The organism is Streptomyces sp. NPDC057565, assembly GCF_042801455.1.
GTDB classification, from domain to species: Bacteria; Actinomycetota; Actinomycetes; order Streptomycetales; family Streptomycetaceae; genus Streptomyces; species Streptomyces yanii.
Genome location: NZ_JBHVFU010000006.1, coordinates 1 through 57195, shown reverse-complemented (window position 1 = coordinate 57195; position 57195 = coordinate 1). Strand labels below are relative to the sequence as shown.

The following is a 57195-nucleotide window of genomic DNA, read 5'->3' as shown; positions in this document are numbered from 1 at the left end:
CGAGAGCGTGGACGGTACCGCGGCGCACGGTGATGTCGATGTCGTGGTTGGCCACGACCCCGGGGAACCGCTTGGTGATGCCGCGGAGCTCCACGGCATGGGGACTGCTGGACGCGTTGATGGCGCACTCTCCTTGGCAGGAGCGGAGGGCGGAGGCGATGGGGTGGGAGGCGGGGAGCGAAAAAAGGTACCGCGCCCGGAACACGCTACGCGCGTAGCGTCCCCGAATCGTTGGCCACCCGGTAGAAGGTGGCCGACCGTGCGCGTACGGCTACGTTCCGGTCCGGGCCGGAAGCCGTACGCGAATCGGGGCCCGGCCGAGCAGCCGAAGCAGCTCCCCCGGGCCCCGATCGACGGGTCGGATCAGGTCGTGGTCTTGACCGTGATCGTGCCGTCGACAATCTTGCTCTTCGCCTCGTCGAGCTTGGCCTGGATGTCCGAGAGGTGGTCACCCGTGGTGGTCAGCGAGACGCCGCCCTTGGCCAGGGAGTACGTCTGGACGCCGGTCAGCGCCTTGCCGTCCTTGACGGACTTGACCAGGTCGTAGACACCGGCGTCGACGTTCTTGACGACCGAGGTCAGGATCGTGTCCTTGTACTTCGCCAGCGCCGGGTCCAGGGCCTGGTCGGAGTCGACACCGATGGACCAGGCGCCCTTCTTGCCCGCGACGGCCTCGATCGAACCGGCACCCGAGCCGCCCGCGGCGGCGAAGATGACGTCCGCACCCTTGTCGAGCATGCCCTTGGCGGCTTCCTTGCCCTTGTCGGGGCTGCCGAAGCCGGACAGGTCCGAACCGGTGGACAGGTACTGGATCTGCACCTTGGCCTTCGGGTTCGTGTCCAGGACACCCTGCTGGAAGCCCGCGGCGAACTTCTTGATCAGCGGAAGGTCCACACCGCCGATGAAGCCGACCTGACCGTCCTTCGACTTCAGCGCCGCCGCGACACCGGCGAGGTACGAGCCCTGCTCCTCGGTGAAGACGATGGAGGCGACGTTCTTCACGTCGGAGACCGAGTCGACCAGGCCGAAGTTGACCTTCGGGTACTTCGGGGCGATCTTGTCGACCGCGTCCTTGTACGCGAAGCCGATGGCTATGACCGGGTTGTAGCCGCCCTCGGCGAGCGACTGCAGACGCTGCTCACGGTCCGCCGGGGTCTCACCGTTCTTGGCGGTGAGCTCCTTCGTCTGGGCCTTGAACTCGGCCTTGGCCTTGTCCAGACCACGCGCGGCGGAGTCGTTGAACGAGTTGTCGCCCCGGCCGCCCACGTCGTAGGCCATGCCGATCTTCAGCTGGCCCTTGTCGGAGCTGGTGCTCTCTTCGGACGACTCGCCACACGCGGTGGCGGTGAGCGCGAGAGCCGCAGTGATGGCACACGCAGCGGTGATCTTGGATACCCGGCGCAAGGGAAGGCTCCTTCAAACCTGACCGAAGCGCCTCTTCCGGCGCTGGTTTCGCCGAGATCGTAACGCGCGTAGATGTCAGATAAAGCCCTGTACGGAAGCCGTTATCGGATCGTCGCGAACCGGGGGCGACCTGTCCGGTTACAAACGGTTGCCGTCGAGCAAAACCGCGGCGGTGAAGAGCTCCACGCCAACGGTGATCGCCTCCTCGTCCGCGTCGAAATCACCCCGGTGCAGATCAAGGCGCCGGGTATCACCGGGCGTGCGCACCCCGAGCCGCGCCATGGCCCCCGGGACGTGCTCCAGATACCAGGAGAAGTCCTCCCCGCCGAGGCTCTGCTCGGTGTCCTCGATTGCATACGATCCGCGGCGCCCGGTCATCGCGGCGGCCAGCAGATCGGTCACGGCCGGATCGTTCACGACGGGCGGGACCCCTCGGATGTAGTCGATCACCGACTTGGCCCGGTGCATTCCGGCCACCTCGTCGATCGCGGCATGGACCAGGTCCGGCGCCTCCCGCCAGGCCGCCAGATCCAGGCAGCGGACCGTCCCCGACAGCTCGGCATGCTGCGGGATCACATTGCACGCGTGCCCGGCCTCCAGCCGCCCCCAGGTCACGGCGAGCCCGGCCCGCGCGTCGACCCGCCGCGCCAGCAGCGCGGGCACGTCGGTGGCCACCTTGGCGGCGGCGGTGACCAGGTCGGTGGTCAGATGCGGCCGCGCGGTGTGCCCGCCGGGCCCGTCGAGCGTGACCTCCAGCCGGTCGCAGGCGGAGGTGATCGCCCCGACCCGCAGCCCGATCCTCCCCACGTCGACCTTCGGGTCGCAGTGCACCCCGATGATCCGCCCGACGCCTTCCAGCACCCCGTCCTCGATCGCATCGGGCGCGCCGCCGGGCAGCACCTCCTCGGCGGGCTGGAAGATCAGCCGCACGGGGTGCGGCAGCAGCCCCTGCCGGTCGAGCTCCGCGAGCACGAGCCCGGCGCCGAGGACGGTGGTCGTGTGAATGTCGTGCCCGCAGGCGTGCGCCCGGTCGGGAACGGTGGACCGGTACGGGACGCCGGCCTTGGTGTCCGGAATGGGCAGAGCGTCGATGTCCGCGCGCAGGGCGAGCATGGGCCGCGTGTCACTGCCCGCCCGTCGCCCACCGCCGCCCTTGTCCGAGCTTCGCGCCCCTGCCGATGTACCCACGTCGCACAGGAGTCCGGTTCCGGTGGCGAGCACCCGGGGCCGGAGCCCGGCCTTCTCCAGCCGGGCCTTGAGCGCGGCGGTGGTACGGAACTCCTGGTTGCCGAGCTCGGGGTGCATGTGCAGATCGCGCCGGAACGCGATCAGCTCGGCCCGCAGGGATTCGGACAGCGTGCCGGGCAGGGCGGCGTCCTCGGGCAGGTCGGCATCGGCGTCGCGGGACATCAACTGGTTCACCTGGTGAAGGGTAGGCCCCCTCACCCCTCAACTGGCCACAGATCAACAAAAGTTCAGCCGCATAGAGGAACAAAATGTGGCGTCGGAGCGTGTGCAGTGGGATGGAGGTGGGTAAACTCGCCCGTTTTCCTCCGGTGCCCCGCTGTCCGGGCCGTATGCCCTCACGGCTCATCTCCGTGGAGGTGCAGCTGGATCGTGGGGGCGCAGGCAGTCGAACACGAGGGCGGCGAGGCGACCGGGTCGTGCCGTGTCGGCGCGCCGGCGCCGAGCGGTGAGTGCGGCCGGGACGATCGCCCGGGCATCGGCGGCGTCCACGTCGGCTCTCACCGCGCCGGCTTGCCGGGCCCGGGTCAGTAGCGCCGCAAAGGTCTCCCACAGGTCGGCGGCAAGCTGCTGGGTGGCGCTGCCCATGGTGACCGCCGAGCCGGCGATCGCGTCGGCAAGGTCCTGCTTGGCGTCGGCCTGGTCGGGTCATCCGGGTGAGGAAGGTGAAGAACGCCGACCCGGCCTCGTCGGTCCGCAGCGCGGCGCGCGCGTCCCAGCCGGTTCACGCCCGTCCAGGTCGCCGAGGCCACGGCGTCGGCCTGCCCGGAGAGGCCTGCCCGCCGGATCCTCATCGGCGGGTGGACGGGCGGGCGGCAGCGGGCAGGAGCGCTGGTCCCGGTGCCCCCGTCGACTACTGCGCCGTCTCGGAGAAGGACTGGTCCGCGCTGCGCGCCGCGCCCGGTCGTCCCTGAGGCCGGCCCAGCCGCTCGCCGCCCTCGGGCAGCCCCCGGCGCATCGGCAGCAGCGCCGTCCCGAGGCACACCGCACCGACCGCCAGCAGATCCAGGCTCATGGCCGCCAGCACGATCCCGGTGAGCACCAGCACCGGGGCCCAGCCCTTGACGACGTCCCGCCGGAGGAACGCCAGCAGCGTGACGAGGGCCAGCAGCCCGAGCCAGAACAGCATCGGCACCACGGTGTAGACGAGCGGCATCACGCCGGGCACGTCCTGCACCCTCCCGAACATGTCGCTCATGGCCGGCTTGTCCACGGTGAGGAACCCGACCGCCAGGTCGATCACCGCCTGGACCACCAGCGCCGCCGCCCCGAGCAGCCCCGCCCAGGTCGCCGCCTCGACCGCGACCCGCTTGCCGCCCCGCACCCCTGCCGTCCTCCGCAACCCCAGCAACACCCGTACGAACGCGAGCAGTCCGGCCAGGGACAGCACATGCGCCACCGTCCACCACACACCGGGCCCGTAATCGCTCACCGCCCGACCGACCAGCCGCACCACTCCGTACCCGGCCATCAGGGCCGGGCCCGCGATGAATGCCCTGCCGATTGCCTCGCCCTGACGAACTGTCATCGTCTGCATCCTCATGCTGCGATGCTCGCGCCCGGCCGCCCCTGCCCACCATCAGGGCTTCCCCCCAACAAACCCTGGCCGTAGGCCACTTCCGAGTCAGGGTGGCGTCAGGCGGTTCGGCGCGCGGAGAGTCCGGACGCGGACTCCCCGGCGCTCCGCAGCCGCGCACAGCGTCACCGGTTGCCCCGGTGCGCTGTGACTCACCTGGTCAGTTCGCCCCCGACGCCGACTCCGGCCCCGGTCGCGGAGCCGAGCGCGGTGGGCCCGTAGGCGGCGCCCGCGCCGGGGCCGACCGTCACGACGGTCCCGTCGCCCGCGTTCTCGCCCTCCGCGCCGAACGCGAGGTCCGCCCGGCCGTCGCCGGTGTAGTCGGCGACGGTGACGGCAGACCCGAACCGGTCCCCGACCTCGGCGGCGCCCGGCAGTCCGGCCGCCCCCTCCACGTACGCGACAGCACCGGTCGCACTCGGCCCGTCCGCACCGCCGCGCAGCACGAACGCCCTCCCGGCGCCCGAGTCGTCACCGGGCGCGCCGGCGAGTACATCCGCGTACCCGTCGCCGTCGGTGTCCCCGACCGCCACGGAGGCACCGAGCTCCCCGCCCGTGCCGGCCGCTTCGAGGGCGCCGCGGCCGACGACCCCGGCTTCCGTCGTCGCAAGCCCGTCCGCCGAGCCGTGGTACGTGGCGATCTCGCCGCCGTCCGCTGCGTCGGGGCGGCCCACGGCCAGGTCGGCGAAGCCGTCGCCGTCGGTGTCCCCGGCGGCCAGCGCACGGCCGCCCGCCCCGTCGAGCACGGCAGGTTCGCCGGTCCGCAGCCCGGTCGCCGAACCGCGCAGCACCACGAGGGGCGTCGCGCCGGCAGCCGTACGGAAGGCGATCGCCGCGTCCTCGAACCCGTCGTGGTCGAAGTCCCCGGTCGCCACGGAGGCGTCCTGCACGGGGCTGTCCGAAAGTGCGGCCGGCGCGGAGAACGCGCGGTCGGCCCCGTCGACGGTCCAGGCGCGGCCCGCGCCCGGCGCGACGGCGAGGATGTCGTCGCCGCCGTCCCCGTCGAAGTCGCCGGTGGCGAGCTCGGCACCGAACCGGGCGCCGCTCGCGCGGACCGCGATGGGCTCGTTGATCATTCCGGCCTGCCCGGTGAGCCCGTTGGGGCCGCCGCGCAGGATGCTCACGCCGCCCTCGTCGGTGGCACCGGAGGTGACCTCCTCGCCGGGTGAGGCGACCACGAGATCGGTGTACCCGTCGTGGTCGAGGTCCCCGTACGCCGTCGCGGAGCCGAAACCGTCCCCGGCCTCGGACCCGCCGGGAACCCCCTCGGACTCCTGCGTGACGACAACCTTGTTCCTGCCGTACGGGTTGCCGGGCGCGCCCGGTACGACGCTGACCTGGCCGGCCCCGGCCCTGCTGTTCGCGGTCGCCTTCGGGACGCCGGCGGCGAGGTCGGCGTGGCCGTCCCCGTTCACGTCGGCGCCCTTGGCGGGCGAGTTCTCCGACGCGGCGAGCGTGCGGATCGCGGGCAGGTCACCGTACAGATTGTTGCCGGGGCACTCGGTCGGGTAGCCGTCGCGGTGCCCGGAGATCCGGTTCATCGTCACCAGCTGGCCCGCGGTGAACTTGCCGTTGTCGGCGCCGGCCGCCATCACGATCGTTCCGGCCGGGTTGATGCCGTACAACCCGAGCTTCCAGGCGGCCAGTTGGGCGATCGAGTCCCGCACGGCGGGCGTGGAGGTCGCGGTGTTGTAGTCGCCGAGCACGGCGACACCGCTCGTGTCGGTGTTGAAGCCGTAGGTGTGGGCGCCGTACACGGGCTTGTCGAGACCGCCCGCACGTCCCTCGAAGATCGTGCCGCACTTGTCGACGAGGAAGTTGTAGCCGATGTCGTTCCAGCCGTTGCTCTTCACGTGGTAGGTGAGGATGCCGCGGATGATCGACGCGGACTCGGCGCAGGTGTAGTCGTTCGTCCCGGCCGTGTGGTGCACGAACACGGCCTTCGTGTCGGTCGTGTACGTGGGCGGGTCGGCGACCAGCGACTCGTCGGCGCCCCAACCGGCGCGCGACGTGACAGGGGGCTGGGCGGCAGCGGTGGCCTGCTGCGCAGCCGCCTTCTCCATCCCGTCGGTCCCCGTACGGGAGCTGGTTCCGGCGTCCGGGTCGACGAGGTCGACCCGGAGCCCGGCCGGCAGCTTCGCCCCTCGGATCCTCGCCTGCACTCCGTCGGACGCGCCCACCCACAGGGGCTGGGTCGCACCGCGCACGCCCTCCTTGGTTCGCTCGGACCCCGACTCCGGTACATGGACGTCGAGTTCGAGAGAACGCCATGCGGACCATTTTCCGCTCTCCGCGTCCCGGGTACGTATCTCCGCCGTGCCGTCGAGCGCGGCCTCGGGGTCGGACCAGGTGATGCCGAGCATGCTGAACGGCTCGGTCGAGCGGGCGGCCAGGGCCCGCTGCTTCGGATCGGTGCCGGCCGGCACGGCGACCGTGTGGACGGCGCCCTTGTGCACGGTGGACGCCGCCGCGACCTGTACGGACGGTTCGTCCTGTCCGTGCCGGCCCGACAGGGAGATCACGCTGAGCACGACGGCGGCCGCGAGCGCGGTACGGACGGCCTGACGGCCGGAGCCGGAGTAGTTCACTGCTCCCCCTGGGTGTTCGCCGGGACCGCGGCGTCCTCGGTGGTCTCGGGCGCGGCCAGCTCGCCCTGGCAGGTGGCACGGCCGAACTTCCCGAACGCGGTGGCGGTCTGCACGTGCTTGCCGCGGATGGCGAGCCGGCAACTGGCCCGCCCGCCCTTCTCGTCGAGTGTGATGGTCACGAGGGGCGGCTTGCCGAGCGGCACTTGAACCGTCTTCTTCCACGGCAGGTCGACCTTGTTGACCTCGACGGCCGTACCGGAGTCGCTGCGCGCCTGGTAGGTCAGATCGGCAGTGCCTTCACCGTCCACCTCGTAGGTCACCGAGGCGGTGGGAACGTGACGTTCGGGCTTCTCCTCGGTGTCGAGCACGCCGTAAAGGACGAGACCGGCGCAGGCGGCGACCAGAGCGGCGCAGGCGGCGAGGCCGCGACGGTCGACGCCCCTGCTTTCCTTCTTCGCGCGCCCGTCGCCGCCTTCGGCGCCTTCCGCCCCTCCGGCTCCTCGCGGTTCACCGCCGTCGGCAGCGGCGCCGACGGCCTCCTCGGCCTCCGCAGTCAATGCGGTCGCCGACGACTCCGCCGCCTGCTGCGGCTCGTCGGTCGACTCCGGCTCGTCGGTCGTCTTCGGCTCTTCGGACGGTGGCATGGGCGGGTCCTGGCTTTCGTGAGGGGTGCATTCCTCGCGCGAAATCCGTCGCGCGCTCGGCGGAGAACCGGCCACTTATACCGCACGGCAAGGACTCCGCTCCAACAGTCGGAAATATCGGGTGAATTGGAATGTCGGGAATTCGCGCGCCTGAATTATCCGCTTCGTTGACACGGGTGGCCCGGGGGGAGTAAGCCGCGCACGACCGGCGCTCCGACACCCCGTCGATCATCAGCCTTTAATTCAAGGGTGGTTGTGCGGATTTTCGCCCCGGGTGCGGACTGCGTGTCCACGTGCCGAGGTCGGCGCGCGCCCGGACGGGCGACCGGTGCGCCGTATACCGGAGTGGCGATCGCCTTAACGCGTAAGGGAGCTGAGAGCGAGCCAGTCCGTTGCGGTGCTGCGCCATGTGCGCCCCGGGCGCCGCGATCAACGACGAGGTGCGGCCGCGAGCGCGCCACGCGGGTCACGGCGAGTGACATCCACTTGAGTAGCCCCATTCATGAGCGAGTTGCCTTCGTTTCGGCGACCGACTTCCTCGTGTCACCGATGGCTCCGAACGAGGCCCCGAAGGGATATACCGGATTGACTCCGGCTGTTGACACTGCCGCGCGCGACTCGTCGGAAAGCAGGCCGCCAACGCGGTGGATCATGGCTGGTGGTGGGCGAGGCATGCCCGGACGTCAGCCCTTTTGCGCGGGCCCGGGCAGTCAATACGTTCACCGAGAAGGGCGGCTCGGACCGCAACGATTTCAACCTCCGGCATGACGAGCGGAGTGCGAACGCGGTACGAGGTCCATGGCGAGGGCCGGCGTGAAAACGGGTCCCCGATGGACATGCCGCGACGACCTGTACCGGTTGCGGAAGCACGCCGGAGCAGGGCGACGACGTCGGCTTCGAGCGGCGCCGGGTCCACGGCAGCCTGTCCACGGTGAAGATCACAGAGCACCGGGCACACCACTGCGGGTGCGCCTGCGGCACCATCACCACCGGGGCGATGCCCGGACAGATCGCCGGACCCCCGTCCTCCAACGGAGCGAACCCGAACGCGCTCGTCGTCTGTGAATCGAGGCCGCTCAGGCAGTCCGCCCGGGCGGCCTCAGCCGTTCGCAGGGACGGGCTCAGGCCTCGGTCACCGCGGTGGCCCGCCACGGGGCGAGGCGCTGTACGTCGCGGGCCGTCTCCGTGACACCGCTCAGGAAGCCCTGCGCGCGTGGCGACGCCGTGTCACGCAGCCACTCCGGGGCGATGTCGCAGACTGCGACCTTGACCTCCGTGCCCGCCAGCGCCAGCGGCAGTGTGTGGACCACCGTGGAGGGGAAGCTCAGGACCGTGCGGCCGATCGGGCCGCGGCGGGCGATGAGTTCCAGCGGGAGGTCCGGGCGGACGATCTCCAGGCCGGTGGCGGCTTCCAGGGCGTGGAGTTTGTCGGCGGACTCACGGCGGTGCGCGAAGTAGCGGGTCGCGCCATGGGCGCGGGCCAGGGCGGCGACCGCCTCCAGGTACTGGGCCTGGTCGATCACGCCCGTCTCGACCAGGGATGTGCCGACCAGGTCCGCGCCCCTGGTGAGGAGTGGCGGGCCGAAGCGGGCGCGGGTCCAGGCGAAGGTGTTGGGAGTGACCGTGACACCGGCCGGAGCCTCGACCGGCATGGCGGTGAACACCTCGACCTCGCGGGTCGAGGACGGGGTGAAGCGACGGCGGGCGGTGGCCGTGACCGGGGCCAGGATCAGGTCGCGCGGGCCCGAGCTGCCCCGCCGGTGCCAGCGCACCAGCCTTTCACCACGGGCGAGTTGGGCGACGAACTCCATCGTGGCCGTGCCGTCGTCGACGACCGTGAGCCGACGGGCGCGGACCATGGACAGGAGGAGCTGCACGTAGCGGGAGAACGGGTCGCCGATCACGATCCGGTCCGCCCTGCGCAGCAGTCCCGTCAGGGCCCGGAGGGTCTTCAGCGGCGCGCCCGCCCCGCCGCGCGCCTCCTGCCAGCGGACGCTGACGCCCTCGTCGCGAGCCAGCTCCGCCATCCGGCGCAGCTGGCCGCGCGACATCGGGTCGACCGGGGGGAGGACGACGACCGTTATGTCCGCCAGGACATGGTCGTCGCCTCCCTCTGTGAAGGCCCACTCCAGGACGTTCAGGAGCTGGACCGGGCTCTCGACGAAGGCGAGGTTCACCGGTCGGCCCGTCAGACCGCGACCGGCTCGGCGGCCGGGGCCGCCTCGGCGTTCTCGGCGACGACGCCCGCGACGCGACGGAGCTTCTTCATCGGGCCGAGCTCGGACTCGTACACCTTCTTGACGCCGTCACCGAGGGAGGCCTCGATGGTGCGGATGTCGCGGACCAGACGGGTCAGGCCCTGCGGCTCGACGGAGGCGGCCTGGTCGGAGCCCCACATGGCCCGGTCGAGAGTGATGTGGCGCTCGACGAACGCGGCGCCGAGGGCGACGGCGGCGAGGGTGGTCTGCAGGCCGGTCTCGTGGCCGCTGTAGCCGATCGGGACGTTCGGGTACTCCTGCTGGAGGGTGTTGATGACGCGGAGGTTCAGCTCCTCGGCCTTCGCGGGGTACGTCGACGTGGCGTGGCAGAGAAGGATGTTGTCCGAGCCGAGGACCTCGACCGCGTGGCGGATCTGGCGCGGGGTCGACATGCCGGTGGAGAGGATGATCGTGCGGCCCGTGGCGCGCAGCGAGCGGAGCAGCTCGTCGTCGGTGAGGGAGGCGGAGGCGACCTTGTGGGCGGGGACGTCGAACTTCTCCAGGAAGGCGACGGCCTCGGTGTCCCACGGGGAGGCGAACCAGTCGATGCCGCGCTCGGCGCAGTGGTCGGAGATGGCGCGGTACTCGGCCTCGCCGAACTCGACGCGGTGGCGGTAGTCGATGTACGTCATCCGGCCCCAGGGGGTGTCGCGCTCGATGTCCCACTGGTCGCGCGGGGTGCAGATCTCCGGGGTGCGCTTCTGGAACTTGACGGCGTCGCAGCCGGCTTCGGCGGCCACGTCGATCAGCGCGAGGGCGTTGTCGAGGTCGCCGTTGTGGTTGATGCCGATCTCGCCGGTGATGTAGACGGGGCGGCCGGGACCGGCGGTGCGGGTGCCGAGGGTGCGCAGACGGGAGGTGCTCATGGGGGTGTTTCCTTACTTGGTGGTGGAGTTGGTGGGGGTGGAAAGGTGGCCGGTGAGGGTGGGCCCGAGCAGCCACGCCGCGATTTCGCGGATGGCGCCGAAGCCGCCGGGGGTGGTCGTGACGGCGCGCGCCGCGACGCGTACCGAGTCATGGGCGCTCGCTACGGCGACGGGCCAGCCGGCGAGGGCGAAGCAGGGCAGGTCATTGACGTCGTTGCCGACGTAGAGCACCCGCTCGGGCGCGATGCCGTGCTCGTCGCACCACTGCTTGAGCGCGAGGTCCTTGCGGTCGATGCCGTGCAGGACGGGGATCCTGAGCTTGTTGGCGCGGGCGGCGACGACCGGGTTCTGCTCGGTGGAGAGGATCAGGAGGTCCAGGCCCGCCCTGCGCAGGGCGGCGATGCCCAGACCGTCTCCGCGGTGGACGGCGACGATCTCGCGTCCGTCGGAGTCGATCAGGACCCGGTCGTCGGTCTGCGTGCCGTCGAAGTCGAGGACGACCGCGTCGATGTCCTCGCGGGTCGGCAGCGGTGACGGGTCCAGGAGCGGTGCGAGGGCGCGGGCGCGGGCCAGGTCGTGCGGGTCGTCGATCTCCAGGACCCGGGCGGGGTCGGTGGTGACCAGCGCGGTGTGGCCGAAGAAGCGGTGCCGGTGGGTACGGAAGCCCTCGACGTCCATCGCATAGGCGGCGCCGGTCTCCAGCAGGTCCTGGGGCCGGTCCTGGCGGCGGGGGCGGACGGCCTTGTCGTGGTTGACGCCGTAGGTGTCGTCCTCGACCGCGCTGCCGTCGCGCCAGATGAAGCCGTGGAACGGGGCGACGGTGACGGCCGTGTCGGCGCCGTCGCGGGCGACGGCGGCGGCCACGCCGTCGATGTCCTCGCGGGTGACGAACGGGCTGGTGCACTGGACGAGCAGCACCACGTCGGCGGTGCGCTCGTGCATCGCCTCGTACGCGTCGAGTGCGTGCAGGACCGCAGCCTCGCTGGTCGCGGTGTCGCCCGCGATGGCCGACGGGCGCTGGACGCAGTGCACGCGCTCGGTGGCGCCGAGCGCGTCGCCCGCCGCCCGGGCCGCCTCCGCGATCGCCGCGTCGTCCGTGGTGACGACGACGTCCGTGACCTCACGCGCGGACAGGCAGGCGCGGACCGCACGGGCGACCAGCGGTATGCCGCCGACCTGGGCGAGGTTCTTGGCCGGGACGCCCTTGGATCCGCCGCGGGCGGGGATCACCGCGATCACGGTCGGGTTCGGCTTCGGTATCGAGGTCGGCGTCATGTCTGCTCCTGGATTCGTTGTCACAGCTCGCCCATCCGTCGGATCACGGGGGCGACCCGCTGGACGCCCTGCCGGTACGCGCCGCGCGCCGCTTCCCGTACCGCGTCACGGACCGCGCCCCGCACCCCGCCCGTCTCGCGCGGCGCGGCGGCACCGGGCAGCGGGTGGCCGTCGGGGGCCAGGTGGTGGCGGGCGAGGATGCCGGGCAGGTAGCCGGAGGTGGTGGCAGGTGTGTAGTACGGGGCGAGATCGGGCAGGCGGGACACGGCCAGCAGCGCGTCGACGCGGGCCCGTGCGGTTTCGTAAGCCGTGTCGTAGGTGCCGTCGGCGGCGACGCCCTGGCCGGCCAGCCACGTCTCGTCGGGCTCCGGGTGGGAGCCGCCGTCGAGCCGGTCCCACGAGGTGAGCAGGCCCGAGCCGATGAAGTGGTGGTTGCCGAGGGCCTCGCGCACGCCGAGGTCGCTGAGGATCGCGGTGGGGATGCGCCGGTGCAGGGACTCCAGCGCGGCGGTCGAGGAGACCGTGACCAGCAGGTCGGTGCGGTCGAGGACCTCGCCCATGTGCCCGTACACGAGGCGGAAGTTGGGCGGCAGTCCGCCGGGCAGCTTCTCCGCGAGCCGCTGGTACGGGAGTTCTTCGATGTGTGTGGTGTGCTCGCCGGGCTTGGAGCGCAGCTTCAGCAGCACCTCGCGGTCCGGGTGCAGCCTGGCGTGCTCGACGAGCCTGCGCAGCAGGTACGTACGGTCGGCGCGGGACGCCGGTACGGAGGGCTGGGCGGCGAACACCACGGTGTCGCGGCCCTCCTGCGGCCGGTGCGGGGCGCCGCCGAGGAACGGCAGTGCGGCCTCCGTGACGGCCGAGGCATCGGCGCCCACCCCCTCGTACACGGCGCGGAAACGCTCCGCGTCGTGGCGGGAGTTGGCGAGGACGATGTCCGCGCCGTGCCGCAGCAGCAGACCGTCGGCGAGCTTCTCGTAGACGACACCGACGTAGCCGGTGACGACGACGGGCCTGGCGGGCAGCCGCAGGGCGGCGAGGCCGTGCAGCATCGCCTGGACCGCGCCGCCGACGAGGGCCAGGACCACGACGTCGTACCCCTCGTCCCGCACGGTGTGCAGGAACTCGACGGCCGTCACTTCGCACACCCGGCCGGTCTCGACCCCTACGTCACCGACTTCGGCGAGCTGGCGCGCGGTCGGGGTGGCCCGGCCGCGCAGGAGCAGTCCGCTGATCTCGACCGGCCGTTCCGCCGCGCGGGGGGCGTCCGGGGACCCGGTGGTCAGGCGGCGCGCGGTGAGCGCGCCCCATTTCCACCGGGTGTCCGAGTCGGCGAGTACGGCTACCCGGAGCGCCGTGGTCTTGCTGGTACGTGGGGGCACGTCCTAGAAGTTAGGAAGGCATTTCGATTCATGGCCCAACATGACGGCAACAGATGGTTAACAGCCCGCCGACGCTCGGCGAATCAGTTTCACAAAAGGCCCTCGATCGCTATGGATTCAGTCCGGTTCATCGTTCCGACATTCGTCGTTCACCTGCCGTCCCTCCTGGGGCCAGGGCAAATGACGAGCGCCCGCCTAGCGTGAGACGGGTGGTTAAGCTCTCCGTCATCGTGCCGTTCTACAACGTGCAGACATACGCCCCCGACACCCTGAGAAGCCTGCGGGCCAACGCCCGCGAGGACTTCGAATTCATCCTCGTCGACGACTGTTCGACCGACGGGACCGCGGACATACTGCGCCGCGCGGAGGACGAGATTCCGGGGGTGGTCGTCAGCAGACACAAGGAGAACGGCGGGCTGGCCACCGCCCGGAACACCGGCCTGGACGCGGCCCGCGGCGAGTACCTCGCCTTCCTGGACGGCGACGACTGGGTGGCCCCCGGGCACTTCGCCGGGCTGCTGGCCCGGGCCGAGGCGCTGGGCTGCGACTTCGTCCGTACCGACCATGTGCAGGTCGACGGCAGGACCCGTACGGTGCACCGCGTACCGCACGGTCGGCGCGACGAGGTCATGGACCCGCGGGACGCGATCCTGCCCGCCACGCGGACCACCTCCGTCGACTACCCGTACGCCTGGGCGGGGCTCTACCACCGCCGGCTCCTGGACCGGGGGCTGCTGCACTTCACGGACGGTCTGCGCACCGCCGAGGACCGGCCGTGGATCTGGCGGCTGCACCGCGAGGCGGATTCCTTCGCAGTACTCGGATTTCTCGGGATTTTCTACCGGCGCGGCGTCGCCTCGTCACTGACCCAGATCGGTGACGTACGCCAGCTCGATTTCATTCGTTCATTTGATCAAGTGGTACGAGAAACGGCGGAGGACCGCGATGCGCGGGCGCTTCTGCCGAAAGCGGTCCGCACCTATTGCGCAATCATTTTTCATCACATGAGCTCGATGGAGAGATTCGAACCCGCCGTGGCCCGGGCCCTCAAATCGATGAGCGCGGCCGCACTCAAGCGGATGCCGCAGGACGTGCTGGACGAGGCCCTGGACTCGATGGACGTGCAGCGCGCGACCCTGCTGCGCCGACTGCGTCGCCGCCCGGTCGCCGCGAAGGAGGTGGCGGCCGCATGAGCAGCAGCCGGACCCGTACGACGCAGATCTTCCTCGCCTCCACCCTCTACGGCGCCGCCACCCTCGCGGCCGCGCTGGACGCGGGCGCCTTCGCGGACGCCGACCGCCGCATCCTGCTCGTCTCGAACAATGCGGCGATCCCGGAGACGACACCCGCCGTCGACGCGATGCCCGGGTTCGACGCGCTGCGCGGCCGGTTCGACGACGTGGTGTCGTGGAACGAGACCATCGCCCCGTTCCACCCGAGCGGCTGGGCCCCGCGCCCGGACGACGTACCGCTGTGGGAGCGTCATCTGCGCCTCGCATGGGGACTCGGGGACGACACCGTCGAGCTCGCGATCGAGTCGATCCAGGTCAACCCGGCGATGGCGATCGCCCAGATGTTCACCGGCGCACCGATCGATGTGTACGCGGACGGGCTGATGAGCTACGGCCCGACCAGGAACAAGATCGACCCGCTGACCGGCACCCGGGTGCGGCGGCTGCTCCACCTCGACCTCGTGCCGGGACTGAAGCCGCTGCTGCTCACGGAGTTCGGGGTCGCGCCGGAGGTCGTGCCGACCGAGGCGTTCCTCACGGTGCTCGGTGAACTGGCCGATGCCCACGATGTGGTGGGGAGCGTGCCGTCCGTGCAAGCGCCCGCTCTGCTGCTCGGCCAGTACCTCTCCGCGCTGGGGCTGATCAGCGCGGCGGAGGAGGAGAAACTGCATCTGCGCATGATGCGCGGGGCGGTCGAACTCGGCCACACACGGCTGGTGTTCAAGCCGCACCCGACGGCGCCGGCGCAGTGGTCACGGGCTATGGAGGCGGAGGCGGAGAAGCTCGGCGCGGAGCTGACCGTGCTGGACTCGGGGGTGCTGACCGCGCCGGTGCTGGCCGAGGTGCTGTACCGGCGGATGCGGCCGGCGCTGGTCGTCGGCTGCTTCTCGACCGCGCTGCTCACGGCGTCCGCGTTCCACGGTCTGCCGGTCGCCCGGGTCGGTACGGAGATGCTGCTGGACCGGCTGTCGCCGTTCGAGAACAGCAACCGGGTTCCGGTGACGCTGGTGGACGCCCTGGTGCCGGACCTCGGCGACCGGCAGGCGGTCACAGGGGCAAGGGCGGTGGCACCGGCCGAGCTGAACGAGCTGATCACCGCGGTCGGGTTCACGATGCAGCCGAAGATCTATCCGGAGCTGCGGCCGGCCGCTGAGCGGTATCTCTCCACCCGTCTCACGGCGACGACCTGGCGCTACTTCAAGCGCAGGCGGCTCACCTCGCTGGGGCTGCCGGGTGGAGTGCCCGCCCAATTCGCGTTCCTGCCGCGGAACGCAGCGGTGCGCAAGGTGGCGCGGCGGGCGAAGTCGTTGCGGCGGGTTGTGCTCCGATAAAAGCCGGGGCGACCGGGCACTCCGTGTCGGGCCGCCCGGCGATCGAGGGCAGAAGAGCGGGGCGGGGCGCCTGGTCGGCGCCCCGCCCCGCTTCGTCCTGCCGTCAGATGAGCGCGCCGCCCTGGATCACCCGGAGGTCCGCGGCGTTCGCCTCGGTGACCTTCCAGAGTTCCTGCTGCCTGCCGTGCACATCGGCGACCGTCGCCGCGTGGTCGTCCAGAAGCCCCGCCGCCCGCTCCACGAGCCGCGCCCCGAGGTGCCGGTCGTGGACGGAGATGCCCCACTCCGGGCGGTCGATGTCGGACAGGAAGTACGCCATCTTCGGGTGCGAGATCAGGCTGATGATCGGCGTACCGCAGCCGAACGGGATCATCCCCGCGTGCCCGCGCATCCCGATGACCAGCTTGGTCCGGGCGTACGTGGACCGGATCTCGTCGCATCCGAAGTCGTACATCGGGATCACCGGCAGCGAGATGCCGTGCTCGCGCCGCAGGTCGAACGCGATCCGCTCGTCGTCCAGCGAGTGCGCCACGCACTTCACCTCGGCGCGCTTGCCGAGTTCCTTCACCGCGGTGGCCATCTCGGCGAGGAAGTGCTTGTAGTCGTGGCCGAAGCGGAGCCCGGACCGGTCGTACGCGGCGTTGATCAGCACGGTGTTCTCGCGCTGTGCGGGGTCGGTCCAGCCGCGGACCAGCTGCCGGGTGACCGTGGTCGGGCAGGGCTGGAAGCGGACCTTGTCGTGCAGCGACGGCGGCAGGAGCTCGCGGACCTTCTCGATGGAGCCGTGGTTGCGCAGCCCGAAGAACGAGGCGCGCTCCACCAGCTTCCGCAGGGAGGAGAGGAACCGGTCCCGGCCGTGGCCGTACGCCTGGCCGTCGAAGGCGTTGAACCCGACGGCGTACACCATGACGGGTACGTCGATCCGCTCCAGCAGCTCGTCGGGGACGTTCCACTGCCAGCCGCTGTTGCCGTTCGGCGCGGTGTCCGGGATGAAGAGGCCGCCGCCGCCGATGACCAGTCCGCGCCGGGCGTTGACCCGCTCCAGCGCGGCCTCGTCGAAGAGCCGGTGGGCGTGGATCGAGTGCCAGCGGGCCGGGCCGGTGTCCTGGCCGAACGCCAGCCGGACGCTCTCCGGGAGGAGCTTGTCGCCGGCGTTGCCCTGCCGGTCCATGTAGAAGGCGACATGCGCGAGCTGCTCGGCGGCCGGTCCCTCCACGGGGGTGGACACGTCCTTGGTGCGCTTGTACATCAGCCGGTTCGCCCGGTGGGTCGGGTCGACGCCGAGCCCTTCGATCGCGTACGCCGCCGCCGTGGCGTCGTCGCCGTGGATCCAGGCGATCTGGGCGAGCCGCGCGAAGGACGTCGCGGCCCGGTTGGGGGCGGCGGTCGCGAGGAGGAGCTGAGCGCGGGCCTCCTCGTAACGGGAGACGCTCATCAGCGCGTGGCCGAGCACCTCGTGCGGCCAGGCGTCGTCGACGGGTATCCGGAGGGCGCCGAGCAGGTCGGCCGCCTCCTGGTACTCACCGGCGGCGATGTGCGCGGCGGCGACCCGGCGGGCGCTCTCCGGGTCGGCGGTGCGGCGCACGTGCGGGGTCCCGTAGTGCACCAGCAGGTCGTGGTGCTTGGTGCCGGGCAGCGCGAGGTACGCGGCGTGGAACTCGGCGTCGGGCAGCTCGAACTCGCGCCAGCGGTCCTCGGCCTGGCCGTAGCCGGCCTCGCCGCCCTGCCAGGGCTTGTGCCGCCCGGTGAAGTGCAGGATCGCGGTGGTGTCGGGCACCGGGAGGTCGCCGGAGAGCCGCCGCTTGACGAAGTTGTAGCGGGCGTCGAGCTGCACGAAGTCGCCGTCGAGGACAGCGTTCAGGATGCCCTGGTCGTGCTTGTCGAGCTCGTACGTGCCCGCGCGGCCGACCTCGTCGATCTTCGCGCAGAACTCGTCGCTCAGGTACTCGCGCTGGATGACCAGCAGCCCGCTGTTGAGCTTGTGCTGCCCGTAGAAGAACTGCGGCACGGCGGCCAGGCCGTCGCGCAGCTGCAGCAGTTCACCGAGGTCGCCGAGGACCACCATGTCGGTGTCCAGAGTGATCACGGTGTCGTAGTCGCGCACCCGGAACACGTCGAGGATGAAGTACGCCTTGCGGACCAGGTAGTTGTCCTGGTCGCCCTTGGCGTACGAGTCGTAGTGCTCGGCGTCCACCCGGCGGAAGTCGATGCGCGGGTGCAACGCCCGGATCTGGGCGACGGAGGCGGGGCGCAGTCCGTCGTGCAGGACGATGAAGTCCTCGCAGACGCCGGGGTTGGACAGGGCGAGGCTGCGCAGCAGGGCCAGGAAGCCGGGCAGGTAGTTCTCGTCCACGAAGCTCGCGAAGGCGACGCGGCGCTTGCCGGTGAGCGCGTTCGCGGGGGCGGGGGTCCGGGGCGCGGGCACGGGTGCCTGCGCGGTGGTCGTGGTGGGCGTCGTCATCGCAGACTGATCCTCATATCGGTGACGCTCTGGGCGCGTTCCATGACCCACGCCTTTTCGCTGGTGTACTCGTGCACGGAGGTGATGGGCATCTTCATCGCGGCAGGCAGGCGGTAGGCGCCGCTCTCGTAGAAGTCGAAGCCGATCAGGTCGAGCTGCGAGCTGACGTCCAGGTAGTCCAGCAGCCACAGCATGTTGAAGCCACTGGTGGGGATCGCCGGCCAGACGTCGGTGCCGACCTTGCCGATGTCGCGCAGCGGCCAGCGCAGCGATTCGTCGCCGAGGTACCTCTGGGCGCCGGGTACGAGCCGGTTGCGCAGCGAGTACTTCCAGTCGCCGGAGAGCCCCCCGAAGACCAGCCGGGTGTGGACCTTCCGGTCCCAGTTGAAGCCGTGCTTGTGGATGGTGGCGTGGATGTCGGTGCGCTTGCCGGTCGCCGACGGGTCGATCCTGTACGAGTTGAAGCGGACGACCAGGTCGTACGCGTCGATCTCGGCCCCCATCGAACTGCTGCCGACACGCTGCGAGTTGGCGATCAGACAGATCGACTTGCCCGCTATCCGGTTACGGAACTCGCCGAGCGTGGTCCATTCGACGTCGCCGAAGGTGGGGTCGCCGATCGGGCCGCGCATCCGGGTCCGGCGCTGCTCGGCGTAGAGCGCGATCAGGTCGGTGAGGACCGCGAGGTCGGTGGGACCGGCGGGACCGCCGGCGCCGCTGCCCGCCAGCCCGCCGGCCTCCATCGCGAGACCCAGGTACTGGGACGCGGCCTCCTGGATCTCCGGCACCGGGGCTCCGGCCCGGTCCTGGGTGAGCAGCGCGCCGATCAGCCGGGGCCGGGCCGCACGCCAGTCGCCGCGCGCCTGCAGCTCCAGGCCTTCGGCCCAGGATTCGGTGACGGACCGGCCGGTGAACTCGTCGGCTTCCGGGCAGTCGCGCTCCAGCTTCCGCAGGAGCTCGTCCTGGCGCTCGGCGCCGGTCCGCAGGCCGGCGATCTTCGCCGCCACACCGAAGCCGTCCTCGTCGGTGAGCCCGAGGTAGCGCTCGTACGCCTCGACCGCGGCGTTCTCCGCCCCCATCGCCTCCAGTGTCCGGGCCCGCAGCCGCCAGCCGGCGCGGGAGCGCTTGCGCTGGGTGAGCACGGTGTCGGTGATGAGGATCGCGAGCTTCAGCTCGTCCTCGTAACCGCAGTCCAGTGCCTTGTTGCCGACCGCGAGCAGCGGGTCGAGCAGTGCGTCGCCGAGCACGAGCGAGGATCCTGTCCCGCTCCTGCCCGGGCGCCGCAGCAGCGGGAGTGGGGAGGCCGCGGCAGCCGTCTGCTCCATGGTGGCGTGGGTGGCCAGCAGGTTCCTGAGCGCCTCCGCAAGCGCCGTACGCCGCCGGTCGAGCCCGGCGACCAGCTTCCCGCTGTGCGCGGCACAGGCGCGCAGGCAGGTCTCCAGTTCCGTCGGGAGGACGGTGGCGAGGTGGGACGTCCCGCCTTCGGGCGGGGCCGAGTCCTCCGCGTCACGTTGCCGTGGCCAGCGGGTGCGGGCTTTCGTCATGGCGCTCCAAGCGTCTGGTGCCCGTGGGGGGAAGGGGGCGTGAGAAGGGGTAAGGATGTTCGGCGACCGTGTGAGGTTCCGTAGCACGCTAAGAAACCTGAACGGCCGCGAGATGAACTCGCCCTGTCAGCACAGGAAACTGCTCCCTTCCCGCCCGTTCCGGAGCCGTCGGCGCCCTAGCCTGACCCTTCGCCGCTGTTGGAAGGGACGTCAGTGACCATCACTCCGGAGATGCCGGGCAGGACGATCGAGCGGGATTCCACCGCCCGCGCGCAGGTGGGGCTCCGGTCACCGCAGGCGCGCCCCGCACCCCGGCTGCGGGCCCTCGACGGGCTGCGGCTGGTCGCCGCGCTGATGGTCGCGGCGTACCACTACGGGGGCCGGGGCGGTGAGATCACCACGGCGTGGGGAGTCTCCGCCGCTTCCCTGTTCCCGTCCGCCCACACATGGTTCGCCTACGGCTGTCTCGGTGTGCAGATCTTCTTCGTCATCAGCGGCTTCGTGATCTGCATGAGCGGCTGGGGCCGTTCGCTCGCGTCGTTCTTCGCCTCGCGGGCGGCCAGGCTGCTGCCCGCGTACTGGGTGTCGGTCGTCCTCGTGACCCTGGTCTTCGCACTGCCGACGGTGGCGTACGAGGCGGTCTCGCCCAGCGACGCGCTGGTCAACCTGACGCTGCTGCAGCAGCCGCTGGGCGTGGACCGGGTGCTGGGCGTGTGCTGGACGCTGTGGGCGGAGATCCGGTTCTACGCCCTGTTCGCCGTGTGCGTCGTCCTGCCGGGGGCCAACCGGCGACGGATCGTCCTGTTCTGCGCCGCGTGGACCCTGGCAGCGGCGCTCGGCAAGGCATCCGGCGAGCCGCTGCTCGACGTGGTCCTGATGCCGGCGTACGCCCCGTTCTTCATAGGCGGCATCGGGCTCTACCTGGTCCACCGCAACCGGCGGGACGCCACGGCCTGGGGCATCGTCGGCGTCAGCTGGCTGCTCGGCCAGCACTCCGCGGTGGCCGATCTGTGGCATCCGGCGGGCCCGCACGCCTTCTCGTACCGCTCGTCACTGGTCATCATCGCGGTCGTGACGGCCGGTTTCGCCGCCGTCGCCGCCATCGCACTGGGCGCCCTGGCCCGCTTCGACCACCGGTGGCTGACCGTCGCGGGAGCGCTGACGTACCCCTTCTACCTGGTCCATGAGCATCTGGGCTGGGTGGTGGTGAACATGCTCCATCAGCGCCTCGGGGTCCCCGCACGGGCGACGGCGGTTCTCACGGTGGTCCTGATGCTGGCGCTGGCCTGGCTGCTGCACCGGTACGTGGAGCGGTGGCTCACACCGCGGCTGCGCAGATCACTGGCGGGCGGTGCGGGCCGCCCCGCCTGACCACCGCTCAACGCACCCCCTACCGCGCCTCGATCCCCGCGTTCGACGGCTCGGCGGACGCCGCGCTCCACAACCCGGGCGGTGAGGCACGGCACCGGTGAACGGGCCGCCCGTCCGCCTCACACGCTGCTGAGCGAGAGCTTCGCCGCGAACCCGAGGAAGAGCACACCCGCCGCCGAAGTGGCCCCGGCCGACAGCCGCTTGCGGCGGCGGAACGCGGCGGACAGCCGGGTGCCGCCGAATATCAGCGCCGACAGGTAGAGGAAGCTCGCGATCTGCAGCAGCGTCCCCAGCAGCAGGAAGGACAGCGCCGGATAGGCGTACCCGGGGTCGACGAACTGCACGAAGAAGGAGATCAGGAAGAGGATCGCCTTCGGGTTGAAGAGGCTCACCACCAGCGCCCGCCGGTACGGCCGCTCCACCGCCCCGGCCGCAGTCCTCGTTCCGTCCGGTCCGGCGGCCTCGTCCGTCAGCTCGGCGATCTGCCGGTGCCGCTCGCGCCACATGGACGCCGCGGCCCGCAGCATCCCGATCGCCAGCCAGGTCAGATAGCCCGCGCCCGCGTACTTGACGACGGCGAAGAGCACCGGCGTCGTCTGCAGCAGGGAGGCGGCGCCGAGCGCGGACAGCGTCATCAGCACGGTGTCACCGGTCCACACACCGGCAGCCGCCACATACCCGGTCCGCACACCGCGGCGGGCGGCGACGGAGAGCACGTACAACGAATTGGGCCCCGGCAGCAGAACAATCAGCACAAGGCCGACAAGATAGGTCGGAAGATCAGTGACACCCAGCATGAACAGGAGTGTCGCACGGGGGTACGGCACTCCGTCCAGATGTCTCGGAGGGCGGTACGGGGCTCGGCCCTCGCCGTCGAGCAGGCGGGACAACATCCGCGACGCAGGCGGCCCCCGGCTCAGAAGGCGTCCGTCGGCACGTACGTCCCCCACACCTCCCGCAGCGCGTTGCAGACTTCGCCGACCGTCGCCCGCGCCGCCAGCGCGTCCTTCATCGGGTAGAGGACGTTGTCCGTCCCCTCGGCCGCCTTCTTCAGCCGCCCCAGCGCCTCGTGGACGGCGCCCTGGTCCCGTTCGGCACGGAGCTTCGTCAGCCGGGCCGCCTGCTGGGCCTCGATCGCCGGGTCGACGCGGAGCGGCTCGTACGGCTCCTCCTCGTCGAGCTGGAAGCGGTTGACGCCGACGACGACGCGCTCCCCGCTGTCCGTCTCCAGGGCGATGCGGTAGGCGCTGCGTTCGATCTCGTTCTTCTGGAAGCCCCGCTCGATGGCGTTGACCGCGCCGCCCATGTCCTCGACCTTGCCCATCAGCTCCAGGGCAGCGGCTTCGACGTCGTCCGTCATCTTCTCGACGACGTACGAACCCGCGAACGGGTCGACCGTGGCGGTGACGTCCGTTTCGTACGCCAGGACCTGCTGGGTACGGAGCGCGAGCCGGGCGGACTTGTCGGTCGGCAGGGCGATCGCCTCGTCGAACGAGTTGGTGTGCAGCGACTGCGTGCCGCCGAGTACCGCGCCCAGCCCCTGGACCGCGACGCGCACCAGGTTGACCTCGGGCTGCTGCGCGGTGAGCTGGACGCCCGCGGTCTGGGTGTGGAAGCGGAGCATCAGCGACTTGGGGCTCGATGCGCCGAACTCCTCCTTCATCACCCGGGCCCAGATCCGGCGGGCGGCGCGGAACTTGGCGACCTCTTCGAGGATGGTCGTACGGGCGACGAAGAAGAAGGAGAGACGCGGGGCGAAGTCGTCGACGTCCATGCCCGCCGCGACGGCGGTACGGACGTACTCGATGCCGTCCGCGAGGGTGAACGCGATCTCCTGCGCGGGCGAGGCTCCGGCCTCCGCCATGTGGTAGCCGGAGATCGAGATGGTGTTCCACTTCGGGATCTCGGCCTTGCAGTACTTGAAGATGTCGGCGATCAGCCGCAGCGAGGGCTTGGGCGGGAAGATGTAGGTGCCGCGGGCGATGTACTCCTTGAGCACGTCGTTCTGGATGGTGCCGGTCAGCCTGTCCGCCGGGACGCCCTGCTCCTCGCCGACCAGCTGGTAGAGGAGGAGCAGCAGGGCGGCGGGGGCATTGATCGTCATGGACGTGGAGACCTTGTCCAGCGGGATCCCGCCGAACAGCACCCGCATGTCGTCGATCGAGTCGATCGCCACCCCGACCTTGCCGACCTCGCCGGACGCGATCGGTGCATCGGAGTCGTGACCCATCTGGGTGGGCAGGTCGAAGGCGACGGAGAGACCCATCGTGCCGTTGGCGATCAGCTGCTTGTAGCGGGCGTTGGACTCGGAGGCCGTGCCGAAGCCGGCGTACTGCCGCATCGTCCACGGCCGGCCGGTGTACATCGTGGGGTACACGCCGCGCGTGAAGGGGTAGGCACCGGGCTCTCCCAGTTTGTCGTCGGCGTTCCACCCGTCGAGTGTGTCCGGCCCGTACACCGGCTCGATGGGCAGTCCCGACTCCGACTCGCGCGTCATCTGCTGTGCCTCCCACTGAAGCTACTAACTGGTAACCAACGATCCTCGCGACGGACTGTAGCGGCGGCCGCGCGACCGGTGGAGGGGCACCGGCTGGGACCTTGCTCACAGGGTGCGTCCTACGGCCTTCGCCGCCGCACTCACCATCATGCGCGGGCTTTGGCAACCGGGCAGAGCGGGAATCCGTCCCAAGAGGGAACGAAGGAATCAGGGGGCCGAGGATGATGCGGATACACAGAACCCGTCACGGCGGAGGAACAGCACACCGGGCAGGCGCCACGGCGGTGACCGCCGTCGCCGTCCTGACGCTGGCCGCCACGACCGCGGGCTGCCAGGCGCATGCCTCCGGCGGTTCCGCGGCGAAGCCCTCGTCCCCGCCGAAGACCTCCGCTCCGGCGACCGACGACGCCAAGCCCGCCGCGACCCCCTCGCCGTCGACTGCCGCGCCCTCGCCGTCGGTGTCCGCCGCACCGAAGCCCGCTCCGCAGGGCAGGACGCTGATGGCGACCGGCTCAGAGGGCAAGCAGGTACGGGAGTTGCAGGCCCGGCTCCGTCAGATCGGCCACTTCGACCGCAGCCCGACGGGCTACTACGGGACGCTCACCGTCGCCGCCGTGCAGTCCTTCCAGGGCAAGCGCGGTCTGTCCCGCACGGGCCGAACGGACACCCTCACCTGGCAGAAGCTGGTCGCCATGACGCGGAAGCCGACGGCGGCCGAGCTGAACCCGCCGACATCCCGGCCCGCCGCCAGGCCCGACAAGCGCTGCATGACCGGCAGGGTGCTCTGCATCAGCAAGAACAGCCGGACCCTGTCGTGGATGATCGACGGCCGGGTCGTCTCCTCGATGGATGTGCGGTTCGGCTCGCAGTACACGCCGACCCGCGAAGGCACCTTCTCCATCTACTGGAAGTCCCGGCACCACGTGTCGACGATCTATCACACGGCCATGCCGTACGCAATGTTCTTCAGCGGCGGTCAGGCGGTGCACTACTCGGCGGACTTCGCGGCCCGCGGCTACACCGGCGCGTCGCACGGCTGCGTGAACGTCCGGGACGAGGGGAAGATCGCCGCCCTCTTCGACCAGGTCCGCAACGGCGACAAGGTCGTCATCTACTGGTGAGCGGAGGCGGGGAAAGGGGGCGCGGGCGGGACCGGGGGAACGTGTCCCGCCCGCGCCAGGTGCGCTGAGCCGAAGGTACGGGGGGAACCCCGGCTCTGTGCGCTGCCGATGACCAGTCGGCTCACTCTCTACTGCGTCAACGGGTCGAAAAGTGTCACACCCGGTGCCGGCGGAGCGGCCGGAACGGCTCAGCCGTCGGCCGAGACGGCCGGAGCCGTGGCCGTCGGGGAGGCGACACCGGTCGGGGACGCCGTGGCCGACGGGGCCGGGGTACCGGGTGCGAACCAGAGCGACTGGTGCGCGTTCGCACTGCCGTCGGCCCGGTCCGCTGCGGCTGCCTGGTCCGCGTCGGCACCGTTCTCCTTGTCGGCGCCGTTCCCCTGATCCTGGTCGCCCTCGTCACCGGCCTCGTCGAACATCCGCTGACAGAACCGGTCCAGGTTGGCGGCGCCGTCGGCCAGCTTTTCGAGACGGCGTCTGCGGGCGTCGTTGAGCTTGCCGTCGCGGTAGTCGCGGCACGCCTGGAGAGTCCGGGCGGACCGGGCACCCGACGTGTCGTCCTGGCCGCCGCCGGGCGTGCCCTTGCTGTCGGTCGCGTCCGGGGAACGGAGGCCGTCGCTCCCGCCGTTCCGGGCGCCGCTCCCGTCCGGCGTTCCGGCCGTGCCGGACGTGCCGTCACGGTCGTCCTTGCCCTGGTGGGTTCCACCGGAAGAATCCGGGGACGTGTTCACGTCCGGCGATCCCGACGGCGGGGCGGTCGTCCTGCCGGACGCGTCCCCGGAGCCCAGTTCCTCCGGAAACGCGGACGCCGATACCGAGGAGGCCGGCAGCGGGTTGGCGTGTTTGCCGAACGGACCGGGAAGCACGCCCGCGCCTGCCGCAACCGCCACCCCACCGAGCGCGCAGCCGGCGAGGGAGGCGGCAAGACCGAAACGGACGGGACGGCTCCAGCGCGGCGCACGCGTGCGGCCGCCCTGGGAGGCCGCGGGACCTATGCGTACCGGTCCCAGCGTCTTCGGCCCGCTGTCCTTCGCGGCGTGTCCCGCCGACCGGACGTCCGCCGGCGCCGTCGCCCGCGGCCCTGCGCGCAGGGCCGTCCGGAACGCGGCCAGTGCTGCGGCCTCGCCCGGCAGTTCACCGGCGGCCGGGCGGGCACTGCGGGCAGCCGCGTCCAGCGCGGCCGCGAGCCGTTCGGCGTCGGTGCGCGCATGGCCTTCGCCGGGATCGACCGGTTCGCCGCGGAGCAGTCGCTCCGCGGCGTCCCTGTCAAGCCATGCGTCCTGCTCGTCGGCCATCACATGTCCCTCTGCGTCCACAGACGCGAATCCGTCACACCGGCGGACGCTGCCAGACCGGTCCGGGAAAGGCGCTGCGTGGGTACGGCGTCGAGTTCCGCCGCATGACCTGCCGCGCTCCCGTGCGGCGGAATTCCCCGCGACGCGTCCTCTTCGCCCCCGTCCTCGTCACTGTCCGCGCGGAGCAGCTCCGCCAGCTTTTTCAGTCCGCGGTGTGCGGCGGTGCGTACCGCCCCCGGCCGCTTGCCCAGCGTCTGCGCCGCGCTCTTCGCATCCAGGCCGACCACCACGCGCAGCACGACGGCCTCGGCCTGATCCTGCGGCAGTTGGGCGATGAGGGACATGGTACGGCCGGTGGCCAAGGCCTCGATCGCCTCGCCGGCGGTGTCGGACTCGGCCGGTTTCTCCGACAGTTCGGTCTCGTCGCCGCCGATCGCGGGGCGCCTGCCGCGCATTCGCACATGGTCGAGAGCTCGGTTGCGGGCAATCCGCGCCGCCCAGCCGCGGAACCGGTCGGCGTCTCCGCTGAACCGGTGGAGGTCGCGTGCTATCTGCAGCCAGGACTCGGACGCCACGTCCTCGGCGTCCGGCTCCCCCACCAGCGTTCGTATGTAGCCCAGCAGCCGCGGCTGCACAGCGCGGTACACAGAACGGAAGGCGTCCTCGTCCCCGTCCTGTGCCGCGAGCACCGCGGCGGTCAGCTCCGCGTCGTCCCCCAGCACTCCCTCAACCCGCCCTGCTGTCCTGAATCGCAGCTGGTCACCACTACCGCGCCACCCTGCGCGCCCCAGCACGCTACGTCCTTCGCAGGGGCCGCGTCCATGACTTGTACAACCAGCAACGTTCCCGGACACAGTGAGGTGTGACAGAAAACGCACTCACGACGCTGAGAGAAGTACGGGGTCGTCCTGCGGCCCCGCGGAAGACGACCGGGGCCTCTCCTGTGGGGGGTGGCGGCCCCGGTCGTCCTCGTTCTTCCGGGGAATCCCCCGGGGCCGCCCGCTCAGTCCGGGGTGGGGCGCACGGGTGGACGCCTCGCGAATCCGAGGCTCGCCGCACACAGTCCAGGCAGTCGTGAACCGTCGCACACCGGACGGGCCTGCCGTTCCTCGATCGCCGGGCGGGCTCGCGATCAGGCCGGCCGGCGATCGAGGGCACCTTCAACGCCCGGCGACGGAGGACAGAACGGTCACCGGACGGACCCGGTCACGCCCCGCCCGGTCCGCGCCCCCGCGCCCTCCGCGCCGTCGCCGCGCGCAGCACTCGTTGCCCCTCCGTCGACACGTCCAGCACCTGGCGCAGCCCCGCAGCCCCCGTACCGGAATCCGCAAGCATCTCCAGGATGCGGATCTGACGGCGTACTTCCCCGGCCACCAGCGGTCCCGCCCCCTCCGGATCGCCCTCGCGGCAGCGCCTCAGCAGGTCCACTCCGGCACCGGGCGACGCGTCCTGTCCGAGGTGGACCTCCAGGGCCAGCAGCGAGCACGCGTCCGCCCACTCCCGGAGCCCCGGAGCCGCCCGGTCCGCGGGCGCGTGGGCGAGCAGCTGCCGTATCTGCGTCCGCGCCTCCGCCTCCTTCGCACCGTCCAGCGCGTGGCGCGCCTCCACGAGGCGGTCCGGCCACGCCTCATCGTCCGCGCAACCGGCCCAGAGCGGACGCAGCGGATCCGGGTCGGCGCCCTCGGCGGGCTGGGGCAGGCATCGGTCGAGGCAGGCGATCCCGCTCGCGACCAGCCCCCGCTCGTCGGCGGCAGCGATCAGTTCCAGCAGGCTCATCGGCTTCTCCCCGTCGGCCTGTCCCCGTACGGGTCCGCACGGGGACGCGGCGCTTCCCGCTGCCGCATACCGCTTTCAGCGCCGAATGGCTCAAAATCGTCACTGCTGGAGTCTGAAATCACACCTGTCAGCAGGTCCGTCCCTCGTCGAGTCCTCGGCGGGTTCGTCCTCAGCTGAGCGGATATACGCCCAGCGCCGCCCGCTCCCCCTGCATACGGGTCAGCTTGCGTACGAAGAGGATCGCGAGGACCGCGGCCACGATGGAGAACGCATCCGCTGCCAGCATCCGGCCGGCCGCGTCCATGATCTCCTGCACCTCCTCGGCCTTCATGTACTGCTGGGATGCGTACCGGGAGAAGAGCGACGAGCAGACCCACGCCCCCCACCACAGATTGACCGGGGCCGCGGAGACCGTCCGCCAGCTGCCGTCGGTGTTGGTCTGGGCGCTCGCGGTCCAGATGCCGCCCGCGATCCGACGCGGCAGCACCAGGTTGGCGAACGGGACGAACCAGGCGCCGACCGCCCACCCGGGCTTCATCTGCTGCATGCTCGCATCGAACACCTCGGCGTTCAGCCGCACCCGGCGGAACCAGAGGATGAAGACGACGCCGGTGGCCAGCAGCACCAGGAGCTGAAGGACCCCGGAGGCCGCGTACAGGTTGTCGGCGCGATCCGCCTCGGCGTCGTCGATCGTGGCGAGGCCGTTGTTCAGCGCATCGCCGAGCAGGCTGCGGATGTTCAGCCCCGCAAGCACGGCCAGCAGGTCGGACACGGCGGCGACCACGAGCAGGATGACGACGGCCTTCGCAAGCCCGTCGGGTGAGCGCAGCTGCTGCTGCGGTGACGCGAAGGGCGGGGCCGCAGGCATCGGCGCCGACGCCCCGTCCGGCCCGGCGCACAGGATGCAGCGCCCGTCCGCGGTGACCGGCGGTCTGACTCGGCAGGTTGAGCACAGCATGAAACGGCCCCCAGGGTTCCGAATCTTTCCGCACGAACGCGCGACTCCCTCCCCGGAGCGCGCTGCAAGCGGAATGTAGCCCCGGCCCACCGGACTGTCCATCGAGATCCGGTGCGGCCGCCCCCTCAGCCCGCCTTGTCGATCGTCGCGGCCAGCGCCTGGAACTGACCCCAGCTCAGCGTCGGCCTCCTCGGATCCCACAGCTTCTGGGCCGTGGCCCGCAGCGGCATCCGGATCCCCGCCGCCACCTGCGCCGGGGTCTGCGCCTGCGGCAGGTCGCCCCAGACCGCGAACCGACCGCCCAGGATCTGCTTCGAGAAGCGGGCCGGTACCGGCTGCGTGCCGCGCAGGACGAGCGGGGTCCACTGTTCGTAAATCCGCTTCCCGGTCGGGTAGACGAATGCATTGGGCTGGCCGAGCACGTAATAGAGGAACTCGTCGTTGAGGTTCACCAGGCGCCGGCCCTCGCTCAGATACTCCTCCGGCGGCCGGGCACCGTACTCCTTGCCCGTCCAGTACTCGACCTCGATGTTCTTGTCGGCCTGGACGACTCCGCCGCGGAAGAAGCCGTCGTTCCAGGCCTTCGGCTGCTGCCCGTGCGGGCGCACCACTGCCGCGCGGTCGTTGAGCCAACCGGTGGCGAGGTCCTTGATCCCGGCCGCCGGTCCGTACTTCTGCTGCGCGGCGCGCTGGAGCTGCGGGTACGAGGCGGCCGGGTCCTTCACCATCAGCGCGCGGTACTCGTCCCCGCCCAGGTGCCAGTACGCACCGCCGAAGAGCTCGGCGAACTCGCCGATCAGCTGGTCGATGAGTTTCGCCGCGCCCGGGTCGGAGATGTCGATCGATCCGATCGAGCGCACGCCCGCCGTGTTGCGCAGCTGGAGCTCCGGATGGGCGCGCAGGACGGCGCCCAGGTGGCCCGGGGAGTCGATCTCGGGGACCACGTCGATGTGCAGCCGGCCCGCGAGGGCGAGGATCTGACGGACCTCCGCCTTGGTGAGGTGCTGAGGCGACACCACCTCGGGGTGGGTGTCGGACTGGATCCGGAACGCCTGGTCGTCGGAGAAGTGCAGGCCGAGCTGGTTGAGCTTGAGGTCGGCCATGTCGCGCAGCCGGTCCTCGATCCAGCCGACGGTGTAGTACTTGCGCGCGATGTCGAGGTTGAGTCCGCGCTGCGGCCGGTCGGGACGGTCGCGCACCTCGCCCTCGGGCATCACGCCGTCGGCGCGCAGCGACTGCTTCAGCGTGCGGGTTCCGTAGAAGACACCCGCCTGGTCGGGGCCGGTGATGACGACGCGCCGGTCGTGGGTCTTGAGGGTGTACGACTCGGGGACCCCGTCACCCGGGGCGCCGAGGGCCAGCTCGACATCGCCCGCACGGGCCGGGACGGCGCCCCGGTAACGGATCTTCAGCTCCTTGGCGAGCAGCTGCGCCTCGTCCGCGAGCGGACCACTGCCGTTGGCGATCACGACGGTGCTGGTCGGGCCCGGCCGCCAGCCGGGGCCGCGGGCGGCGATGTGCTCCCGCACGGCGGGGATGGTCCGGGGCGCCGTGGAAAGCGGGTATCTGCGGGTCGGCGAGGGGGTGAGGGAGGCGTTCGAGGGGGCGCTGGCCATGGACGCCTCCCCCGGGGGTCCGGTGTCCGCACCTTCCGGCCAGACGACGACGGCGATCGTCACGGCGGCTGCCGCGACGAGGGCCGCACCGGCCGCGAGGGCTCCACGTGAGGGAGACATCGGTCAGAAACCTCCGGTTGTGGCAGTCAAAAAAGAAGAAGTAAGGAGATAGCCGGGCATACTCCTCGAAGAATCGCCCATCAGAAGTGCCGAAACTCTCCCTTCCGGGTGAAATTCGCGCATCCGTCGCATGGCCCTTGCCTGGCCCCGATAGCGTTGGGCACATTCGTCTCTCCCTTCACCCTGCATCTCCCTGGCCTCCGGTCCCCCTCACTGCACCAGGCTCACAGAGATGCCGATGTTTCGAGGAGTCCCACGCTGTCCAGGCCCAGCGAGTCCCACGCCGGCCTCCCGGAACCACCGCAGCGGCGGGTCGGCCCGCCCACGCTCCCCGCCCAGAACCGCGGCCCGGCCCCGGCTTGCCTCGGTGCCCGCCCCCTCGGCCTCGACCGGTTCAACACCGCACCCACCGCCGACGCCGAAGCCGCCCTGCTCGGCTGCTGCGGCAGTCCCCGCTGGGCGCTGCGGCTGGCCGCTCACCGCCCGTACCCCGATCTGGACGCCCTCCTCGCCGCCGCGGACGAGGCGGGGTACGACATGGCGCCCGCGGATCTCGCCGAGGCGCTCGCCGCCGAGGTCTCCCCGGGACTGCACCACGCCGCACCGCACGCCGCGCATCTCGCGCTGAGCGCCGCGCACGCCGCGTACGAGAGCCGCTTCGGCCATGTCTTCGTGATCTGCCTCGACGCCTTCCACCCCGCCGAGCACCCGGACCAGGTGCTGGCCGGCATCCGGGCCAGGCTGGGCCACGACCCCGACGAGGAGCGGGCGGTCACGGCGGACGAGATGCGCCGGCTCGCGCGGGGCCGCATCATCGAGCTGGTGACGGGCGCCGGGCCGGCATGATCCGAACGAAAGGTTCTAGCCCGTCCGTGCCTGTTTCATTGCCACTTTGATCACACCAGAGGCCCCGGCGCGAGCGAACCGACAAACCGTCGCTACGATGGCCGGGGCCGGTGGACCGTACCCGGCCGGGTCAGACCGACAGTCAAGCCGGCCGACCCCAATCCCCGCTCCCGGAGGGTTCTTCCGTGCCGGCTGGAACGCTGTACCGCGGCCGGGAAGGCATGTGGTCGTGGGTGGCTCATCGAGTCACCGGTGTCCTCATCTTCTTCTTCCTGTTCGTACACGTCCTGGACACCGCTCTCGTCCGCGTCTCCCCCGAGGCCTACGACAACGTCGTGGCCACGTACAAGACCTGGCCTGTCGCGCTCCTCGAATACGGCCTGGTGGCCGCCATTCTCTTCCACGCGCTGAACGGTCTCCGTATCGTCGCCGTGGACTTCTGGGCCAAGGGCCCGCGCTACCAGAAGCAGATGCTCTGGTCCGCCATGGGCATCTGGATCGTGCTGATGGTCGGGGCCCTGTACCCCGTCCTCGGCCACGCCGTACGCGCAGTCTTCGGGAGCTGAGGCCAATGTCCACCGAGTCCTCCGCGATCGGCGCCGTCGAAGGCGTCAGCCTCTACGACGTCGACCACCCCGCCCCGGTCATCGAGCCCCCGCGCAAGCGGACGGGCAAGACCCCCAAGGGTTCGCGCACCAACTTCGAGATGTACGCCTGGCTCTTCATGCGCCTGTCGGGCATCGTGCTCGTCGTCCTGGTCATCGGCCACCTGCTGATCCAGCTCGTGCTGGACGGCGGTGTCTCCAAGATCGGCTTCGCCTTCGTGGCGGGCCGCTGGGCCTCGCCGTTCTGGCAGGTCTGGGACCTGACGATGCTGTGGCTGGCCATGCTGCACGGCGCCAACGGCCTCCGTACGGTCATCAACGACTACGCCGAACGGGACAACACCCGCTTCTGGCTGAAGATGCTGCTGTACACCGCCACGGTGTTCACCGTCCTGCTGGGCACGCTGGTGATCTTCACCTTCGACCCGAACATCCGCTAGGCGCCGGGCCAGAGGGACCAGAGGAAATCATGCAGATCCACAAGTACGACACCGTCATCGTCGGCGCAGGCGGCGCCGGCATGCGCGCGGCCATCGAGTCGACGAAGCGCAGCCGTACCGCCGTGCTCACGAAGCTGTACCCGACCCGCTCCCACACGGGCGCCGCGCAGGGCGGCATGGCCGCCGCGCTCGCCAACGTGGAGGAGGACAACTGGGAGTGGCACACCTTCGACACGATCAAGGGCGGCGACTACCTGGTCGACCAGGACGCCGCCGAGATCCTGGCGAAGGAGGCCATCGACTCCGTTCTCGACCTGGAGAAGATGGGCCTGCCGTTCAACCGCACGCCCGAGGGCAAGATCGACCAGCGTCGCTTCGGCGGCCACAGCCGTAACCACGGCGAGGCCCCGGTCCGCCGGTCCTGCTACGCCTCGGACCGCACCGGCCACATGATCCTCCAGACGCTGTACCAGAACTGCGTCAAGGAGGGTGTGGAGTTCTTCAACGAGTTCTACGTCCTGGACCTGCTGCTGCAGGAGGTCGACGGGGTCAAGAAGTCCGCGGGCGTCGTCGCGTACGAGCTGGCGACCGGCGAGATCCACGTCTTCCAGGCGAAGGCGATCATCTTCGCCTCCGGCGGCACCGGCAAGTTCTTCAAGGTGACGTCGAACGCCCACACCCTGACCGGTGACGGCCAGGCCGCCGCGTACCGCCGCGGGCTGCCGCTGGAGGACATGGAGTTCTTCCAGTTCCACCCGACGGGCATCTGGCGCATGGGCATCCTGCTGACGGAGGGCGCCCGTGGTGAGGGCGGCATCCTCCGCAACAAGGACGGCGAGCGCTTCATGGAGAAGTACGCGCCCGTCATGAAGGACCTCGCGTCCCGTGACGTCGTGTCCCGCTCCATCTACACGGAGATCCGTGAGGGCCGCGGCTGCGGTCCCGAGGGCGACCACGTCTACCTCGACCTCACGCACCTGCCGCCGGAGCAGCTGGACGCGAAGCTCCCGGACATCACCGAGTTCGCGCGCACGTACCTCGGCATCGAGCCCTACACGGACCCGATCCCGATCCAGCCGACCGCGCACTACGCCATGGGCGGCATCCCGACCAACGTCGAGGGCGAGGTGCTGGCCGACAACACCACCGTCGTCCCGGGCCTGTACGCCGCCGGCGAGGTCGCGTGTGTCTCCGTGCACGGCGCCAACCGTCTGGGCACCAACTCGCTGCTCGACATCAACGTCTTCGGACGCCGGTCGGGCATCGCCGCCGCCGAGTACTCGGCGAAGAACGACTACGTCGCGCTTCCCGAGAACCCGGCACAGCTGGTCATCGACCAGGTCGAGCGGCTGCGCAACTCGACGGGCACCGAGCGTGTCGCGACGCTCCGTCTGGAGCTGCAGGAGTGCATGGACGCCAATGTGATGGTGTTCCGTACCGAGCAGACCATCAAGACGGCCGTCGACAAGATCGCCGAGCTGCGCAAGCGCTACCTGAACGTGTCCATTCAGGACAAGGGCAAGCGGTTCAACACGGACCTCCTGGAGGCCATCGAGCTGGGCAACCTGCTCGACCTGGCCGAGGTCATGGCGACCTCCGCGCTGGCCCGTAAGGAGTCCCGCGGCGGTCACTACCGCGAGGACTACCCGAACCGCGACGACGTCAACTTCATGCGCCACACCATGGCGTACCGCGAGGTCGCCGACGACGGCACCGAGTCGATCCGGCTCGACTACAAGCCGGTCGTCCAGACCCGCTACCAGCCGATGGAGCGTAAGTACTGATGGCTACCCCGACTATGGACAAGGTGGAGGCGGAGTCCGCCGCCTCCCCGTACATCACGGTCACCTTCCGGATCCGCCGCTTCAACCCCGAGGTCTCCGACGAGGCCCAGTGGCAGGACTTCCAGATCGAGATCGACCCGAAGGAGCGCGTCCTCGACGCCCTTCACAAGATCAAGTGGGACACCGACGGCACGCTGACGTTCCGCCGTTCCTGCGCCCACGGCATCTGCGGCTCCGACGCGATGCGGATCAACGGCAAGAACAGGCTCGCCTGCAAGACGCTGATCAAGGACATCAACCCGGAGAAGCCGATCACGGTCGAGGCCATAAAGGGCCTCACGGTCCTCAAGGACCTCGTGGTCGACATGGACCCGTTCTTCCAGGCGTACCGCGACGTCATGCCGTTCCTCATCACCAAGGGGAACGAGCCGACGCGTGAGCGTCTGCAGTCCGCCGAGGACCGCGAGCGGTTCGACGACACCACCAAGTGCATCCTGTGCGCCGCGTGCACCTCGTCGTGCCCGGTGTTCTGGAACGACGGCCAGTACTTCGGCCCGGCGGCGATCGTCAACGCGCACCGCTTCATCTTCGACTCGCGTGACGAGGGCGGCGAGCAGCGCCTGGAGATCCTCAACGACCGTGACGGTGTGTGGCGTTGCCGCACCACCTTCAACTGCACGGACGCGTGCCCGCGTGGCATCGAGGTCACCAAGGCGATCCAGGAAGTGAAGCGCGCGCTGATCACGCGTCGCTTCTGACCCTTCCGGTACGCCAGTTGCACAGGAGGCCCCGTTTTCCGTAGCAATGCTGCGGGAGGCGGGGCCTCCTGCTGCGCTGCGCAGGTCTGTTCGGTACGGTCGTGCGGAGCCGGAGTCCGGTTCACCGCCCGGGGCAGCAAGGCGCGGGGCGCACAGGCTTGATCGAGAGCGGGGAACGTTGAGCGATCCGAATCCGTACGCGGACGACTCATACAAGTGGGGACCGCCCCAGCAGCCGGGCAATCCGCCCACCGTCGCGGATGGTCAGGGATACGGCTACCCGCAGCAGTTGCCCGACGCCGCGGCCCAGCCGGGCCCGGCCTACGGCTATCCGGCCGTGAATCCGCCGGCTCAGCCTGCCCCGCCCGGTTACGGGTTCCCGCCGCAGCAGGGCCCGGGGCCCGGCGGCGGGGCGCCGTTGCTGTCGCTCGGGGACATCACCGTCATGAACGATTCGATCGTGACGCCGTCCGGCACGCTGCCGCTCAAGGGCGCTGTGTGGACGGCGACCGACATGTCGCGCACCGAGGAGAAGATCCCGACGGTCGCGATCGTGCTGGCGATCATCTTCGCCCTGCTCTGCCTGATCGGCCTGCTCTTCCTCCTGATGAAGGAGAAGAGGACGACCGGGTTCATCCAGGTCTCGGTGACCAGCGGCGGCCGCCACCACTCGACGATGATCCAGGCGACCGGCCCGGAGACGTTCCAGATGGTGATGGCGCAGGTCAACACCGCGCGCTCCATGAGCATCTGACGCACCTTTGACGAACGGGCGGACGGGGGGCGGTGCCCGGACACCGGCAACGCCCTTCCCTGCGGGGCAGGGTGGCGTCATGACCCGCTTCCACCACACCGTCACCGTGGCCTCCATGGAACGCCACCGGCTCGACGAGTAAGCCGAACCGGCCCGCGATCTCGCGGAGTCCGCCCGGTCCCGCGGCCAAAAGATCGCGCTGCCGGACGGGCGGGCTCCGGACGGCCCCAACGGCTCCTGCGGCCTGGTGCACGACAGAGAGTGGATCAGGCCGTGAGCTCCTCTTAGAGGAGCTCACAAAATGGGAGTCCGATCAGCTCGCGGCGTCTGGTGCGTGCGATCGCAAGGCGCTGGAAGGTCCTCGTGGCGGAGCTACTGGGGCATTTCGGCAACGCAGCGAGCGTGCGTGCCAGGCGTCGCGAGCCGGGCGCCCATTTTGTGAGCTCCTCTTAGTCCCAGTCGGCTCCGCCGCGGTCCTCCGCGACGACCATGATGCGGCGCAGCATGTCGTTGAGCAGGATCTGTTCGTCCTTGTCGAGTACGCCCAGGAGCCGGTCCTCCTCATGACCGAGGAAGTCCATCGCGCCGAGCCAGGTCGAGCGGCCCTCCTCGGTGAGTTCCACGTCGACCCGTCGCCGGTCCGTGGTGGAGGGTGTACGGCGAATGAAGCCGCGTCGCTCGAGCGCGTCCAGCCTGCCGGTGACGGAGGCGGGGGCGAGATCGAGGTCGGCGGCGAGTTCGGAGGGGGCCGCCTTCCCGCCGCGTCCGGCGAGCTTGTGGAGCGTCTCGAACTCCTGGCGGTCCAGGTCGAAGTCGACCAGGGACTGTTCGCGCACCCGCCGCAGGTGGACGGAGAGCTTCTTCATGCGCGTCACCGCGCCCTCGACATCGGGATCGAGGTCGGGAAGCACGGGCTTCCACCGCTCGACATGTCCGTCGGTCCAGTCGCGTGACTCCATGAGGAAAGGGTACGCCCGGCGCGCATACGTGCTTCGGCGCCAGATATTTCGTTGACGAATAATTCGGTGCCGAAATAGATTTCCTCGCATGCCGCATCCCTTGCGCACGCGCGCCTTCCGCCTGCTCTTCATCGGACGCACCCTCTCCCTCCTCGGCGACGCCGCCATCCCCGCCGCCCTCTCCCTCGCCGTCTACCTGGCCACCGGCTCGACCACCGCCCTCGCCCTGGTGCTGGCGTGCGCGATGGTGCCCAAGCTGCTCCTGCTGCCCCTCGGCGGCGTCGTGGGCGACCGCTTCAACGCCCGCACGGTGGCGCTCACCACCGATCTCGTACGGTGCGCCACCCAGCTCTTCGTCGGCGTGGAACTGCTCGGCGGTGAACCGCGGCTCTGGCAGATCGCGGTCGCCGAGGTGATCGGCGGCGCGGCCGGCGCCTTCGCCATGCCGACCATGTCGCCACTGATCCGCGGCGCGGTGGAAGCTCCGGGCCTGCTGCGCGCCAACTCCCTGATGGCGGTCGCCACCAGCGCGACCCGGCTCGGCGGCCCGGCCGTCGCCGGAACGCTGATCCTCACCGCGGGCCCCGGCTGGGCATTCGTGCTGGACGGCGCGAGCTTCGCGGTGAGCGCCGCGCTCCTGTCCACCATCAAGGTCCGGCACGTACCGATACCGCACCGCTCGGTGCTCGCGGACCTCAAGGAGGGCTGGGGCGAGGTCCGCGGCCGCGACTGGTACTGGACGAGCCTGATCGCCCACTCCACATGGAACGGCGCGGCGGCCGTCCTGATGACCCTGGGGCCGGCGCTGGCCGTCGAGGGCATGGGCGGCGAGGGCGCCTGGATCGCCCTGCTCCAGACCGGCGCGGTCGGCCTCCTCCTCGGCTCGCTGCTGGCCGGGCGCGCCCGACCGCGCCGCCCGGTCCTGGCCGCCAACCTGGGCCTCGCCACGTACGCACTCCCCCTCGGCCTCCTCGCGGCCGGCGCCCCCGCCCCGCTGACCATCGCCGGGTACGGCATCGCGCTTGCGGGACTCGGCTTCCTCGGCCCGGTCTGGGACACCTCGGTCCAGTCCGCGGTACCCGCCCACGCACTGGCCCGCGTGACCTCGTACGACTGGCTGCTCTCCCTCGGCGCGATGCCCCTGGGCTACGCCCTGGCGCCGGTCGCGGCCACGGCCTGGGGCCCCGAAGTCCCGCTCGCCGTCACCGCCGCGATGGTCGGTGCGGCCTGTCTGGCGACGGCTGCGGTACCGGGCGTACGGCGGTTCAGGGCGCCTGCGCCCCAGACCGGGGCAGCCGGGGAGAAGCACCCCCGAGTACCCGCTTGAACATGTTCAAATTCAGGTCTAGAGTCCACGACAACGGCTTTTGAACGCGTTCAAGGGAGGGTGGGGCATGGACCTCACTGTTGTGGCGTACGTCGTCTACCTGCTGATCAGCGTGGGGCTCACAGTGTGGGTCGCCCGCACGCTGAGCCGTAACGGAAAGGTCTTCCTCGCCGACGTCCTGCACGGGAACGAGAAGCTCGCCGATGCCGTCAACCACCTGCTGGTGGTCGGCTTCTACCTGGTCAACCTCGGATTCGTCGCCCTCTACCTGAAGAACGCAGACGGGGTCGCCGACACCCGTGGGCTCTTCGAGGCGCTCTCGGTGAAGGTCGGCGTCGTCCTGCTCGTCCTCGGAGTGATGCACCTCGGGAACGTCTACGTGCTCAACAAGATCCGCCGCCGCGGGCTGATGGAGCGTGAGCAGACCCCGCCGGTACCGCCGCAGGGCTGGACGGGCCCCGCCGGCCAGGGCCCGTGGGCCGCACCCGCCACAGGCCGGTGACCGGGCCGGTGGCGGGTGCGGCCGACCGGGGGCGGACGCCCGTCGAGGGGCTCACCGTGCTCTACGACGCGCGGTGCCCGCTCTGCGTCCATCTGCGCCACTGGCTGATGAAGCAGCGTCAGCTCGTCCCGCTCGATCTCGTCCCGGCGGCCTCCGAGGAGGCACGCCGCCGCTTCCCCGCGCTCGACCACTCCGGGACGCTCTCCGAGATCACCGTGATCGGCGACCGGGGGCAGATCTACCGGGGGACCTCCGCCTGGATCGTCTGCCTCTGGGCGCTGGCCGAACACCGGCCCAGGGCGCACTGGCTGGCCACCCCCGCGGGGCTGCCGTTCGCCCGGGCGTCCGTGCTCGCCGCCGCGAAGTACCGGTCGCTGACCGCGGCGCCCTGCGGCCCCGGGGACGGAGCGTGCCAGGTCCCCGGCGCGGAGGATCAGGACGGACGGCTACCCTCGGGGCTGTGGTGAAGGAAGCGAAGGACGCGAAGGAAGCCAAGGCTCCCAAGAGCGAGCAGACCCGCACACTCATTCTCGAAACGGCGCTCCGGCTCTTCGAGGAACGCGGCTACGACAAGACGACGATGCGGGCCATCGCGCAGGAGGCCGGGGTCTCCGTCGGCAACGCCTACTACTACTTCACGGGAAAGGACGCTCTCGTCCAGAGCTTCTACGACCGGCTCGCCGCGGAGCACGAGGCGGCGGTGAAGCCGGTCCTGGAAGGCGACAAGGACCTGGCCGTGCGCATTCGCGGGGTACTGCTCAGCTGGCTCGACGTGGCCGAGCCGTACCGCCGCTTCGCCACCCAGTTCTTCAAGAACGCCGCCGATCCGGAAAGCCCGCTCTCCCCGTTCTCCGAGGAGTCGGTCGCGGCCCGGGAGGCGGCGATCTCCATTCATGAGCGGTGCCTGCGCGGCTCCAGCACCAGGACCGACCCCGACATGACCGACGTGCTGCCGCAGTTGATGTGGCTGATACAGATGGGTCTGGTGCTGTTCTGGGTGTACGACCGGACGGAGGGCGCCGAGCGCAGCCGCCGCCTCGTCGAGCGCACCGCACCGATCGGTGCTCGGGCGATCGCGCTCTCCCGGTTCCGGGTGCTGCGACCGCTCGTACGGCAGATCCACGACGTGCTGGCGGACTTCCTGCCCGGGTCGGTGAAACAGCCGACCACCGCGCAGCCGGGCCGCGAGAAGGCGTAAAAGGCCGGGGCCGACCGGAGACCTCGCACACGGTGTGCGGCAGTCTCCGGCCGGCCCCGGCCCTTTGCGGTTTCCTGGGACCAGGGGTGGGCGGATCGTGGCCCCGGCCCTAGGGCCTCCCGTCCGGAACGTGCCGTGCTCGCCGGGTTCGGCGCACCCCAGTGATCCAGCCTGATCCAGACGAAAGAACCAGCGCCGCTCCCGGCACCAGTGCCGTGAGGGGCACTAGATCCAGTTGAGTTCCCACAGTCGCCAGATGCCCGTGCCGTCCGACAGGTACTGCGAACCGGCGACATCGGTCTTGCTGACGACGTAGTCCTTCTTCTGCCACAGCGGCACGAGCGGCACGTCCTCACCCACCAGCGCCTGGAGCTCCTTGAAGTCCTGCGAGGTACGGCTGCGGTCGCTGTACTGCAGCGTGGCCGAGATCAGGTCGTCCATCTTCTTGCTGGTGTAGCCGTTGTGAAGGCTGCTGTCGCGGCCGACGAGCGGCTGGCTGAAGGTGTCGGGGTCCGGGTAGTCGGGCAGCCATCCGACGGTGTACGCGTCGTACTTGCCGGCCGCGTAACCCTTCTGGAAGTCCTGCCAGTCCACAGCCTTGACCGAGACCTTGAACAGCCCGTTCGCCTCCAGCTGGCGGCGGAGCTCGGCGGTCTCCTTCGTGTACGCGTCGTCGGCGCGGTAGGCGAAGGTGATGTGCAGCGGGGTCTGCACGCCCGCCTCCTGCATCAGCCGCTTGGCGCGCTCCGGGTCGGGCGTCGGGTAGGCGTCGAAGAACGGCGTGCTGTGCCCGATGTAGCCCTGCGGGATCAGCGAGTAGAGCGGTTCGACGGTGCTCTTGTAGACATCCGTCACCAGCGGCCCGCGGTCGATGATGGACGCGATGGCCTGCCGGACCTTCTTGTCGGCGAGGGGGGACCCGGCGCGCACGTTGAAGACCAGGTTGCGGATCTCGGCGCTGTCCGCCTCGGTGATGCGCATGTCGGGGTCGCCGGGGTTCAGCTCGGCGAGCGTGGACGGCGGCAGCTGCCGGTGCGTCACATCGACCTGTCCTGATTTCCAGGCCGCCAGGAGCTCATCCGACTGCTTGTAGTAGCGGACGGTGACGGGGACGCCGGTCTTCTTCAGCGCGCCCTTGTACCGGGTGTTCGGGACCAGCTGCGCCTCGACGCCCGGTTCGTACGACTTCAGGACGTACGGCCCCGAGCCGTCGACCGTGGTTCCGGTGCGGAGCTTGTCCGCCGGATACTCCTCGCGGTCGACGATCGAACCGGCTCCGGTGGCGAGCTTCTGCGGGAAGGTCGCGTCACGCGAGGAGAGGTTGAAGGTGATCGTGCGGCCTTCGGACACCACGTTCTTGAGGCTGGGGAACAGGACCGACGGACCGACGTCCGTCTTGATCTTGATCATGCGCTCGATGGAGTACTCGACATCGGCGGCGGTCATCTTCCGGCCGCTGGCGAAGGTCAGGTCGTCGCGCAGTTTGCACTGGTACGTCTGGAGCTTCTGGCCGATGAACCCACAGCTCTCGGCGGCGTCCGGCTCCGGGACGATCGCCCCGGACTTGAACGTCATGAGGGACTGATAGAGGTTGCTGTACATCGCCCAGGAACCGGCGTCGTACGCACCGGCCGGATCGAGGGACGTCACCTCGTCCGTCGTCCCGACCATGATCGGATCGCTCTTCACCTCGTTCGAGGGAAGCAACTGCCAGGCGACGACGCCTGCGATGACCAAAACCGCGAGAATCGCGAGAATCCGTAGCCGGATCGACCGCATTGCCGTGCTCTCCCTTAACAGCCCCACCTGGGCAGATGCGCTCAGAAACGCACATCACCGTGCTCACGGTCAGCCAATCACACGATTTTCACATCTGGAAGAGGAAATCCGTATCTCATAGCCTTTTGTTCGACAGTTGAAACCTCAGCTGGGCCGAACGGCTGAAAACTGTGGAGACACCGTGCAGTTGAGTCGTCCCTTTTGTGCCGTTACGCCTGACGGGACGCCAGGTGGACGACGGTGATGTCGGAGGGGGCGCCGACCCGCACGGGCGGACCCCAGGCACCCGCGCCCCGAGAGACGTACAACTGGGTATCGCCGTAGCGCTCCAGGCCGGCGACCGTGGGGTTGGCGAGTTCGGCGACGTAGTTGCCCGGCCAGAGCTGGCCGCCGTGGGTGTGGCCCGAAAGCTGGAGATCCACGCCGTACGAGACCGCGTCGTCGATGACGACCGGCTGATGGGCGAGGAGGACGGAGGCGCGGGTCCGGTCCCGGTCGCCCAGGGCGCGCTCGAAATCCGGGCCCTGCCCCTCGCTCTCACCGGCGACGTCATTGACCCCGGCGAGATCGAAACCGCCGATCTCGACTCGGGCGTTCTCCAGTGGGCGCAGGCCCAATTCCCTTACGTGATGGACCCATTGGGCCGCACCGGAGAAATACTCATGGTTGCCGGTGACGAAGAACGCGCCATGGCGGGCCTCCAGCTGGGCGAGCGGCTCGGCGGCCGGCCCCAGGTCGGCGACGGAGCCGTCGACGAGGTCCCCGACGACGGCGATCAGATCGGGCTGGGTCCGGTTGATCGTGTCGACGATCCGCTGGGTGTGAGCGCGGCCCAGGATCGGGCCGAGATGGATGTCGCTGACGACAGCGATCCGGAAGCCGTGCGCGCCGCGGGGCAGTTTGGCGAGCGGGACGGTGACCTGCTTGACGCGCGGGCCGCGCAGCACGCCGTAGGTGCCGTAGCCGACGGTGCCGAGCCCGGCGACGGCGGCCGCGCCCCCGACAGCGCGCGCGACGAACAGACGGCGGGTTGGGTCGGCGGGGGCGGTGACGGGGGCGTCGGCGACGAGGGTGGCGGCGGCTCCGCCCACGGCCGTACGGGCCGGAGAGTTCCCTGCCGCGGGTGCTTCGACCTGAGATGAAAGGGATTCGGCCGAATCGTTCTCGGTAGCCGTACCGCCGCCCGCCCGGCGCGCGAGGACTCGCCGCAGAACAGGCCGTACCGCCTCGCCCACCAGCAGAGCCAGCGTCAGGTACAGCAGCGCCGCCAGCCACAGATAGCCCGGCCAGGCCAGCACCTGCTGCAGCCAGAACGGGGCGCCCGTCCGTCCCGAGACGAGGGCGCCGACGCTCAGCAGCGGCAACAGCCAGACCGCCGCCGTGCCCACCCGGCGCAGCGTGCCGCCCGGGGCCGTCGTGTCGGCGACGAAGCGGCGCCACACATAGCGGTGCACACCGACGAGCAGCGCGAGGACCGCCAGCGCCACCAGAACGAAGACCACTGCCACGTCACTCCCCCACCCATGTGCGGCTCTCGGTACGCCTGCGCCTTGTGCGCCGACGCTTCGTACACCTATGTCCGGTCGCCGCGCGGCCGGTTATGAACGTTCGCGGTGCAGCGCCCTGAGTCCGCGGAACCCGATCAGACCGACCGCCGTCCCCAGGAGAAAGGACGTGATGGCGAGCAGCAGATGGACCCAGAAGTACGCAGTCGGGTCACCCGCGTCGTCGAAGGCAAGTCCACTGCCGTCTTTCCATAGATTCTTGGCGAAAGTGACCCAAATGACCCAGCTCCACACCCCGAAGGCGAGCAGGAACCAGGAAACGGGGCGGCTGAGCTTCATGGATCCAGTATCGCCACCGCGCTCCGGCCGGAGCGCCCGGGGTGGACTGTCCCAGCGTCGCGGACGGCCGGTGAGCAGGTCCGCAACACTCGTCACATCATCAGCCTGTACGTTTCCGACCGTGCCCGCTCTGAAAAAGACCGCGCTGACGGTCATCTCCGCCGCCCTGTTGTCCACTTTCGTCATCAGTCCCGCGTCAGCGGTCGACAAGGACACCACCGACGACCCGAAGCCGACCGCCCCGATGTCGAAGGTCGGCGGCGCGCGGCTCGGCCGGGTCGGCACCCAGGTCGAACTGGGTTCCGGCGCCCCGGTGCTGCCGAAGGACCTCACCGGGCGGTCCTGGATCGTCGCGGACGCGGAGAGCGGTGAGGTGCTCGCCTCGCACAACTCTCACTGGCGGCTGCCCCCCGCGTCCACCCTGAAGATGCTGTTCGCCGACACGGTCATGGACTCGCCCGAACTGCAGCCGAAGACCCTGCGGCACAAGGTGACGAACGAGGACCTCGCCGGTGTCGGCGAGGGCAGCAGCCTGGTCGGCGTCAAGGAACATCTGACCTACACGGTCCACGACCTGTGGCTCGGCGTCTTCCTGCGCTCCGGCAACGACGCGGTACATGTGCTGTCCGCGATGTACGGAGGTGTGCCCCGGACCGTCGCCGCCATGCAGGCACGCGCCGAGGAGCTGCAGGCCCTCGACACGAACGTGGTGTCTCCCGACGGATACGACGCACCCGAACAGGTCTCCAGCGCGTACGACCTCACCCTGTTCGCCCGCAGCGGGCTGCAGAAGGAGGACTTCCGCGAGTACTGCTCGACGGCCACGGCCGACTTCCCCGGGGAGAAGAAGAAGGGGAAGAAGCGCGGGACCTTCGAGATCCAGAACACCAACCGGCTGCTCACCGGCGCAGGCGTCGAACCGTACAAGGGCATCGCAGGCGTCAAGAACGGCTACACCACGCATGCGGGCAACACCTTCACGGGCGTCGCCGAGCGCAACGGCAAGGTGCTGCTCGTCACCGTCATGAACCCGTCGTCGAAGGAGCCCCACGCCGTCTACAAGGAGGCCGCGAGCCTGCTCGACTGGGGCTTCGACGCGGCCGGCAAGGTGACCCCGGTCGGCGAACTGGTCCCCCCGAAGTCTGCACAGACGGGCACCGGGAAGGGCACGGAATCGGCCAACGGCAACAGCGCCTCGGGCACCTCCGGCTCGGGAAGCAAGAGTGCGGGCAAGCACGGTCCGGCCGCCACCGCGGCGGCGGCCACCCAGGGCTCCAGCGGGGTCGGGATCGCACTGGGGATCGTCGGCGGGGTGCTGGTGCTGCTGGCCGGCGGCGTATTCCTGGTCAACCGGCGCTGGCCGCTGCCGGACCTGGTGCGCCGCCTCCCTCGCCGCTGACGTCCGCGCCGCCCGCCCCGATGCCCTTGCTGCTCGGCGTCGCCGTCCAGGCGGCGCAGAACAGCAGCAGCCTCGCCGTGAAGTTGATCCACAGCAGGAGAGCGACCGGCACACCGAAGGCGCCGTACATGCTCTTCGACGCGACACTCTTCATATAGCTGCCGAGCAGCAGCTTGAGGAGTTCGAAGCCGATCGCGCCGATCACCGCCGCTGTCAGCAGCCTGCGCCGCGGCGGCTTCACGCCCGGCAGCAGTGTCAGCAGATAGAGCAGCAGCAGGAAATCGGCGACAGCCGCCACGAGCAGGGCCACGGTCTGCAGCAGCACTCCGCCCGCGCCACGGTTGGGGATGCCCAGGAAGCCGGCGGTCCAGCCGACCGCGGTGGAACCCGCCGTGGACGTGGCAAGGGTGACGAGCGCGGCTCCGCCGAGGCCGATCAGCAGTCCGGCGTCCTTGAGCTTGCGGACGACCGGATTGCCCTCGTCCACATCGTCCTTCTCCCAGACCGCGCGCAGACAGCCCCGCATCGCACCGATCCAGCCGATGCCGGTGAAGAGCAGCAGTGCACCGGCGACCAGCCCGACCGTGCCCGCATTGGCCACCAGATTGCTGATGCCCAGCTGGTCGGAGATGCCCGGCACCTGGTCGGCGATCGACTTCTCGATCTTGTGCAGCTGCTCGTCGGAGAGCAGCGCGGCGCCGATCGCCGCGCCGACCGCGATCAGCGGGAAGAGCGCCAGGAAGCTGATGAAGGTGATCGCGGCGGCGAGCCTGGTCCAGTGGACCATGTCCAGCCGTTCGTACGAGCGCCAGGCGTGCGTCATCATCAGCCGGGCGACGAGTGGCCCGATGACGGGAAGATTCTTCAGCCAGTCCATGACGTGCGCGTACCCTCCTGGGCGCGGAAAACCGGTGTACGGGCCCGGGCACGCGGGCGCCGGGTGGTGTCGGGCCGGGCCCGTGGGCGACACGGCCGGACGGACCAACTGCACCACAGAGCCGCGGGCGTCGACGGCGACCAACACCCGGTACGGCCGAGGCGGAACCCGGCAGGCGGGACCGTCACAGGTCGGCGACCGCCGGCCCGTACGCACAGCGGGGCGAGTACCCATCGGTCGGCGAAGAGCCTCGCATCGCGCACCCGGCCCCCCCTTCCGGGTCTTCCCGAAGCTAACTCTTCTGGTCAGCAAAGGAAGTTGCGCGTCATTGATGAGCCAAACTCCTTCAATCGCCCATTTCGGTGAGCTGTGTAACAAATCCCTCAAAGGTGTTTTCTCGGGCGATACGGTCACCACCATGTCTGTCGACACCGTCTCCCTGACCGGCTGGGGCCGTACCGCCCCGACGACCGCCCTGCGGTTCCGTCCCCGTACGTACGAGGAGGCGGCGGTCGCGGTGCGCGGCTGCGGACCCCGTGGTTCCATCGCGCGCGGTCTGGGCCGGGCCTACGGCGACGCGGCACAGAACGCGGGCGGCTCCGTCCTCGACATGACCGCGCTGAACCGGATCCGCACCATCGACGCCGCCACCGGTCTGGTGGTGTGCGACGCGGGCGTGAGCCTGCACCGGCTGATGGAGGTACTGCTGCCGCTCGGCTGGTTCGTGCCGGTGACTCCCGGGACCCGTTACGTCACCGTGGGCGGAGCGATCGGCGCCGACATCCACGGCAGGAACCATCACGTCTCCGGCTCCTTCTCCCGCCACGTACAGGACATGGAGCTGCTGACCGCCGACGGCGGCATCCGTACGGTCCGGCCCGGCACCGCTCTCTTCGACGCGACCGCGGGCGGCATGGGACTGACCGGGGTGATCCTCTCGGCCACGCTCCGGTTCCAGCCCGTCGCGACGTCGATGATGTCGGTCACCACCGAACGGGCTGTCGATCTGGACGACTTGATGGCCCGGCTCACCGCCTCCGACCACCGCTACCACTACTCGGCCGCCTGGATCGACCTCCTCGCCCGGGGCAGGGCGACCGGGCGTTCCGTACTCACCCGAGGGGAGCACGCGCCCCTGCATGTGCTCCCGGCGCGCGCCCGGCGCACACCGCTCGCGTTCCGCCCGGGACAGCTGCCCGTCGCGCCCGCGTTCGTACCGCACGGACTGCTCGGCCGCACCTCTGTCGCCCTGTTCAACGAGCTCTGGTATCGCAGGGCCCCCACGTACCGCATCGGCGAACTCCAGAAGCTGTCCACGTACTTCCACCCGCTGGACGGCGTGCCGCACTGGAACCGGGTGTACGGCCGCGGCGGCTTCGTGCCGTACCAGTTCGTCGTCGGATTCGGGCAGGAGGAGGCGCTGCGCCGGATCGTGCGCCGGATCTCGCGACGGCGCTGCCCGTCGTTCCTGGCCGTGCTCAAACGGTTCGGAAACGGCGATCCGGGCTGGCTGTCGTTCCCGATGCCCGGCTGGACGCTCGCCCTCGACCTGCCCGCCACGCTGCCGGACCTGGCCCGCTTCCTCGACGAGCTGGACGAGGAGGTCGCGACGGCCGGTGGCCGCGTCTACCTGGCGAAGGATTCCCGGCTGCGGCCCGAGACGCTGGCCGCGATGTATCCGCGGCTGCCCGAATTCCGGGCGCTGCGCGCCGAACTCGACCCGGACGGGGCGTTCCGTTCGGACCTTTCCCGCCGCCTCGGCCTCTGAGTCCACGCACTGCCCGCTCCCTCCTCCCCCGCCGCCCCCCGCTAGGAGTGTTTTCGTGAAGGACGCCTTCGGTGCCCCGCAGTCCCTGCTCGTCCTCGGTGGGACATCGGCGATCGGGCTCGCCACCGCGCGCCGGCTGATCGCCCGCCGCACCCGCACGGTCTGGCTGGCCGGACGCCCCTCCCCCGCCCTGGAATCGGCCGCGGCCGAACTGCGGGAACTGGGTGCGTACGTCCATACCGTCGCCTTCGACGCCCTCGACTCCGAGTCCCACGAGACCGCTCTCGGCAAGATCTTCGCCGAGGGCGACATCGACATGGTGCTGCTCGCGTTCGGCATCCTCGGGGACCAGGGACGCGACGAGGAGGAACCGCTCTCCGCGGTCCGGGTCGCCCAGACCAACTACACCGGCGCCGTCTCCGCCGGACTGGTGTGCGCCGGCGCACTCCAGGCGCAGGGGCACGGATCGCTGGTGGTGCTGTCCTCGGTGGCGGGTGAGCGTGCCCGGCGCGCCAACTTCATCTACGGGTCGAGCAAGGCGGGCCTGGACGCGTTCGCCCAGGGGCTGGGGGACGCGCTGCACGGCACGGGGGTGCATGTGATGGTCGTACGGCCCGGCTTCGTGCGGTCGAAGATGACGGTGGGGATGCCGGAGGCACCGCTCGCGACAACCCCGGACGCGGTCGCGGAGGCGATCGTGAGGGGACTGCGGCGGCGCTCGGAGACGGTGTGGGTACCGGGGGCGCTGCGGGTGGTGATGTCGGCGCTGCGGCACGTGCCACGGCCGCTCTTCCGGCGCCTGCCGGTCTGAGCGCAACGCTCGGCCCGGTGCACTCTCTGTCGTGCACCAGGCCGTTACCGACGCCTCAGGGCCGCAGGGACGGCTCGTCCACCGAGCTGCCGCCCTGCGCGGGCACGACGGGCGCGCTGCCCCCGGCCCCGAACGGGAACTCGTTGATCTTGCGCCAGACGGCGTCCGGGCCCTGTTCGTACAGCGCGAAGGAGCCGCAGGTCCAGGACGCCTCGTAGTCGGCGAGCTCCTCGTACGCCCGGTCCATCGCCTGCTCCGGGATGTCGTGCGCCACGGTCACATGCGGGTGGTACGGGAACTGCAGATCGCGCATCAGCGGGCCGGACGCGTCCCGCACCCGCTTCTGCAGCCAGGAGCAGGCAGACGCGCCCTCGACGACCTGGACGAAGACGACCGGCGACAGGGGGCGGAAGGTCCCCGTGCCGGACAGCCGCATCGGGAAGGGACGGCCACCTGTCGCGATCTCGGCGAGATGCCGCTCGATCGCGGGCAGGTCGGCCGCCTCCGCCTCGGTCGGCGGGAGAAGCGTGACGTGGGTGGGAATGCCGTATGCGGCAGGATCCCCGAAGCTCGCGCGCCGCTCCTGGAGCAGGCTGCCGTAGGGCTCCGGGACCGCGATCGAAACGCCGAGCGTAACGGTCCCCACGTCGTTCTCCTCACTCTTCGAAGTCGGTGACCGGCGTGCCGTCGTCACCGCGGTCGATGGCTGGATTCAGACCATCACCGGGGTTGGTCTCCCACCGCCAGTGTGCAGCCTCGAGCCGTCATCTCGCCAGGGTCCTTGGACTCAGTGCTTCGCGGGCAGAAAGCCCATCCGGTCGTACGTCCGGGCCAGGGTCTCGGCGGCCACCGCCCGGGCCTTCTCCGCCCCCTTGGCCAGGATCGAGTCCAGCGTCTCCGGGTCGTCGAGATATTCCTCGGTACGGGTCCGGAACGGTGTGACGAACTCGACCATGACCTCTGCGAGGTCGGTCTTCAACGCACCGTAGCCCTTGCCCTCGTACTTCTGCTCCAGTTCCGCGACACCCGTGCCGGTGAGGGTGGAGTAGATGGTCAGGAGGTTGCTGACACCTGGCTTGTTCTCGACGTCGTACCGGATGACCGTGTCGGTGTCGGTGACCGCGCTCTTGACCTTCTTGGCCGTGGTCTTCGGCTCGTCGAGCAGGTTGATCAGGCCCTTCGGCGTGGACGCCGACTTGCTCATCTTGATCGAGGGGTCCTGCAGGTCGTAGATCTTCGCCGTCTCCTTGAGGATGTACGGCGCCGGGATGGTGAACGTGTCACCGAACCGGCCGTTGAAACGCTCGGCGAGGTCGCGGGTGAGCTCGATGTGCTGGCGCTGGTCCTCGCCGACCGGGACCTGGTGGGCCTGGTAGAGCAGGATGTCCGCGACCTGGAGGACCGGGTACGTGAAGAGGCCGACGGTCGCCCGGTCGGCGCCCTGCTTGGCGGACTTGTCCTTGAACTGCGTCATTCGGGAGGCCTCGCCGAAACCGGTGAGGCAATTCATGACCCAGCCGAGCTGGGCGTGCTCCGGGACATGGCTCTGGACGAAGAGCGTGCAGCGCTCGGGGTCGAGACCGGCGGCCAGCAGCTGGGCGGCCGCGAGCCGGGTGTTCGCACGCAGCTCCGCGGGATCCTGCGGAACGGTGATCGCATGCAGGTCCACAACCATGTAGAAGGCGTCGTGGGACTCCTGCAGCGCCACCCACTGGCGGACTGCACCGAGGTAGTTGCCGAGGTGGAACGAGCCTGCGGTGGGCTGGATTCCGGAGAGCACGCGGGGGCGTTCAGAGGCCATAGAACTCATTGTCTCAGGTACGGAACCGATCCCCGGCAGCCGGTGTATGAAAGGTGTGAGGACGCCGGAGGGGGCCCTGCAGAGGGGCCGGGAGGGGGGCCGCGCCGTCGAGGACAGGGGTGCGGACCGCGCTCCCGGGCGTGCCGGAGGGCAGGCCGAGGGGCGGGCCGAACAGCGGACCGGGACTCGTGCAGAGGCGCAGGAAGGGGCGCCGGCAGAGGGCGAGGCTGCGGTGATCGCTCGTGTGCGCGCCGGAGAGGCGGAGGCATACGCGCAGCTGGTGCGCGCCCACACGGGCGTAGCGCTGCGGGCCGCGGTCGCCTTCGGGGCGGGGGCCGAGGCGGAGGATGTGGTGCAGTCCGCGTTCTTCAAGGCGTATCAGTCGCTCGGGCGATTCCGGGAAGGCGCGGCGTTCCGTCCGTGGCTGCTGCGGATCGTCGTGAACGAGACGAGGAACTCACTCCGGTCGGCGGGCCGGGCGCGGGCTGTGGCCGGGCGCGAGGCGGTGCTGCGGGGCGCCGAGCCGGTGATACCGGAGTCGGCGGATCCGGCGGTGGCGGCGCTCGCGGATGAGCGGCGGACGCTGCTGACAGCCGCGCTCGACGAGCTGAGCGAGGAGCATCGGCAGGTGGTCACCTACCGATACCTGCTGGAGATGGACGAGGCGGAGACGGCACGGACGCTGGGCTGGCCACGGGGGACGGTGAAGTCCCGGCTGAACCGTGCGCTGAAGAAGCTGGAGAAGAAGCTCGGGACCGGGGTGGGAGGGGGTGACGCGGGATGACGGGTGTGAATGATCCGGACCGGGCGCGCCTGCGGGTGGAGCTGCTGGCGCTGGGGCGCGGGATGGAGGTCCCCGAGCCGGAGGGCGGCGGGCTGACGATGGCCGAGCGGGTGCTGGCGCAGATCGTCGCCGAAGCGGTCCCGGTGCCCGTGCCGGTACCCCCGGGACGGCTGGAGCGGGCCGGGGCGTGGGCCCGTCGGCGGGCCCGCCCGGTGGCTGCGGCTCTCTCGGGTCTCCTGGTCGTGCTGGTGCTGACGCCTCCGGTGCGGGCGACGGTCGCCGACTGGTTCGACTTCGGCGGGGTGGACGTGCGGTACGACCCGTCCGCGCCGGCCCCCGCGCGGCCGGGAGCGCCGGTGCCGGGCTGCGGCACCCCGGTGACGACGGAGGAGGCGGCGCGGCGGTCGGGCTTCCGGCCGGTCGTGCCCGGGACGCTCGGTGCGCCGGACGCGGTGTCCGTGTCGGGGCTGCCGGAGGGCCGGTGGATGGTCACGCTGTGCTGGCAGGAGGAGGGGCGGACGATACGGCTCGACGAGTTCGCGGCGCCGCTGGATCCGTACTTCACCAAACAGGTGCGGGAACAGCCTGAGTGGCTGAAGGTGGCCGACGGCCGCGGCGGCGCGGTGGACGGCCTCTGGTTCGCGAGGCCGCATGTGCTGCGGTTCGGCATGGTCGACGGGAACAGCGTGCGGTGGTCACGGTCCCAACGGACTGCCGGACCGACCCTGTTGTGGGTGAAGGACGGGCGGATGACACTGCGGCTGGAGGGCGTGGCATCGCGGGAGCGGGCCCGTTCGATCGCCGGTTCAGTGCTCTGACCGTCCGGAAAAACGGTCGGCCCGGGAGGGGAACCTGCGGGGCCCGGGCGGTGTACCAGAGGTGACACGGTACGGGCGGTCCGTACCGGACAGCGCAAGGGGGACGTCATGCGAAAGCCAGGAGGCCGGCTCGCGGAACAACAGCCGGGCGTTCGATCCACCCGGCGGCCGGTGGGCCGCTTCCGATTTCTGCGACGGCTGGCCGTGCCGGCGGCGGCGGTGTGCGGGCTGAGCCTCTGTCTCGCTCCGGGTGCGGTGGCGGGCGGGCCGACGACGGTGCTGGTCGCCTCACCGGACAGCGGGAAGGCGACCGCGCTCTCCGTCTCGGATCCGAGATACACCAAGCTGGAGGCGCTGCTTGGTCAGGCGGGCGAAGGCGACAAGGAGCGGCCCCAGAGCCTGGACGGGGCGGTGGGGACGCGGCAGATCAATGTGACCTGGATGGTCCACGACCTGGAGCCGATGCGGACCGACCGGGTCTTCCCGGGAGACGATCCGGACACGGTCTGGATACACACGGCTTCCGAAGTTCCCTATACCTACCGCGGGTACTGGCACCGGGCGAAGAAGCCGGCGGAGCTGGTCGCGCTGTTCAAGCAGCTCGGGCTGCTGGGGAAGAAGAGCAGCGAGGAGGCGTATGCGGCGCTGTTCCCGCAGCCGTGGGAGGACAGCGGGCAGTCCGCCCCGCAGGGGCGCGCGGCGGGCCCCGCACCGGCACCGTGGCCCTCCGCGTCCGCCGCCCCGACGGCGGCCGGCTCGTCCGACCGCTTCAACGGTGTGTGGTGGGCCGTACCCGGGCTGGTGGCAGGGGCGGCGCTCGCCCTGGCCCTGCGGCCGCTGGCGTCCCGTCGGGGCGGCGGAGGCGAGGGCGGGGGCGAGGGCCGGTACGGCCGGGAGACCGGTCCACGTCAGGAACTCCTCGACCTCTGACTGCGCAAACGCATGGGCGCGCCGTGGATTGAAGGTTTCCTCCCCGAGGATCCGACCGACGATACAAAGTGGGCATTGCCCCAGCCCACGCCGCACGACGAACGGAGATCCCGTGTCGACCACGGAAACTGCCATCGCCTCCGCCGAGGCGCACAGCGCGCACAACTACCATCCGCTTCCGGTCGTCGTCGCCTCGGCGGACGGCGCCTGGATGACCGACGTCGAGGGTCGGCGGTACCTCGACATGCTCGCGGGCTATTCGGCGCTCAACTTCGGCCATGGCAACCGGCGTCTGATCGAGGCCGCCAAGGCGCAGCTGGACCGGGTGACCCTGACCTCGCGCGCCTTCCACCACGACCGGTTCGCCGATTTCTGCACGCAGCTCGCCGAGTTGTGCGGCATGGAGATGGTGCTGCCGATGAACACGGGGGCGGAGGCCGTGGAGACGGCGGTCAAGACCGCCCGCAAGTGGGGTTACCAGGTCAAGGACATCCCGGACGGCATGGCGAAGATCATCGTCGCCGCGAACAACTTCCACGGCCGGACGACGACCATCATCAGCTTCTCCACGGACCAGGAGGCTCGTGCGGACTTCGGCCCGTACACGCCGGGGTTCGAGATCGTGCCGTACGGGGACCTCACCGCGCTCCGTGCGGCGATGACCGAGAACACCGTGGCGGTCCTGATGGAGCCGATCCAGGGCGAGGCCGGGGTGCTGGTGCCGCCGCCCGGCTATCTCCCCGGGGTGCGCGAGCTGACCCGAGAGCGGAATGTGCTGTTCATCGCGGACGAGATCCAGTCGGGTCTGGGCCGGACGGGCAAGACCTTCGCCTGTGAGCACGAGGGCGTCGTGCCGGACATGTACGTGCTCGGCAAGGCGCTGGGCGGCGGCGTGGTCCCGGTGTCGGCCGTCGTCTCGTCGGCCGAGGTGCTGGGGGTCTACCGGCCCGGTGAGCACGGTTCGACGTTCGGTGGGAATCCGCTCGCCTGCGCGGTCGCACTGGAAGTCATCGCGATGCTGCGTACCGGTGAATTCCAGCAACGGGCAACGGAGTTGGGTGACCACCTCCATCAGGAGCTGGGGCTGCTGGTGGGCGGCGGCGCCGTGGAGGCGGTGCGGGGCCGAGGGCTGTGGGCGGGCGTGGACATCGTCCCGAGCCGCGGCACGGGCCGGGAGATCTCCGAGAAGCTGATGGACCGGCGGGTGCTGGTCAAGGACACCCACGGTTCGACGATCCGGATCGCCCCGCCCCTGGTGATCAGCAAGGAAGACCTGGACTGGGGCCTGGAGCAACTCCGGGAGGTGCTGCGCGGCTGACCGGACGCGCATGTCGCCCCCGGCCGACCCTCGGAGCGATCTCGGCCGGCGGGCGCACCGAGCACGTCCGGCGGTTGAGGACGAGGCGGGCACCGGGTGCCTCGGCCGACTCGTGACGAGCCCTCCGCCTCCCCGGCCCCCGGCCCCGCGTCCCCGACCCCGCGCACCCGACCCCGAGGGTCGGCGCCGCGCTAGAGGATGACGTGGGGCAGGAAGCGGGCGTACTCGTCCGTGACCAGCCCCGCCGATTCCCGGATGCCGAGCCCTGCCGCCTCGTCCTCGACGACCCAGGCACCGAGCACCACCCGATTGCCGTCGAAGTCCGGCAGAGGCGCCAACTCCTGGTAGCAGCACGGCTCGTCCCGTATCACCGCGGGGCTTCCCGGTTCATGGATCGTGACACCGGCGCCCTCACGGCCGAGCAACGGCTTGGCGACATAGCCACGGCCGCCCTTCCCGTCCGCGGCGAGTTCGCGGGGGCCGTCCAGATAGGAGGGCAGCAGATTCGGGTGGCCCGGAAAGATCTCCCAGAGGATGGCCAGCAGCGCCTTGTTGGAGAGGAGCATCTTCCAGGCGGGTTCGATCCAGCACGTGGTGCCGGTTCCGCCCCCGTTGTCGAGGGTGTCCAGGACATGCGGGCCGAAGCGGTCGGTCGCCAGCCACTCCCACGGGTACAGCTTGAAGCAGCTCCGGATGAAGCGGAGCCGCTCGTCGACGAACCGTCCGGTCAACCGGTCCCAGCCGATCTGTTCGACGGAGAGTGCCTCGGTGTCGATCCCGGCCTGTTCGGCGGTCTCGCGCAGATACGCGACCGTCATCAGGTCCTCGCCGAGTTCGTCTCCTTCGGAGTGGGCGAAGTGCAACGGCCCCGGTGGCAGCAGTGCGGCCTGCCGCTTCCATGCGGCGACGAGACGCTCATGAAGGGAGTTCCACTGGTCGGCGTCAGGGAAGCGGTCCTCCATCCAGAACCACTGGGCGCCGGCTGCCTCCACGAGTGAGGTGGGGGTGTCGGCGTTGTACTCCAGCATCTTCGCCGGGCCGGTCCCGTCGTAGCGCAGGTCGAACCGGCCATACAGGGAAGGAAGTTCGCTGCGGCGCTGCCAGGATTCGGTGATCAGGGCGGCCAGTCGGCGGTCGGTGATGCCGAGCTCGGTGAAGCGGTCCTGGTCGACGATGTGCGCGGCGGCGGCCAGACACATGGTGTGCAGTTCCTCGACGACGTCCTCCAGTGCCTCGACCTCGGGCAGCGAGAAGACGTAGTAGGCGCTCTCGTCCCAGTACGGGCGCAGGGATCCGTCCGGGTAGCGGGTCAGCGGGTAGACGATCCCCTGCTCTTCGACCGTCTCCTGCCAGCCGGGGCGCGGCTGCGCGGTGCGGCGTTCCATGACCGGTCAGCCACCGCTCGTGCCGGAGCAGCCGAAGCCGCCGCGGTCGACGGCGGACTTGTCGAAACTGCCGCCCTGCACGGTGCCCCCCTTGGAGGTGCCGCCGTAGTAGTAGTCGCCCTTGCCGCTGCTGTTCTTGCACTCGTAGCTCGGCAGCTTGGAGTGGGTGACCGGGTCCACGCACCGTTTGTCCGGCTCCGAACCGCAGGAGGTGATCGCCGCCGCGAGAACGCCCATGGAACCGAGCACCACCGTGCTCGACCTCAATCTGCGCTTGGCCATTCTTCTGTCTCCCCGTTGTCCGGTTCACGCCATAGGAACGTTCGTCAGATTAGAGGGCTGCTGGATTCGGCCGGAACCCGGTGGGTCAGGACCCCCACGTAGAGTCCCCATGTGCTCTTCGGGATGATCTGCGCGCTCGGATCCGCTGTCTGCTTCGGTACGGCCTCCGTCCTCCAGGCCGTAGCCGCGCGGGCCGCCGCCGGGCCGGGGTCCGGTGCGGGGGTCGATCCGGCGCTGTTGCTGCGCGCCGTGCGGCAGTGGCGCTACATGGCCGGACTCGCTCTCGACGGCTGCGGTTTCGTCCTCCAGATCATCGCCCTGCGCTCCCTGCCGATCTATGCGGTGGGCGCCGCCCTCGCCGCAAGTCTCGCGGTGACGGCCGTGGTCGCCGCACGCCTGCTGCACGTGCGGCTGAGCCGTACCGAGTGGGCCGCCGTCGGCGTGGTCTGCGCGGGTCTCGCCATGCTGGGGCTCGCCTCCGGCGGCGAGGGCGACCGGACCGGCTCGACCGCCCTGCGCTGGTGGATGCTCGGTATCGCACTGGGTGTCCTGCTGATCGGCGCGGCGGCCGGGCGGCTGCCGGAGAAGCCGCGCGCACTGGTGCTGGGGCTGGGGGCAGGGTGCGGTTTCGGGGTGGTCGAGGTCGCTGTGCGGCTGATCGACGACATCTCGCCGTCCGCGCTGGTCGCCAACCCGGCGACGTATGCGCTGCTGTTGGGCGGAGGTGCGGCGTTCCTGCTGCTCACGTCCGCGCTGCAGCGGGGCTCGGTGACGACGGCGACGGCCGGCATGGTGATCGGCGAGACGATCGGCCCGGCGCTGGTGGGCGTCGTCTGGCTCGGGGACCGTACGCGGGAGGGTCTCGGCTGGCTGGCGGTCACCGGGTTCGCGGTGGCGGTCGCGGGCGCGCTGGCGCTGACCCGGTTCGGCGAGGCCCCGGCGGACACCCCCGGGCCGGCAGTCCCGGGCGCACGGTAGGGCGTACTGCGCCGGTGCGCTCTCCCCGCCCCTAAGAGGAGCTCCTTTAAGCTTGACTATTAACCCCACCAAGATCATGTCTTGGTGGGGTTCGTCGTTCGCCTGACAGCTGGGCGGCCCTTGCGTGATCGTGTCTTCTCGCTGAAGTCGACAACGGATCTACCCAAAGGCCGTGATGGACAGTCTGCAAGACGATGCCGCGCGCGTCGAGGCTCTGGCCGGGTTGTCCCGGTTTCGCTGCGAGTTCTACGAGTGCCTGCCCCTGCGGGCGGATGCCCTGTTCGAGCTGACGGACGCGGTCCTGTGCGCCGACGGGCCGGTCATCTCGCTGCCGGAGCTGTCCCTGGAACCGGTGCACCGGCGCGGGCACGGGGCGATGTACGACGCGCTCGCCCAGGGGCACATCACCGTGTCCCGCCTCCGCATGGCGCTGGCCGGCCTTGATCTGCCGCGCGGGACGGACCGGCAGCTGTCCATCGCGCTGGACGTCACTCCCTGGCCACGCCCGGACGCCGAGTGCTCGCCGCAGCGGTTGCACTGCCACCGCCCGTGCCGCTGCGACGGCGTGCGCCAGACCATCCCCGCCTGGCCCTACCAGGTCGCCGCCGCCCTCGGCGGTGGGCGCTCCTCGTGGACCGGCCCGCTGGACGCAGTGCGACTGGGCCCCGAGGACGACCCCACCGAGGTCACC

The 57195-nt window shown here is 70.4% G+C and carries 52 protein-coding genes (1 of these 52 only partly in view); 23 read left to right on the top strand and 29 right to left on the bottom strand.

Features of this window, described 5'->3' with window-relative positions; genetic code table 11:
• The 11 genes from ACFU8W_RS14785 to ACFU8W_RS14735 form a co-directional block, all read right to left on the bottom strand.
• Positions 1 to 94 carry the 5' portion of an ABC transporter ATP-binding protein gene (locus ACFU8W_RS14785; protein ID WP_345515137.1) on the bottom strand. It extends 1499 nt beyond the left edge of the window, so the window shows 94 of its 1593 coding nt (coding positions 1–94); it begins with the start codon at positions 92 to 94; its stop codon lies off the left edge, out of view.
• 269 nt (positions 95 to 363) lie between these two features.
• Positions 364 to 1404: a BMP family protein gene (locus tag ACFU8W_RS14780; RefSeq protein ID WP_384036360.1), complete on the bottom strand. Its 1041-nt coding sequence runs from the start codon at positions 1402 to 1404 to the stop codon at positions 364 to 366.
• Positions 1405 to 1542: 138 nt separating this feature from the next.
• Positions 1543 to 2814, bottom strand: a complete 1272-nt coding sequence (locus tag ACFU8W_RS14775) for an amidohydrolase (RefSeq protein ID WP_384037111.1) — start codon at positions 2812 to 2814, stop codon at positions 1543 to 1545.
• A gap of 180 nt (positions 2815 to 2994) precedes the next feature.
• A complete protein-coding gene (locus tag ACFU8W_RS14770; RefSeq protein WP_384036357.1) occupies positions 2995 to 3237 on the bottom strand; it encodes a hypothetical protein in 243 nt (80 codons plus the stop codon).
• Between the two features lie 265 nt (positions 3238 to 3502).
• Entirely contained in the window at positions 3503 to 4177 is a 675-nt protein-coding gene (locus ACFU8W_RS14765; RefSeq protein ID WP_384036354.1) for a hypothetical protein, read from the bottom strand.
• Positions 4178 to 4377: 200 nt separating this feature from the next.
• Positions 4378 to 6813, bottom strand: a complete 2436-nt coding sequence (locus tag ACFU8W_RS14760; protein WP_384036351.1) for an FG-GAP-like repeat-containing protein — start codon at positions 6811 to 6813, stop codon at positions 4378 to 4380.
• Complete coding sequence (locus tag ACFU8W_RS14755) at positions 6810 to 7457, bottom strand: hypothetical protein (RefSeq protein WP_384036348.1); 648 nt, start codon at positions 7455 to 7457, stop codon at positions 6810 to 6812. The genes ACFU8W_RS14760 and ACFU8W_RS14755 overlap by 4 nt, the downstream gene beginning before the upstream one ends.
• 1121 nt (positions 7458 to 8578) lie before the next feature.
• Positions 8579 to 9634, bottom strand: coding sequence for a hypothetical protein (locus ACFU8W_RS14750; protein ID WP_384036345.1), 1056 nt, complete (start codon positions 9632 to 9634; stop codon positions 8579 to 8581).
• A gap of 11 nt (positions 9635 to 9645) precedes the next feature.
• Positions 9646 to 10581 carry an N-acetylneuraminate synthase family protein gene (locus tag ACFU8W_RS14745; RefSeq protein ID WP_266982308.1) on the bottom strand — a complete coding sequence of 312 codons (936 nt, stop codon included), beginning with the start codon at positions 10579 to 10581 and terminating at the stop codon, positions 9646 to 9648.
• Between the two features lie 12 nt (positions 10582 to 10593).
• A complete protein-coding gene (locus ACFU8W_RS14740; protein WP_384036340.1) occupies positions 10594 to 11856 on the bottom strand; it encodes a cytidylyltransferase domain-containing protein in 1263 nt (420 codons plus the stop codon).
• 20 nt (positions 11857 to 11876) lie between these two features.
• A complete protein-coding gene (locus ACFU8W_RS14735; RefSeq protein ID WP_384036336.1) occupies positions 11877 to 13235 on the bottom strand; it encodes a DUF6716 putative glycosyltransferase in 1359 nt (452 codons plus the stop codon).
• A 209-nt stretch (positions 13236 to 13444) separates the two neighbouring features.
• On the opposite strand from ACFU8W_RS14735, the gene ACFU8W_RS14730 reads away from it, so the two are divergent.
• Both ACFU8W_RS14730 and ACFU8W_RS14725 read left to right on the top strand, forming a co-directional pair.
• Positions 13445 to 14428, top strand: a complete 984-nt coding sequence (locus ACFU8W_RS14730) for a glycosyltransferase family 2 protein (RefSeq protein WP_384036333.1) — start codon at positions 13445 to 13447, stop codon at positions 14426 to 14428.
• Entirely contained in the window at positions 14425 to 15798 is a 1374-nt protein-coding gene (locus ACFU8W_RS14725) for a polysialyltransferase family glycosyltransferase (RefSeq protein ID WP_384036330.1), read from the top strand. The genes ACFU8W_RS14730 and ACFU8W_RS14725 overlap by 4 nt, the downstream gene beginning before the upstream one ends.
• A 103-nt stretch (positions 15799 to 15901) precedes the next feature.
• On the opposite strand, the gene ACFU8W_RS14720 is transcribed toward ACFU8W_RS14725, so the two are convergent.
• On the bottom strand, positions 15902 to 18259 hold the full coding sequence (locus ACFU8W_RS14720; RefSeq protein ID WP_384036327.1) for a glycosyltransferase: 2358 nt from the start codon (positions 18257 to 18259) through the stop codon (positions 15902 to 15904).
• Positions 18256 to 19803: a hypothetical protein gene (locus ACFU8W_RS14715; protein WP_384036324.1), complete on the bottom strand. Its 1548-nt coding sequence runs from the start codon at positions 19801 to 19803 to the stop codon at positions 18256 to 18258. The genes ACFU8W_RS14720 and ACFU8W_RS14715 overlap by 4 nt, the downstream gene beginning before the upstream one ends.
• Before the next feature lie 231 nt (positions 19804 to 20034).
• Between ACFU8W_RS14715 and ACFU8W_RS14710 the strand changes: the two genes are divergently transcribed.
• A complete protein-coding gene (locus ACFU8W_RS14710) occupies positions 20035 to 21174 on the top strand; it encodes an acyltransferase family protein (RefSeq protein WP_384037108.1) in 1140 nt (379 codons plus the stop codon).
• A 119-nt stretch (positions 21175 to 21293) separates the two neighbouring features.
• Here the strand turns inward: ACFU8W_RS14710 and leuE are convergent, their stop codons facing one another.
• Positions 21294 to 21971 (bottom strand): leucine efflux protein LeuE, encoded by a 678-nt coding sequence (leuE, locus tag ACFU8W_RS14705; protein ID WP_384036321.1) that lies wholly within the window; start codon positions 21969 to 21971, stop codon positions 21294 to 21296.
• 119 nt (positions 21972 to 22090) lie between these two features.
• Positions 22091 to 23671, bottom strand: a complete 1581-nt coding sequence (locus ACFU8W_RS14700; RefSeq protein ID WP_384036318.1) for a methylmalonyl-CoA mutase — start codon at positions 23669 to 23671, stop codon at positions 22091 to 22093.
• 221 nt (positions 23672 to 23892) lie between these two features.
• Between ACFU8W_RS14700 and ACFU8W_RS14695 the strand changes: the two genes are divergently transcribed.
• Entirely contained in the window at positions 23893 to 24792 is a 900-nt protein-coding gene (locus ACFU8W_RS14695) for a L,D-transpeptidase family protein (RefSeq protein ID WP_384036315.1), read from the top strand.
• 188 nt (positions 24793 to 24980) lie between these two features.
• Here ACFU8W_RS14695 and ACFU8W_RS14690 read toward each other — a convergent pair whose 3' ends face one another.
• The 5 genes from ACFU8W_RS14690 to ACFU8W_RS14670 all read right to left on the bottom strand — a co-directional run bounded on the left by ACFU8W_RS14690 (position 24981) and on the right by ACFU8W_RS14670 (position 30557).
• On the bottom strand, positions 24981 to 26108 hold the full coding sequence (locus tag ACFU8W_RS14690; RefSeq protein ID WP_384036312.1) for a hypothetical protein: 1128 nt from the start codon (positions 26106 to 26108) through the stop codon (positions 24981 to 24983).
• Positions 26087 to 26809 (bottom strand): RNA polymerase sigma factor, encoded by a 723-nt coding sequence (locus ACFU8W_RS14685; RefSeq protein WP_384036309.1) that lies wholly within the window; start codon positions 26807 to 26809, stop codon positions 26087 to 26089. The genes ACFU8W_RS14690 and ACFU8W_RS14685 overlap by 22 nt, the downstream gene beginning before the upstream one ends.
• A gap of 484 nt (positions 26810 to 27293) precedes the next feature.
• Positions 27294 to 27863 carry a hypothetical protein gene (locus tag ACFU8W_RS14680; protein WP_384036306.1) on the bottom strand — a complete coding sequence of 190 codons (570 nt, stop codon included), beginning with the start codon at positions 27861 to 27863 and terminating at the stop codon, positions 27294 to 27296.
• A 169-nt stretch (positions 27864 to 28032) separates the two neighbouring features.
• Complete coding sequence (locus ACFU8W_RS14675; protein WP_384036304.1) at positions 28033 to 28731, bottom strand: DUF4328 domain-containing protein; 699 nt, start codon at positions 28729 to 28731, stop codon at positions 28033 to 28035.
• A gap of 215 nt (positions 28732 to 28946) precedes the next feature.
• Positions 28947 to 30557, bottom strand: a complete 1611-nt coding sequence (locus tag ACFU8W_RS14670; protein ID WP_384036302.1) for a glycoside hydrolase family 20 protein — start codon at positions 30555 to 30557, stop codon at positions 28947 to 28949.
• Positions 30558 to 30815: 258 nt separating this feature from the next.
• Here ACFU8W_RS14670 and ACFU8W_RS14665 point away from each other — a divergent pair, with 258 nt between their 5' ends.
• The 6 genes from ACFU8W_RS14665 (at position 30816) to ACFU8W_RS14640 (ending at position 35744) form a co-directional block, all read left to right on the top strand.
• A complete protein-coding gene (locus ACFU8W_RS14665) occupies positions 30816 to 31403 on the top strand; it encodes a 2-oxo-4-hydroxy-4-carboxy-5-ureidoimidazoline decarboxylase (RefSeq protein ID WP_384037105.1) in 588 nt (195 codons plus the stop codon).
• A 185-nt stretch (positions 31404 to 31588) separates the two neighbouring features.
• Positions 31589 to 31969 carry a succinate dehydrogenase, cytochrome b556 subunit gene (sdhC, locus tag ACFU8W_RS14660; protein WP_345515112.1) on the top strand — a complete coding sequence of 127 codons (381 nt, stop codon included), beginning with the start codon at positions 31589 to 31591 and terminating at the stop codon, positions 31967 to 31969.
• 5 nt (positions 31970 to 31974) lie between these two features.
• Positions 31975 to 32448: a succinate dehydrogenase hydrophobic membrane anchor subunit gene (locus ACFU8W_RS14655; protein WP_345515111.1), complete on the top strand. Its 474-nt coding sequence runs from the start codon at positions 31975 to 31977 to the stop codon at positions 32446 to 32448.
• A 29-nt stretch (positions 32449 to 32477) separates the two neighbouring features.
• Entirely contained in the window at positions 32478 to 34232 is a 1755-nt protein-coding gene (gene sdhA, locus ACFU8W_RS14650; protein WP_384036297.1) for a succinate dehydrogenase flavoprotein subunit, read from the top strand.
• Positions 34232 to 34990 carry a succinate dehydrogenase iron-sulfur subunit gene (locus ACFU8W_RS14645; protein ID WP_345515108.1) on the top strand — a complete coding sequence of 253 codons (759 nt, stop codon included), beginning with the start codon at positions 34232 to 34234 and terminating at the stop codon, positions 34988 to 34990. The genes sdhA and ACFU8W_RS14645 overlap by 1 nt, the downstream gene beginning before the upstream one ends.
• Before the next feature lie 178 nt (positions 34991 to 35168).
• Complete coding sequence (locus ACFU8W_RS14640; RefSeq protein ID WP_345515107.1) at positions 35169 to 35744, top strand: hypothetical protein; 576 nt, start codon at positions 35169 to 35171, stop codon at positions 35742 to 35744.
• A 449-nt stretch (positions 35745 to 36193) separates the two neighbouring features.
• Here the strand turns inward: ACFU8W_RS14640 and ACFU8W_RS14635 are convergent, their stop codons facing one another.
• Complete coding sequence (locus tag ACFU8W_RS14635) at positions 36194 to 36703, bottom strand: MarR family transcriptional regulator (protein ID WP_345515106.1); 510 nt, start codon at positions 36701 to 36703, stop codon at positions 36194 to 36196.
• Positions 36704 to 36791: 88 nt separating this feature from the next.
• Between ACFU8W_RS14635 and ACFU8W_RS14630 the strand changes: the two genes are divergently transcribed.
• The 4 genes from ACFU8W_RS14630 to ACFU8W_RS14615 all read left to right on the top strand — a co-directional run bounded on the left by ACFU8W_RS14630 (position 36792) and on the right by ACFU8W_RS14615 (position 39730).
• Positions 36792 to 38030 (top strand): MFS transporter, encoded by a 1239-nt coding sequence (locus ACFU8W_RS14630; RefSeq protein WP_384036292.1) that lies wholly within the window; start codon positions 36792 to 36794, stop codon positions 38028 to 38030.
• A gap of 67 nt (positions 38031 to 38097) precedes the next feature.
• Entirely contained in the window at positions 38098 to 38532 is a 435-nt protein-coding gene (locus ACFU8W_RS14625; protein ID WP_345515104.1) for a hypothetical protein, read from the top strand.
• Positions 38529 to 38999: a thiol-disulfide oxidoreductase DCC family protein gene (locus ACFU8W_RS14620; RefSeq protein WP_384036288.1), complete on the top strand. Its 471-nt coding sequence runs from the start codon at positions 38529 to 38531 to the stop codon at positions 38997 to 38999. Before ACFU8W_RS14625 ends, ACFU8W_RS14620 begins: the two co-directional genes overlap by 4 nt.
• Positions 38993 to 39730, top strand: coding sequence for a TetR family transcriptional regulator (locus ACFU8W_RS14615; protein WP_345515101.1), 738 nt, complete (start codon positions 38993 to 38995; stop codon positions 39728 to 39730). Before ACFU8W_RS14620 ends, ACFU8W_RS14615 begins: the two co-directional genes overlap by 7 nt.
• Positions 39731 to 39955: 225 nt before the next feature.
• On the opposite strand, the gene ACFU8W_RS14610 is transcribed toward ACFU8W_RS14615, so the two are convergent.
• From ACFU8W_RS14610 to ACFU8W_RS14600, 3 genes are all read right to left on the bottom strand, one after another.
• A complete protein-coding gene (locus ACFU8W_RS14610; protein WP_384036285.1) occupies positions 39956 to 41509 on the bottom strand; it encodes an ABC transporter substrate-binding protein in 1554 nt (517 codons plus the stop codon).
• Positions 41510 to 41718: 209 nt separating this feature from the next.
• Positions 41719 to 43011 carry a metallophosphoesterase gene (locus tag ACFU8W_RS14605; RefSeq protein WP_384037102.1) on the bottom strand — a complete coding sequence of 431 codons (1293 nt, stop codon included), beginning with the start codon at positions 43009 to 43011 and terminating at the stop codon, positions 41719 to 41721.
• A 96-nt stretch (positions 43012 to 43107) separates the two neighbouring features.
• Positions 43108 to 43353, bottom strand: a complete 246-nt coding sequence (locus ACFU8W_RS14600) for an SCO4848 family membrane protein (protein ID WP_266982362.1) — start codon at positions 43351 to 43353, stop codon at positions 43108 to 43110.
• 121 nt (positions 43354 to 43474) lie between these two features.
• Between ACFU8W_RS14600 and ACFU8W_RS14595 the strand changes: the two genes are divergently transcribed.
• Positions 43475 to 44752, top strand: a complete 1278-nt coding sequence (locus ACFU8W_RS14595; protein ID WP_384036281.1) for a D-alanyl-D-alanine carboxypeptidase family protein — start codon at positions 43475 to 43477, stop codon at positions 44750 to 44752.
• Here ACFU8W_RS14595 and ACFU8W_RS14590 read toward each other — a convergent pair.
• Positions 44700 to 45629, bottom strand: a complete 930-nt coding sequence (locus ACFU8W_RS14590) for a YihY/virulence factor BrkB family protein (protein WP_384036278.1) — start codon at positions 45627 to 45629, stop codon at positions 44700 to 44702. The genes ACFU8W_RS14595 and ACFU8W_RS14590 overlap by 53 nt on opposite strands.
• 418 nt (positions 45630 to 46047) lie before the next feature.
• On the opposite strand from ACFU8W_RS14590, the gene ACFU8W_RS14585 reads away from it, so the two are divergent.
• On the top strand, positions 46048 to 47397 hold the full coding sequence (locus ACFU8W_RS14585; protein WP_345515091.1) for an FAD-binding oxidoreductase: 1350 nt from the start codon (positions 46048 to 46050) through the stop codon (positions 47395 to 47397).
• Between the two features lie 55 nt (positions 47398 to 47452).
• The gene (locus tag ACFU8W_RS14580; RefSeq protein WP_384036274.1) at positions 47453 to 48208 is read left to right on the top strand and encodes a decaprenylphospho-beta-D-erythro-pentofuranosid-2-ulose 2-reductase; all 756 of its coding nucleotides are present in this window, start codon (positions 47453 to 47455) and stop codon (positions 48206 to 48208) included.
• A gap of 55 nt (positions 48209 to 48263) precedes the next feature.
• Here the strand turns inward: ACFU8W_RS14580 and ACFU8W_RS14575 are convergent, their stop codons facing one another.
• The gene (locus ACFU8W_RS14575; RefSeq protein WP_384036271.1) at positions 48264 to 48854 is read right to left on the bottom strand and encodes a 2'-5' RNA ligase family protein; all 591 of its coding nucleotides are present in this window, start codon (positions 48852 to 48854) and stop codon (positions 48264 to 48266) included.
• A 141-nt stretch (positions 48855 to 48995) separates the two neighbouring features.
• Positions 48996 to 50009, bottom strand: coding sequence for a tryptophan--tRNA ligase (gene trpS / locus ACFU8W_RS14570; protein WP_345515088.1), 1014 nt, complete (start codon positions 50007 to 50009; stop codon positions 48996 to 48998).
• Positions 50010 to 50241: 232 nt separating this feature from the next.
• On the opposite strand from trpS, the gene ACFU8W_RS14565 reads away from it, so the two are divergent.
• The 4 genes from ACFU8W_RS14565 to rocD all read left to right on the top strand — a co-directional run bounded on the left by ACFU8W_RS14565 (position 50242) and on the right by rocD (position 53859).
• Positions 50242 to 50793, top strand: coding sequence for an RNA polymerase sigma factor (locus ACFU8W_RS14565; RefSeq protein WP_384036268.1), 552 nt, complete (start codon positions 50242 to 50244; stop codon positions 50791 to 50793).
• Complete coding sequence (locus ACFU8W_RS14560; protein ID WP_384036265.1) at positions 50790 to 51611, top strand: hypothetical protein; 822 nt, start codon at positions 50790 to 50792, stop codon at positions 51609 to 51611. Before ACFU8W_RS14565 ends, ACFU8W_RS14560 begins: the two co-directional genes overlap by 4 nt.
• A 108-nt stretch (positions 51612 to 51719) precedes the next feature.
• Complete coding sequence (locus tag ACFU8W_RS14555) at positions 51720 to 52541, top strand: hypothetical protein (RefSeq protein WP_384036262.1); 822 nt, start codon at positions 51720 to 51722, stop codon at positions 52539 to 52541.
• Between the two features lie 112 nt (positions 52542 to 52653).
• Positions 52654 to 53859, top strand: a complete 1206-nt coding sequence (gene rocD, locus ACFU8W_RS14550) for an ornithine--oxo-acid transaminase (protein ID WP_266982380.1) — start codon at positions 52654 to 52656, stop codon at positions 53857 to 53859.
• 191 nt (positions 53860 to 54050) lie between these two features.
• On the opposite strand, the gene ACFU8W_RS14545 is transcribed toward rocD, so the two are convergent.
• Positions 54051 to 55244, bottom strand: a complete 1194-nt coding sequence (locus ACFU8W_RS14545) for a glutathionylspermidine synthase family protein (RefSeq protein WP_384036257.1) — start codon at positions 55242 to 55244, stop codon at positions 54051 to 54053.
• A gap of 6 nt (positions 55245 to 55250) precedes the next feature.
• Entirely contained in the window at positions 55251 to 55526 is a 276-nt protein-coding gene (locus ACFU8W_RS14540) for a hypothetical protein (protein ID WP_345515082.1), read from the bottom strand.
• 123 nt (positions 55527 to 55649) lie between these two features.
• Here ACFU8W_RS14540 and ACFU8W_RS14535 point away from each other — a divergent pair, with 123 nt between their 5' ends.
• Both ACFU8W_RS14535 and ACFU8W_RS14530 read left to right on the top strand, forming a co-directional pair.
• Positions 55650 to 56504: a hypothetical protein gene (locus ACFU8W_RS14535; RefSeq protein WP_384037099.1), complete on the top strand. Its 855-nt coding sequence runs from the start codon at positions 55650 to 55652 to the stop codon at positions 56502 to 56504.
• Positions 56505 to 56679: 175 nt separating this feature from the next.
• The coding region (locus ACFU8W_RS14530; RefSeq protein ID WP_384036253.1) for a transposase at positions 56680 to 57195 on the top strand (516 nt) is incomplete at its 3' end.

Coding starts and splice junctions, on each gene's coding strand:
- ACFU8W_RS14770 (WP_384036357.1), bottom strand. CDS start 3,237: ATGGGCAGCGCCACCCAGCAGCTTGCCGCCGACCTGTGGGAGACCTTT.
- ACFU8W_RS14635 (WP_345515106.1), bottom strand. CDS start 36,703: ATGGAGTCACGCGACTGGACCGACGGACATGTCGAGCGGTGGAAGCCC.
- ACFU8W_RS14600 (WP_266982362.1), bottom strand. CDS start 43,353: ATGAAGCTCAGCCGCCCCGTTTCCTGGTTCCTGCTCGCCTTCGGGGTG.
- ACFU8W_RS14590 (WP_384036278.1), bottom strand. CDS start 45,629: ATGGACTGGCTGAAGAATCTTCCCGTCATCGGGCCACTCGTCGCCCGG.
- ACFU8W_RS14715 (WP_384036324.1), bottom strand. CDS start 19,803: ATGACGAAAGCCCGCACCCGCTGGCCACGGCAACGTGACGCGGAGGAC.
- sdhA (WP_384036297.1), top strand. CDS start 32,478: ATGCAGATCCACAAGTACGACACCGTCATCGTCGGCGCAGGCGGCGCC.
- ACFU8W_RS14765 (WP_384036354.1), bottom strand. CDS start 4,177: ATGACAGTTCGTCAGGGCGAGGCAATCGGCAGGGCATTCATCGCGGGC.
- ACFU8W_RS14645 (WP_345515108.1), top strand. CDS start 34,232: ATGGCTACCCCGACTATGGACAAGGTGGAGGCGGAGTCCGCCGCCTCC.
- ACFU8W_RS14655 (WP_345515111.1), top strand. CDS start 31,975: ATGTCCACCGAGTCCTCCGCGATCGGCGCCGTCGAAGGCGTCAGCCTC.
- ACFU8W_RS14695 (WP_384036315.1), top strand. CDS start 23,893: ATGATGCGGATACACAGAACCCGTCACGGCGGAGGAACAGCACACCGG.
- ACFU8W_RS14535 (WP_384037099.1), top strand. CDS start 55,650: ATGATCTGCGCGCTCGGATCCGCTGTCTGCTTCGGTACGGCCTCCGTC.
- ACFU8W_RS14545 (WP_384036257.1), bottom strand. CDS start 55,244: ATGGAACGCCGCACCGCGCAGCCGCGCCCCGGCTGGCAGGAGACGGTC.
- ACFU8W_RS14740 (WP_384036340.1), bottom strand. CDS start 11,856: ATGACGCCGACCTCGATACCGAAGCCGAACCCGACCGTGATCGCGGTG.
- ACFU8W_RS14775 (WP_384037111.1), bottom strand. CDS start 2,814: ATGTCCCGCGACGCCGATGCCGACCTGCCCGAGGACGCCGCCCTGCCC.
- ACFU8W_RS14745 (WP_266982308.1), bottom strand. CDS start 10,581: ATGAGCACCTCCCGTCTGCGCACCCTCGGCACCCGCACCGCCGGTCCC.
- ACFU8W_RS14585 (WP_345515091.1), top strand. CDS start 46,048: ATGTCTGTCGACACCGTCTCCCTGACCGGCTGGGGCCGTACCGCCCCG.
- ACFU8W_RS14725 (WP_384036330.1), top strand. CDS start 14,425: ATGAGCAGCAGCCGGACCCGTACGACGCAGATCTTCCTCGCCTCCACC.
- ACFU8W_RS14540 (WP_345515082.1), bottom strand. CDS start 55,526: ATGGCCAAGCGCAGATTGAGGTCGAGCACGGTGGTGCTCGGTTCCATG.
- ACFU8W_RS14670 (WP_384036302.1), bottom strand. CDS start 30,557: ATGTCTCCCTCACGTGGAGCCCTCGCGGCCGGTGCGGCCCTCGTCGCG.
- ACFU8W_RS14755 (WP_384036348.1), bottom strand. CDS start 7,457: ATGCCACCGTCCGAAGAGCCGAAGACGACCGACGAGCCGGAGTCGACC.
- ACFU8W_RS14560 (WP_384036265.1), top strand. CDS start 50,790: ATGACGGGTGTGAATGATCCGGACCGGGCGCGCCTGCGGGTGGAGCTG.
- ACFU8W_RS14610 (WP_384036285.1), bottom strand. CDS start 41,509: ATGCGGTCGATCCGGCTACGGATTCTCGCGATTCTCGCGGTTTTGGTC.
- ACFU8W_RS14675 (WP_384036304.1), bottom strand. CDS start 28,731: ATGCCTGCGGCCCCGCCCTTCGCGTCACCGCAGCAGCAGCTGCGCTCA.
- ACFU8W_RS14555 (WP_384036262.1), top strand. CDS start 51,720: ATGCGAAAGCCAGGAGGCCGGCTCGCGGAACAACAGCCGGGCGTTCGA.
- ACFU8W_RS14720 (WP_384036327.1), bottom strand. CDS start 18,259: ATGACGACGCCCACCACGACCACCGCGCAGGCACCCGTGCCCGCGCCC.
- ACFU8W_RS14630 (WP_384036292.1), top strand. CDS start 36,792: ATGCCGCATCCCTTGCGCACGCGCGCCTTCCGCCTGCTCTTCATCGGA.
- ACFU8W_RS14680 (WP_384036306.1), bottom strand. CDS start 27,863: ATGAGCCTGCTGGAACTGATCGCTGCCGCCGACGAGCGGGGGCTGGTC.
- ACFU8W_RS14625 (WP_345515104.1), top strand. CDS start 38,098: ATGGACCTCACTGTTGTGGCGTACGTCGTCTACCTGCTGATCAGCGTG.
- leuE (WP_384036321.1), bottom strand. CDS start 21,971: ATGCTGGGTGTCACTGATCTTCCGACCTATCTTGTCGGCCTTGTGCTG.
- ACFU8W_RS14710 (WP_384037108.1), top strand. CDS start 20,035: ATGCCGGGCAGGACGATCGAGCGGGATTCCACCGCCCGCGCGCAGGTG.
- trpS (WP_345515088.1), bottom strand. CDS start 50,009: ATGGCCTCTGAACGCCCCCGCGTGCTCTCCGGAATCCAGCCCACCGCA.
- ACFU8W_RS14700 (WP_384036318.1), bottom strand. CDS start 23,671: ATGACGCGCGAGTCGGAGTCGGGACTGCCCATCGAGCCGGTGTACGGG.